46 protein-coding genes, 1 pseudogene and 1 riboswitch (1 of these 48 running past the window's edge) are annotated in these 57,671 nt (G+C 51.9%); of the genes and pseudogenes, 16 read left to right on the forward strand and 31 right to left on the reverse strand.

Annotated features, from left to right (window positions below):
• Positions 1 to 477: 477 nt before the first annotated feature.
• From ACFSW8_RS09850 to ACFSW8_RS09865, 4 genes are all read right to left on the reverse strand, one after another.
• Positions 478 to 3,765: a ribonucleoside-diphosphate reductase subunit alpha gene (locus ACFSW8_RS09850; RefSeq protein WP_377088612.1), complete on the reverse strand. Its 3,288-nt coding sequence runs from the start codon at positions 3,763 to 3,765 to the stop codon at positions 478 to 480.
• A gap of 112 nt (positions 3,766 to 3,877) precedes the next feature.
• Positions 3,878 to 4,246 carry a four helix bundle protein gene (locus ACFSW8_RS09855; protein ID WP_377088608.1) on the reverse strand — a complete coding sequence of 123 codons (369 nt, stop codon included), beginning with the start codon at positions 4,244 to 4,246 and terminating at the stop codon, positions 3,878 to 3,880.
• 50 nt (positions 4,247 to 4,296) lie between these two features.
• Positions 4,297 to 5,379 (reverse strand): ribonucleotide-diphosphate reductase subunit beta, encoded by a 1,083-nt coding sequence (locus tag ACFSW8_RS09860; protein ID WP_377088607.1) that lies wholly within the window; start codon positions 5,377 to 5,379, stop codon positions 4,297 to 4,299.
• Positions 5,380 to 5,487: 108 nt separating this feature from the next.
• Entirely contained in the window at positions 5,488 to 6,540 is a 1,053-nt protein-coding gene (locus tag ACFSW8_RS09865; protein ID WP_377178115.1) for a ribonucleotide-diphosphate reductase subunit beta, read from the reverse strand.
• Between the two features lie 523 nt (positions 6,541 to 7,063).
• Here ACFSW8_RS09865 and ACFSW8_RS09870 point away from each other — a divergent pair.
• The 4 genes from ACFSW8_RS09870 to ACFSW8_RS09885 all read left to right on the forward strand — a co-directional run bounded on the left by ACFSW8_RS09870 (position 7,064) and on the right by ACFSW8_RS09885 (position 12,827).
• A complete protein-coding gene (locus ACFSW8_RS09870) occupies positions 7,064 to 7,615 on the forward strand; it encodes a sigma-70 family RNA polymerase sigma factor (protein WP_377088603.1) in 552 nt (183 codons plus the stop codon).
• Positions 7,612 to 9,117, forward strand: a complete 1,506-nt coding sequence (locus ACFSW8_RS09875; protein WP_377178117.1) for a LamG-like jellyroll fold domain-containing protein — start codon at positions 7,612 to 7,614, stop codon at positions 9,115 to 9,117. The genes ACFSW8_RS09870 and ACFSW8_RS09875 overlap by 4 nt, the downstream gene beginning before the upstream one ends.
• Before the next feature lie 129 nt (positions 9,118 to 9,246).
• Positions 9,247 to 9,996: a LamG domain-containing protein gene (locus ACFSW8_RS09880; protein ID WP_377178119.1), complete on the forward strand. Its 750-nt coding sequence runs from the start codon at positions 9,247 to 9,249 to the stop codon at positions 9,994 to 9,996.
• Positions 9,997 to 10,091: 95 nt separating this feature from the next.
• Positions 10,092 to 12,827, forward strand: coding sequence for a PDZ domain-containing protein (locus tag ACFSW8_RS09885; protein WP_377088598.1), 2,736 nt, complete (start codon positions 10,092 to 10,094; stop codon positions 12,825 to 12,827).
• A gap of 20 nt (positions 12,828 to 12,847) precedes the next feature.
• On the opposite strand, the gene ACFSW8_RS09890 is transcribed toward ACFSW8_RS09885, so the two are convergent.
• From ACFSW8_RS09890 to ACFSW8_RS09925, 8 genes are all read right to left on the reverse strand, one after another.
• Complete coding sequence (locus ACFSW8_RS09890; RefSeq protein WP_377178121.1) at positions 12,848 to 13,432, reverse strand: hypothetical protein; 585 nt, start codon at positions 13,430 to 13,432, stop codon at positions 12,848 to 12,850.
• Between the two features lie 124 nt (positions 13,433 to 13,556).
• Positions 13,557 to 14,597: an NHL repeat-containing protein gene (locus ACFSW8_RS09895; protein WP_377088595.1), complete on the reverse strand. Its 1,041-nt coding sequence runs from the start codon at positions 14,595 to 14,597 to the stop codon at positions 13,557 to 13,559.
• 101 nt (positions 14,598 to 14,698) lie between these two features.
• Entirely contained in the window at positions 14,699 to 15,748 is a 1,050-nt protein-coding gene (locus tag ACFSW8_RS09900) for an MlaD family protein (protein ID WP_377088593.1), read from the reverse strand.
• Positions 15,749 to 15,791: 43 nt separating this feature from the next.
• Entirely contained in the window at positions 15,792 to 17,066 is a 1,275-nt protein-coding gene (locus ACFSW8_RS09905; RefSeq protein WP_377178123.1) for a hypothetical protein, read from the reverse strand.
• The gene (locus ACFSW8_RS09910) at positions 17,063 to 17,824 is read right to left on the reverse strand and encodes an ABC transporter ATP-binding protein (protein WP_377178125.1); all 762 of its coding nucleotides are present in this window, start codon (positions 17,822 to 17,824) and stop codon (positions 17,063 to 17,065) included. The genes ACFSW8_RS09905 and ACFSW8_RS09910 overlap by 4 nt, the downstream gene beginning before the upstream one ends.
• 247 nt (positions 17,825 to 18,071) lie before the next feature.
• Complete coding sequence (locus ACFSW8_RS09915) at positions 18,072 to 18,656, reverse strand: nitroreductase family protein (RefSeq protein ID WP_377091425.1); 585 nt, start codon at positions 18,654 to 18,656, stop codon at positions 18,072 to 18,074.
• A 69-nt stretch (positions 18,657 to 18,725) separates the two neighbouring features.
• Positions 18,726 to 19,658 (reverse strand): SRPBCC family protein, encoded by a 933-nt coding sequence (locus ACFSW8_RS09920; RefSeq protein ID WP_377088588.1) that lies wholly within the window; start codon positions 19,656 to 19,658, stop codon positions 18,726 to 18,728.
• A gap of 74 nt (positions 19,659 to 19,732) precedes the next feature.
• A complete protein-coding gene (locus tag ACFSW8_RS09925) occupies positions 19,733 to 21,313 on the reverse strand; it encodes a DNA recombination protein RmuC (protein ID WP_377088586.1) in 1,581 nt (526 codons plus the stop codon).
• A gap of 113 nt (positions 21,314 to 21,426) precedes the next feature.
• Here ACFSW8_RS09925 and ACFSW8_RS09930 point away from each other — a divergent pair, with 113 nt between their 5' ends.
• The 3 genes from ACFSW8_RS09930 to ACFSW8_RS09940 all read left to right on the forward strand — a co-directional run bounded on the left by ACFSW8_RS09930 (position 21,427) and on the right by ACFSW8_RS09940 (position 25,266).
• On the forward strand, positions 21,427 to 22,062 hold the full coding sequence (locus tag ACFSW8_RS09930) for a superoxide dismutase (RefSeq protein ID WP_377088584.1): 636 nt from the start codon (positions 21,427 to 21,429) through the stop codon (positions 22,060 to 22,062).
• A gap of 144 nt (positions 22,063 to 22,206) precedes the next feature.
• A complete protein-coding gene (locus ACFSW8_RS09935) occupies positions 22,207 to 23,055 on the forward strand; it encodes an NAD(+)/NADH kinase (protein WP_377088580.1) in 849 nt (282 codons plus the stop codon).
• 117 nt (positions 23,056 to 23,172) lie between these two features.
• Positions 23,173 to 25,266 (forward strand): GDSL-type esterase/lipase family protein, encoded by a 2,094-nt coding sequence (locus ACFSW8_RS09940; RefSeq protein WP_377088578.1) that lies wholly within the window; start codon positions 23,173 to 23,175, stop codon positions 25,264 to 25,266.
• A gap of 118 nt (positions 25,267 to 25,384) precedes the next feature.
• Here ACFSW8_RS09940 and ACFSW8_RS09945 read toward each other — a convergent pair whose 3' ends face one another.
• The 4 genes from ACFSW8_RS09945 to rplU all read right to left on the reverse strand — a co-directional run bounded on the left by ACFSW8_RS09945 (position 25,385) and on the right by rplU (position 28,994).
• On the reverse strand, positions 25,385 to 27,082 hold the full coding sequence (locus ACFSW8_RS09945) for a DEAD/DEAH box helicase (protein WP_377178127.1): 1,698 nt from the start codon (positions 27,080 to 27,082) through the stop codon (positions 25,385 to 25,387).
• Between the two features lie 238 nt (positions 27,083 to 27,320).
• Entirely contained in the window at positions 27,321 to 27,992 is a 672-nt protein-coding gene (locus ACFSW8_RS09950; RefSeq protein ID WP_377088572.1) for a PEP-CTERM sorting domain-containing protein, read from the reverse strand.
• 409 nt (positions 27,993 to 28,401) lie between these two features.
• Complete coding sequence (gene rpmA, locus ACFSW8_RS09955; protein ID WP_377088570.1) at positions 28,402 to 28,653, reverse strand: 50S ribosomal protein L27; 252 nt, start codon at positions 28,651 to 28,653, stop codon at positions 28,402 to 28,404.
• Between the two features lie 29 nt (positions 28,654 to 28,682).
• A complete protein-coding gene (gene rplU, locus ACFSW8_RS09960) occupies positions 28,683 to 28,994 on the reverse strand; it encodes a 50S ribosomal protein L21 (RefSeq protein ID WP_377088568.1) in 312 nt (103 codons plus the stop codon).
• A gap of 137 nt (positions 28,995 to 29,131) precedes the next feature.
• On the opposite strand from rplU, the gene tsaE reads away from it, so the two are divergent.
• Positions 29,132 to 29,557, forward strand: a complete 426-nt coding sequence (tsaE, locus tag ACFSW8_RS09965; protein ID WP_377178129.1) for a tRNA (adenosine(37)-N6)-threonylcarbamoyltransferase complex ATPase subunit type 1 TsaE — start codon at positions 29,132 to 29,134, stop codon at positions 29,555 to 29,557.
• Positions 29,558 to 29,572: 15 nt separating this feature from the next.
• Here the strand turns inward: tsaE and ACFSW8_RS09970 are convergent, their stop codons facing one another.
• Positions 29,573 to 30,232, reverse strand: a complete 660-nt coding sequence (locus tag ACFSW8_RS09970) for a phytanoyl-CoA dioxygenase family protein (RefSeq protein WP_377178131.1) — start codon at positions 30,230 to 30,232, stop codon at positions 29,573 to 29,575.
• A 125-nt stretch (positions 30,233 to 30,357) separates the two neighbouring features.
• On the opposite strand from ACFSW8_RS09970, the gene ACFSW8_RS09975 reads away from it, so the two are divergent.
• On the forward strand, positions 30,358 to 30,591 hold the full coding sequence (locus tag ACFSW8_RS09975) for a hypothetical protein (protein WP_377088560.1): 234 nt from the start codon (positions 30,358 to 30,360) through the stop codon (positions 30,589 to 30,591).
• Positions 30,592 to 30,962: 371 nt separating this feature from the next.
• Here ACFSW8_RS09975 and ACFSW8_RS09980 read toward each other — a convergent pair whose 3' ends face one another.
• On the reverse strand, positions 30,963 to 33,929 hold the full coding sequence (locus tag ACFSW8_RS09980; RefSeq protein ID WP_377178133.1) for a 3-keto-alpha-glucoside-1,2-lyase-like domain-containing protein: 2,967 nt from the start codon (positions 33,927 to 33,929) through the stop codon (positions 30,963 to 30,965).
• A 58-nt stretch (positions 33,930 to 33,987) separates the two neighbouring features.
• The gene (locus tag ACFSW8_RS09985; RefSeq protein ID WP_377178135.1) at positions 33,988 to 35,988 is read right to left on the reverse strand and encodes a c-type cytochrome; all 2,001 of its coding nucleotides are present in this window, start codon (positions 35,986 to 35,988) and stop codon (positions 33,988 to 33,990) included.
• 252 nt (positions 35,989 to 36,240) lie between these two features.
• Positions 36,241 to 36,346: riboswitch (TPP riboswitch) on the forward strand.
• 150 nt (positions 36,347 to 36,496) lie between these two features.
• On the opposite strand from ACFSW8_RS09985, the gene thiC reads away from it, so the two are divergent.
• From thiC to ACFSW8_RS10020, 7 genes are all read left to right on the forward strand, one after another.
• Positions 36,497 to 38,614 (forward strand): phosphomethylpyrimidine synthase ThiC, encoded by a 2,118-nt coding sequence (thiC, locus tag ACFSW8_RS09990; protein WP_377088547.1) that lies wholly within the window; start codon positions 36,497 to 36,499, stop codon positions 38,612 to 38,614.
• Between the two features lie 249 nt (positions 38,615 to 38,863).
• Positions 38,864 to 39,604: a 3-keto-disaccharide hydrolase gene (locus ACFSW8_RS09995; protein WP_377088542.1), complete on the forward strand. Its 741-nt coding sequence runs from the start codon at positions 38,864 to 38,866 to the stop codon at positions 39,602 to 39,604.
• Between the two features lie 194 nt (positions 39,605 to 39,798).
• Positions 39,799 to 40,047 (forward strand): hypothetical protein, encoded by a 249-nt coding sequence (locus ACFSW8_RS10000; RefSeq protein ID WP_377088538.1) that lies wholly within the window; start codon positions 39,799 to 39,801, stop codon positions 40,045 to 40,047.
• A gap of 106 nt (positions 40,048 to 40,153) precedes the next feature.
• The gene (locus ACFSW8_RS10005) at positions 40,154 to 40,570 is read left to right on the forward strand and encodes a hypothetical protein (RefSeq protein WP_377088536.1); all 417 of its coding nucleotides are present in this window, start codon (positions 40,154 to 40,156) and stop codon (positions 40,568 to 40,570) included.
• Between the two features lie 209 nt (positions 40,571 to 40,779).
• Positions 40,780 to 41,337, forward strand: coding sequence for a sterol desaturase family protein (locus ACFSW8_RS10010; protein WP_377178137.1), 558 nt, complete (start codon positions 40,780 to 40,782; stop codon positions 41,335 to 41,337).
• Positions 41,338 to 41,384: 47 nt separating this feature from the next.
• Positions 41,385 to 42,515, forward strand: a complete 1,131-nt coding sequence (locus ACFSW8_RS10015; protein WP_377178139.1) for an FAD-binding domain-containing protein — start codon at positions 41,385 to 41,387, stop codon at positions 42,513 to 42,515.
• Positions 42,516 to 42,517: 2 nt separating this feature from the next.
• Positions 42,518 to 42,691 carry a DUF2256 domain-containing protein gene (locus ACFSW8_RS10020; protein WP_377088530.1) on the forward strand — a complete coding sequence of 58 codons (174 nt, stop codon included), beginning with the start codon at positions 42,518 to 42,520 and terminating at the stop codon, positions 42,689 to 42,691.
• A 38-nt stretch (positions 42,692 to 42,729) separates the two neighbouring features.
• Here the strand turns inward: ACFSW8_RS10020 and ACFSW8_RS10025 are convergent, their stop codons facing one another.
• The 12 genes and pseudogenes from ACFSW8_RS10025 to ACFSW8_RS10080 form a co-directional block, all read right to left on the reverse strand.
• Positions 42,730 to 43,890: an iron-containing alcohol dehydrogenase gene (locus tag ACFSW8_RS10025; protein ID WP_377088528.1), complete on the reverse strand. Its 1,161-nt coding sequence runs from the start codon at positions 43,888 to 43,890 to the stop codon at positions 42,730 to 42,732.
• Between the two features lie 142 nt (positions 43,891 to 44,032).
• Entirely contained in the window at positions 44,033 to 46,246 is a 2,214-nt protein-coding gene (gene katG / locus ACFSW8_RS10030; RefSeq protein WP_377088527.1) for a catalase/peroxidase HPI, read from the reverse strand.
• Between the two features lie 460 nt (positions 46,247 to 46,706).
• Positions 46,707 to 48,521 (reverse strand): translational GTPase TypA, encoded by a 1,815-nt coding sequence (typA, locus tag ACFSW8_RS10035; protein WP_377091424.1) that lies wholly within the window; start codon positions 48,519 to 48,521, stop codon positions 46,707 to 46,709.
• Positions 48,522 to 48,672: 151 nt separating this feature from the next.
• Positions 48,673 to 49,881, reverse strand: coding sequence for a cell division protein FtsA (gene ftsA, locus ACFSW8_RS10040; protein WP_377178142.1), 1,209 nt, complete (start codon positions 49,879 to 49,881; stop codon positions 48,673 to 48,675).
• Positions 49,882 to 49,899: 18 nt separating this feature from the next.
• Positions 49,900 to 50,682, reverse strand: coding sequence for a cell division protein FtsQ/DivIB (locus ACFSW8_RS10045; protein ID WP_377178148.1), 783 nt, complete (start codon positions 50,680 to 50,682; stop codon positions 49,900 to 49,902).
• A 136-nt stretch (positions 50,683 to 50,818) separates the two neighbouring features.
• Complete coding sequence (locus ACFSW8_RS10050; protein WP_377178144.1) at positions 50,819 to 51,742, reverse strand: D-alanine--D-alanine ligase; 924 nt, start codon at positions 51,740 to 51,742, stop codon at positions 50,819 to 50,821.
• Positions 51,743 to 51,787: 45 nt separating this feature from the next.
• Positions 51,788 to 54,085 carry a UDP-N-acetylmuramate--L-alanine ligase gene (murC, locus tag ACFSW8_RS10055; RefSeq protein ID WP_377088519.1) on the reverse strand — a complete coding sequence of 766 codons (2,298 nt, stop codon included), beginning with the start codon at positions 54,083 to 54,085 and terminating at the stop codon, positions 51,788 to 51,790.
• Positions 54,085 to 55,170, reverse strand: a complete 1,086-nt coding sequence (gene murG / locus ACFSW8_RS10060) for an undecaprenyldiphospho-muramoylpentapeptide beta-N-acetylglucosaminyltransferase (protein WP_377178146.1) — start codon at positions 55,168 to 55,170, stop codon at positions 54,085 to 54,087. Before murG ends, murC begins: the two co-directional genes overlap by 1 nt.
• Before the next feature lie 170 nt (positions 55,171 to 55,340).
• A pseudogene (locus ACFSW8_RS10065) lies at positions 55,341 to 55,646 on the reverse strand (TlpA family protein disulfide reductase); the annotation flags it as partial.
• 12 nt (positions 55,647 to 55,658) lie between these two features.
• A complete protein-coding gene (locus tag ACFSW8_RS10070; protein ID WP_377088514.1) occupies positions 55,659 to 56,456 on the reverse strand; it encodes a peroxiredoxin family protein in 798 nt (265 codons plus the stop codon).
• A 74-nt stretch (positions 56,457 to 56,530) separates the two neighbouring features.
• Positions 56,531 to 57,313, reverse strand: a complete 783-nt coding sequence (locus ACFSW8_RS10075) for a hypothetical protein (protein WP_377088513.1) — start codon at positions 57,311 to 57,313, stop codon at positions 56,531 to 56,533.
• 47 nt (positions 57,314 to 57,360) lie between these two features.
• Positions 57,361 to 57,671, reverse strand: the 3' end of a protein-coding gene (locus tag ACFSW8_RS10080; protein WP_377088511.1) for a PDZ domain-containing protein. It continues 1,750 nt past the right edge of the window; only the last 311 of its 2,061 coding nucleotides appear in the window; the start codon falls outside the window, past its right edge; it ends in the stop codon at positions 57,361 to 57,363.

Consider the following 57,671-nt stretch of genomic DNA (forward strand, 5'->3'; position numbering starts at 1 on the left):
GGTTTGTCCTTGGTTCATATTAATGAATTAGGACACCCCCTGCCTAGGATTTTGGGGAAGCTCATGATCAACATAAGGATACTTATAAATCTAGACCAATTAATTACAAAAACTATCATATTACTGGTATAGATGATGAAGCTAGACTTCACGAGAAGGATCTCGACACATATTTACAAAAGGTCGTACAGCTTATTTCGTTGGAACCAATCGATGATAGTTTTAAAGAAATGATTTCCAGTTCATTAGTAACATTCACCTACCAAAATAGGGAGATCCTCGCATTGAGAGCAAGTCGCCTCGAACAACCTCAGATGTACAACGGTGAATACTATAGTCGCCACTTGTCCCATTCCAAAAAAGTTGAAAAAGAGAACTATTATAGCTTTTTCAAGAACTTTTCGAGCTAAGAAAAGAAACAGCCTCGCCAGTTTCCTGACGGGGCTTACTTTTTAGATTTATCTATTAGCGAACAGCTTACTGACAAGCTTCACACTCGCCACCATTCATCATGGCTTCGAGGGAACATGCTTGGACTTCAGCGGCAGTGTATTGCTTTTTCGGAGCAGCGGCTCCTGCTGCTGCACCTGCGGCTGCGACACCGCGGGTTGCCTTCTTCACATCGACTGTTGCTTTCTCGATGTTAGACGCGCCGAGTGTGCGGAGGTAGTAGGTGGTCTTGAGACCAGTGCTCCATGCGCGGCGGTACATGTGAGAGAGTGTCTTGATGTCTGGAGTCGCGAGGAAGAGGTTCACCGACTGCGACTGATCGATCCACTTCTGGCGGCGCGCTGCAGCATCGATCACAGCCTGGTATGGCACACCGAAAACCGTACGGTGCTTCTGCTTGATGTGCTCTGGGATCTCAGCGATCTCATCGAGCTCACCATCGAAGTACTTGAGCTGGTCGAGCATTTCACGGTTCCAGAGGCCTTCCTTCTTGAGGTCGTTAACCAACTGGCGATTCAGCACGAGGAAGTCACCTGAGAGGTTCGACTTCACGAAGAGGTTCTTGTAGTTCGGCTCGATACATGGAGTGGTGCCCATGATGTTAGAGATGGTCGCTGTAGGAGCGATGGCGAGCACATTGGAGTTGCGCATGCCTTGCTTTGCGATCTTCTCGCGCACGGGTGTCCAGTCCATCTTGTTGCCACGTGGCACATCGATCTTCACGCCACGCTCGTCTTCGAGGAGGTCGACAGTGTCCTGCGGCATGAGACCGCGATCCCACTTGGAACCTTTGTAAGTGGAGTACGTACCGCGCTCACCTGCGATGTCGCTGGATGCGGAATAGGCGTAGTAAGCGATGGCTTCCATGAACTCGTCGTTGAACTCGACCGCTGCGTCAGACGCGAATGCGAGGTTCTTCTTGTAGAGTGCATTTTGGAGACCCATGACACCCATACCGATAGGACGATGGCGGGAGTTTGCAGTCTTGGCTGCTTCTGTTGGGTAGAAGTTGATGTCGATCACGTTGTCGAGCGCGCGGATCGCCACGGTGATGGTTTCCTTGAGCATGTCGTGGTCGAGGGAACCGTCTTCACGGATGTGGTTGTCGAGCACCACGGAACCGAGGTTACACACTGCTGTTTCTTCATCGGATGTGTTGAGAGTGATCTCTGTACAAAGGTTAGAGGAGTGGATAACACCTGCGTGATCTTGTGGCGAACGAAGGTTACATGGGTCCTTGAAGGTGATCCATGGGTGACCAGTTTCGAAGATCATCTTGAGCATCTTCTTCCACATTTCGATGGCTGGCATTTTCTGTCCCCAGATTTTGCCTTCTTCAGCCATCTTCTCGTATTCCTCGTAGCGTTGCTCGAACGCCTTGCCGTAGAGGTCGTGAAGGTCTGGGCAGTCGTTAGAACGGAAGAGTGTCCAGTCCTGACGCGCTTCCATGCGCTTCATGAAGAGGTCAGGAATCCAGTTCGCTGTGTTCATGTCGTGACAGCGACGACGCTCATCACCTGTGTTCTTACGCAGCTCGAGGAAGTCCTCCATGTCGTTGTGCCATGTCTCGAGGTAAGCACAGCCGGAACCGCGGCGCTTACCACCCTGGTTCACAGCGACGAGCTGGTCATTGTGAAGCTTGAGGAATGGGATCACGCCCTGAGACTCACCATTGGTGCCCTGGATGTAACCGCCTGTACCGCGCACTGCTGTCCAGGAACCGCCGAGGCCGCCTGCCCACTTGGAGAGGTACGCATTGTCTGCGATACCACGCTGCATGATGGACTCGATAGAGTCGTCAACCTTGTAGAGGTAGCAGGAGGAGAGCTGGCTGTGGAGTGTGCCGGAGTTGAAAAGTGTTGGAGTAGAGGAACAGAAGCGGCGACCTTTGTAGAGGTTGTAGAGGCGCACACACCAGTCTTGCTTGTTCTCACCATCTTCCTTGAAGAGGCCCATGGCAACACGCATCCAGAAGAACTGTGGTACTTCGAGACGGCGCTGCTTCTCCCCTGTCTTGTCGACCACAAGGTAGCGATCGTAGAGTGTCTGAATGCCGAGGAAGTCGAAGTCGAGGTCAGCTGTTGGGTCGAGAGACTCAGCAATCTTATCGAGGTCGTAGCGACCATCGATGAGCTCTGGGCTGTAACGCTTGATGTCGACACCGTGCTTGAGGTTCTTCTTGAAGGCTGCCACGTGTGCCGCCTTGAGACCTTCGATACCATCGGTGAGGATGTTCCAGTCGAGCACTTCCTCGTAGATGTAGGAAAGAAGGATACGACCTGCGAAGAGCGCGAAGTCAGCATCTTGCTCGATCAATGTCTTCGCATTGAGAATGATGGTCTTCTGCAGACCTTCAGCCGTGATCTCTGTGCCGATAGAACGGCGAAGTTCACGCTCGATGTCTGCTTCTGGGACGCAAAGGTCGAGGCCGATGGAAGCAAACTGGATACGCTTCTTCAGCTCAGTGCCATCCCAGAAAATAGAGGAACCGTCTTCGGTGGTCACCACCACCATGGAGTCCTGCTGTGGGTCTTCCACTGGAAGGGAATCTTCTTCTACGCGATTTGCTGCGCGCTCTGCACGGTAGAGAACGTAGTGTGCTGCAATCTTGAAGTGGCCCTGACGCATGAGCTCTTCCTGCACGATGTCCTGCACGTCTTCGATGTGGATGAATGCCTTCTCTTCCTTGCGCACGCGCTCAGTAACCGCATGAGCAACGGCGGAAGCAGGAGCCGCATCTTCCTTCATCGTAAGGAATGCCTGACGCACTGCGTTTTCGATCTTCGTCTCGGACCAAGGCACTACATTGCCATTGCGGCGGATGAGGCGCACGGTGAATGGCTCGTTAGAAATAGCTGCTACTTCGATGGATCCCTTGTCCGCGAGGGAGCGATTGAACACGAGCGACTTCGCCACGTCGTGTGCGTCGTTCTCGATGAGTGCCTTTTCAATGAGAAGGAAGAGGTCGTTCTTAGTGAGCTTGAGCTGACCACCGTCGGTCACCTGCTCGATGAGAGATTCTGCCACGTTGTGTGCCACGTTAGATACGAAGTGACGGTTCTCTTCGTTGAAGATCTTGTCTTCCTCAGCCTGACGCGCAAGAAGAAGGTCCGTGAGTGCGCCACCGATGGTGTCCGCCACATCTTCAAGTGAAAGCTCAGATTCATTCTGGCCATTGACCACAATCACTTGTGGCACGCTCTTAGTCGAGGTGGTGAGCTGATCGCGCCATGCGAAGTCAGGCTTTTCAGAACGGGGGCGGGTCACGACGTTTTTCAACGCGACATCTTCTTCGAGTGTTAAGTTGCGGTACATGTTCGGTAGAATTTCTTAGTAGGGTTTTGGGTAGTAAAAGGTTGCTTGAGGCTTTAATCCGCCTCGCAGGAAAAAAGGAAAAAGGGGAAAGGATTAAGGACTTTCTTATTTCCTAGTGAGGATGCCGGCTCAGGGAGTTAATGAGGCCTTGGAGCATCGCTGAGATTTCTTTAGATTCTTTAATGAGGATGGTGAGTGGTGGGAGTTGGGTTGGGGTTGTTTGGCTTACTTTTTCTGCGATATAAAGTTGGGTCCTAAGCTCGGCACTGGAAGCTTTAGCTATTCTAAGGAAGCGAATGTATTCTTGGGTGCTCGCGCGTTCTGATCCCTCAGCGATATTTGAAGCTATCGAAACCGCCGCGCGCTGCATTTGGTCTTTCAGTCCGTAGTCCTTTGAAGAATGCAGCGTGGTGTAAACATCTACAGCTAACTGGCAACTGCGCTTCCACACATCGAGATCTTCAAAGTTTCGGACGCTCACATCTTTATCCTTTTTCCTTTCTACTTTTTCCTCCTCTAAAATCTTCGATTTTAGAGTTCGTCATCATCAATTTCTCCGAGTGCCGATGCTTTCTGGTATTCTGTGACGCGGCCTTCGAAGAAGTTTTGTTCCTTCTTGATGTCCATCATCTCAGCGAGCCATGGGAATGGGTTGGCGGTCCCCCCTTCGACCAATGGTTCGAGGCCACAGGATGTGAGGCGGCGGTCGGCGATGAAATCAATGTATTGCTCAAATTCTTCCATGTTGAGGCCGACGGCTGCGACTGGGAGACAATCGCGGATGAAGGCTTTCTCGAGGCGAATCCCCTCAGCCATTGTCGCGCGAAGGTCTTCGCGGAATTCGTCAGTCCAGATCTCTGGGTTCTCGTCGATCAGGTCCATGAGCAAGTTGCGTAGAAGCTCGATGTGGTTCGACTCGTCACGCAGGGTGTATCGGAACATCTGGCCAATGCCTGGGAACTTGTTCTGGCGGTAGAGGCTGAGAATCATGCCGAAGAGTCCGTAGAACTGGGTCCCTTCCATCACCTGACCGAACATGAAGATGTTGCGGGCGAGAGCCTGTTTGTTCTCGAGCTTGGACATATCCATGTCGCGGCGGAGGCCACGGCTGTTGGATACCACAAAGTTCGTCTTATCCTGAATCGTTGGGATGTCCTCGAGCATCGCCTCACATTCGTGTGGGTTGATACCGAGCGAAGAAACCATGTAGACGAGTGAGTCAGCGTGGATGTTCTCTTCGTGACCGTGACGGCGGAAAACGAGGTTGAGCTCAGGCGCGGAAACCAACTCGCGAATCACGTGAATCACGTTGTCACCCACGATGCCTTCCGCAGCGGAGAAGTAACCAATCCCCATCTTGATGATCCAGCGCTCCACATCCGTGACCTCTTCACCACGCCATTGTTCGACATCTTTCTGCATCGTGATGTCTTCTGGCTCCCAATGGTTCGCACGCATGTTCTTATAGATTTCATACGCCCACTCGTACTTGAGGGGTGCGAGACCGAAGCCGTTGGGAGTGGTGCCATTGATCACGCGTTTGCTGGCAAGAATCTGCTCAGCAGCTGCGGAGTCAATCGTGATAGTAGCGTCGCCTAATTGTGTGGTGGTCATCGTTCTTGAAGGAGAAAGTTAGAAGGATAAAGGATAGAGTGCTTGGGGTTTATTGAGAGGCCTCAGGGAATTGGGCTTTATCCTTTTCCCTTTTTCCTCATCACTTTTTTAGAGCTCGTCGTCGTCGAAATCGCTGGTGGTTTGGGTGGTGGCGGATGCGTGGACCGCGTGGACCTCGCTTGGGAAGAAAATTTCATCGAGCCAAGGCATCGCTGAACCTGTCGTCGCTGGTCCTAATCCACAGGCTGCAAGACGGTGCGCCGCCACGTAATCGATATAGCTGCCCAGCGTTTCCGCATCGAGGCCAACCTCAGCAGCCCCAGGAAGCTCAGCAATGAAAGATTTCTCGAGAGCCACAGCTTCCTCCATGACGGCCACTAACTCAGCATCGAATGCCGCAGTCCGAATGTCTGGGTTTTCCTGACAAAGCTCAGCAAAAAGCTTGCGGAAAAGCTCACAGCGGAAACCTGCATCCCGAAGAAGCTTGGTGAGAATTTCTGCAGTCCCCACGAGCTTGCCGGTCCGCCCCATCTCCAGCACCACGCTGTAGAGGCTATACAGTTGTACGCCTTCCATGCACTGGCTGAAGAAAAAGGTGTTCTTGGCAAATGCCTGCTTGTTCTCCAAAGCTGTCATGTCCACCGAACGGTCGAGTGCCACCAGATGCTTGTCGGTCAAGGCCTTCATCTGAGACGCTACGCCCGCAAACTTGCTCGCGCAAGCCACTGGATCGAGCCCTAAAGAACTGAAAATGTGTACCAGCACATCCTGCTGAGTGTTTTGCTCGTGCACATAACGGCCGAACACAAGCTTGAGCTCAGGCGCAGTCACGATGTCGCGGATCGCGTAAATCTCCTCAGCCCCAGTGATTTCACCAGATGTCGCCTGGTAGCCCATCAGCAACTCCACTGCCTGCTGGAGATCTGCCGAAAGCCCAGCCCACTGAGCCGCATCACCACGCAGTGCCACATCCTCGGGCTCCCAGTGGTTGTTCTTCATCTCACGATAAAGCTCGTACGCCCATTGATACTTGAGCGGCAAAATGTTGAAAAACATCGTGTCGCGACCATTGATGACTTTCTTCGCTGCATACGCTTCTTGCGCCTTTGCTTCATCGATCTCAAATGTGCGATCGCCGAGGGTGACTGTGGTGGTGGCCATTGGTTGTGCTGAGAAAATGCTGTAGGTTCTTCGTGCCGAGTCAGTACTAATTCCGGAAACTCCTGCGTCCCTCGGTGCCTGACAGACACGATGGCGAATATGCAGTAATTCCCTACTCTAGGTCAACGTCATTTTATCCTATGTGGTATCCACAAATTATTCACAATACCATATATTGTGCTTTGGGGCTTTTGAAGAAATCACAAGTAAAGACTTGATCTGACGCTATTCCTTGAATTTTCTAGGCTTATCGACTGTTTAATACAGGTGTCTAAATCGCCACATCCGTCCGCCCTTGGGTCACAAAAAAATGCTTTCTGTTAGAGCGAGCCAATCACGTGTTCAAATTTTAAAAATTTCCACCCACGAACAGCGAGTTCGACCCACTAAAACTGCGCAAGCCCTTCATTTCTAGCGATCTAATTTTTTAAAAATTAGAACAACAAAAAGCGCTCATCAGTCTCCACGGCTGCCGCGCGAGAAAATTGTTTACCTTTTTGACAGAAGTGCCTGTCATGGGGTGATGGGCATTTCTAAATCGGGCAATGACGACGAGATCGTGACCTTACTCGCAGGCCACCAGGCGGCGATGTTGGCGTTCACGCACTCGCTCTTGCCAGGTGACCCAGGAGTCAAGGATGTCGTGCAGCGCGCCAACCTCGTACTCTGGCGCAAGCGTAGCGAGTACCAAAGTGGCACCAGCTTCAAGTCATGGGCATTTCGTATCATCCACTGGGAAGTCAAAGCCTACCTCAAAGAAAGCTCGCGTAAGAGCTGGCTCATCGTCGATGAAGAACTCACCCACATGGTCGTCGATTCTATGCTCGAACAAGAAGAACAACAACCACTCGATGCCCTCAAAGCGAGCCTCGAGAGTTGCCTTCAAAAGCTCAATCCAAAGCACCAAAGACTCGTCACCCATCGCTATTTCACCCGCAAAACCCTCCAAGAATTTTCCGAGGAGGTTCAGCAACCAGTCACTTCCCTCAAAACCACCCTCGGCCGCATCCGCATCGCCCTGCGGAAATGCATCGATGCCCAGCTCAATATCCAAAGCATCCAAAAACCTTCATGAGCCAGCTGGAAGAACAGATCCAAGAACTATTCGAAGGTGTCGCAAGTGAGGACACCGAGCGTCTCGTGGCCGAACAACTGCGCAGCTCCGCAGAAGCCCGCAGTCTCTACAGCAAACACGCGCGCCTCCACGCCGCACTCGATCACCGCGCCCTGGGCCTCGAATCCCTCACCAACCCCGAACCCGTCATCCCATTCGAGGAGCTCCAACGAGGCCAACGCAAGCGCATCGGTTGGTGGATTGCCGCAGCCAGTGCCGCAGCCATCACCTTGATGGCCATCGTTCTCCAACAGACACTCATGCCCAACCCACACGGCCCGCTCCAACTCCAAAGTAGCCGAGGTGCGGTGTACCACCTCAGTGCCACCGTCGAAAATTCCGGGATCGCCGAAGGGTCGGAAATCATCCTCAGCGAGGGCGTCCTCAAACTCACATTCAGCAGTGGCGTCACCAGTATCGTCGAAGCTCCCGCACAATTTACCTACAAAGACCACAAGACCTTGTACCTGCTCCACGGCCGGGCATGGTGCCACGTACCCGATACCGCCACCGGCTTTACCCTCGAGTCTCCTGACATGGATGTCGTCGATCTCGGCACCGAGTTTGCCGTCTACTCCACCCCGAATAAAGCCGACGAGTGCTACGTCTTCGACGGTGAGGTGCAAGTCAAAGCCCGCTACGGTGAACGCCAACAACAAATACTCACCGCCGGCAATGGCCTCGAAGCCTCCGGCTTAGGACGCCTCAAAGCCATCGACATGGACCATAGGAAATTCCTCACTGCCCTTCCCGACGGCCCACTCCACCTCCACTGGAACTTAGACGCCCCAGAAGGAAACGTCTACTACGCCCAGAGCAACTTTAGTAACCTCGAGCCACCAGCATTGCGCTTCATGCCAGACGGCAGACAAAGCAATGGCTTGGTACAGGGGAAATTCGGCAACGCACTGCGCTTTGCCCAGTCCGGAGACTTTGCCTTCAGCGCCTGGCCAGGCATTGGCGGTAAAGAAAAACGCACCATTGCCTTCTGGACTAAAATGCCCACTGGCGAACAAATGCAGTCGGAAATGTCTCTGCTTGGCTGGGGCCGCCGCCGCCACAGCGAAAACGCCCAAAGTTGCTTCCTCATCTACGCCAAGGCCGAGGCCTCTGAGCAATTCACTTTCTGCCTCACTCTCGGGGAAGGACGCGTTCTCTCAGACATTCCCGTCCAAGCAGACACTTGGGCTCACGTCGCCATCGTCTACCACCCCGAACATGAAAGTGCTTTCCAAGTCTATATTAATGGCGAAGCCTCCAATGTCACCTATGCTGGCTTCAATGGCCTCAACACCCTCATCGACCACCCCCTCTCAAGCCCCCTCAAAATTGGAGATTCACTCACCCAAGATATCCGCTCCAATAAAGACATCCCCATCGGTACCACACTCGATGAACTCCACATCATTCACGATGCCCTGAGCCAAGAGCAAGTCCGCACCCTCATGCTCGAAAGCCACTGAAGCGATTGCCTCTGGTAACCAACACTCCCCCTCATTGCATTTTTTTCAGATTCCTTGTTTACCTTTCTAGCTGAGTGCCTGTGGGAAGTACGCCCCTCTGGTGAGAGGCAACAAAACAATGCATCAACTATGAAAAGAACAATGACCCTCCTCAGCACCCTTGTGGCAGGCACCCTGAGCACTCAGGCCGCTATCACAATCGTGCATACCTATGACCTCGGTGAGGCTTCCACCGTCATCGGCGGAGTCCCCCAAGACAGCACAGGCACCACCCATTTCACCAATGGCATCGGCGGCGGCATGTCCGTCAATACCGTCGGCGTCGGAGCTTCTGGCTCCACAGCCTACGCCAGCCTCTCGAACCAAGGCGTCTACGGCGCAGACTTCTCAGGCTTCGCGACCGATAACTTCGGCATCGAACTCTGGGCCCGCACCAGCGACTCCGACTCCATCATCTTCACCACAGGAAACTCCGGACAATTCCTCGACTTCCAAACCACTGGCGGTAACTGGGCTGCAAGTATCAATGGCGCTTCCTGGGTCGGTGGCAACAATGGAGCTGGCCAAGCATTCACCGCCAATACCTGGACCCACCTCGCACTCATCCGCAATAACGGAACCACCACCTTCTACATCAATGGTGTCGCACAATCCGGCACCTCCAATGCAGCTGTCACTCACAGCGCTGGCCACCTCGGTGTCCGCCCTGGCGACGGTCGCCGCTATGAAGGGGATATCGATTCCGTCCGTATGTTCACTTTCGACCCCATCAACGACGACCCAGTGGCAGCACTCAATACCACCGCTGTCCCTGAACCCACCTCCACCGCCCTCCTTGGCCTCGGCGGTGTCGCACTCCTCCTGCGCCGTCGTAAGTAACCCACTTCTCCAAAGCACCCACACCTTACATGTGGGTGCTTTCCTCCCCACCCTCATTGACTCTTCCCCACGCCCACTTAAGCTATCATACAAATATGACTCCTCTGCGCTTCTTTCCTTTATTTCTGACCTGTCTTCCACTCTCAGCCGCCATCCACGTGGCAACCGATGGGGATGACAAGGCACTGGGCACCGCCCAAGCACCTGTCGCAAGCCCTCAAAAGGCATTGGAATTAAGCGTAGCCAACAACGACCCACTCATCCTCTTTGCCGATGGCGCCTACCATTTGGAGCAGGCACTCACCGTGACTCCCAAGCACTCAGGAAGCGCTGCCAAACCGCGTGAATTGAAAGCAATCAACGAAGGCAAAGTCACCTTCTCTGCCGGCATCCCACTCAAAGTCGACTGGAAACGCCAAGCCAATGGCGTCTTCCAAACACAGATTCCCAATGGCATCAATCTAGCAGAGGGCTGCGATGGCCTCTTTATCGACGGCCAGTCCCCCCGCATGGCACGCTTCCCAAACTATGATAAATCCGCCCGATGGCTCAAGGGCAGCTCCGCCGAAGCCTTCTCTCCCGCACGGATTCGCACCTGGAAGAACCCAACAGGAGGCATCTTGCACGCCATGCACCCCGCCCATTGGGGCGGCAACCATTGGACGATCACTGGCAAAAAATCACCCAGCGAATGCCAACTCGAAGGCGGCTGGATGAATAACCGCGGTGGCGGTATCCACCCAAAAGATCGCTTCGTCGAAAATATCTTCGAAGAACTCGATGCGCCAAGCGAATGGTTTCTCGATAAAACATCACGCACACTCAGCTTCATCCCCGCTGGTAATTTCACCGAAGGTACTGGCTCCATCATTCTATCAAAACTTGAATCCTGCGTGCGCGTCCTCGGTTCTGAGGCACAACCCGTCCAACACATCCGTTTCGATGGCATTACCTTCCGCCACACCACCCGCACCTTCATGCAGACCCGCGAACCCCTCTTGCGCTCAGACTGGAAAATTTACCGCGGTGGCGCATTCTACGTCGAAGGGGCCGAGAACCTAGAGCTCACCAATGCCACCTTCACCCAGCTCGGAGGCAATGCCTACTTCGCCTCCGGCTATAATAAAAACCTCAGCGTCACACGCTCACACTTCCATCACATTGGCGCCGGCGCTATCAACTTCGTAGGCCTCACCAGCGCCGTCCATAATGGCCAGTTTGTACCATATGGACGCCCAGTCGATTGGAACTCACTGAATAAATCCGATAAAGGCCCCAAGACCAACGACTATCCGTCAGATTGCCTCGCAGAAGACTGCCTTATCCACGATATTGGCCTCGTTGAAAAACAAGTCGCAGGCCTCCAAATATCCGTCGCCCATAAAATCACTGGCCGCCACCTCAGTATCTACGATGTCCCACGCGCGGGTATCAATATCGGTGAAAATGCCTTCGGCGGCCACCTCATCGAGGGCTGTGACGTCTTCGATACCGTCCAAGAATCCTCCGACCATGGCTCGTTCAATTCCTGGGGGCGCGATCGCTTCTGGCATACCAACTACGGCCTCGTAAATAAACAAGTCGCAGAATTCCCTGAGCTCCCACGCATCGATATGCTCGCACCCAACATCATCCGCAACTCCCGATGGCGCTGTGACCACGGATGGGATATCGACCTCGACGATGGATCCTCAAATTACATTGTAGAAAATAACCTCTGCCTCGGGGGGGGGATCAAACTGCGCGAAGGCTATCACCGCACCGTGCGCAACAACCTTGTCGTCGCCAATACCTTCCACCCACACGTCTGGTTCAAGCAATGCGAAGATCAAATTTATAGCAATATCTGGGCTACCCCCTACCAACCCATCCGCCTCGGCGGGAAGGGCAAACTCTGGGATAAAAACATCCACCTCAGTGCCACTGGACTCGAGGACGCCCAACGCTTCGGTGTCGACCCACATGGTGTCGCCGTCGATCTCACATTCAAAGATCCAAAGCAACTCGACTTTTCCTTCCCACCTAACAAAGAAGTCGAAGCTGCAGGCTTCACCCCCTTCGACCTCAACCACTTTGGTGTCAAAAAAACCACGCTCAAAAAAATCGCACGCACCCCACCCGCACCAACACTCGCCGCCAAAGCCACCAGCGCACGCACCAAATGGCATTGCCTCGGTAGCACGCTGAAAAATATCACCACCATCGGTGAAGTCTCAGCCACAGGTATCCCCGATAGCGAACGCCATGGAGCCTACTTCCTCGAAATCAAAAAAGGCTCCGCAGCCGACCGTGCCGGCCTCAAGCCCAACGATGTCATTCGCAGCCTCAATGACACCCCAGTCACAGACGTCAGTGATTTCCTCTCAAAATGGGCAGGCGGCAAAACCAAAGCAGTCGTTTGGCGTGCCCAAAAACCACTCCAGCTCGACCTCGGTCCCTTCCCCGGCTCCGCTCTCAACGCCCATAATGCTAAAATCAATGGCTCAGCAGTTCTCGATGCTCCCAAAAATTACATCGGCCGCTGGACCGATGCACACACCACCCTCCAGTGGTCCACTGAACTCAGCCCTAACACATCTTATAAAGTCGTGTTAGTGAGTGCCTATACCGGCGACCGGACACAGCGCTTTACCTTGCGCGGCCTCAGCCAAAATGTCTCCACCACAGTGCCTAAAACACAAAACTGGGAAAGCTTCTCCACCACATTGCTCCCCGGTAGCGTGACCTCCAAACATCAAGCCCAACACCACCTCATCCTCGGCCCCGCTGACCTCCAAAGACTCCAGCCAGCCCTGATGAACTTCCGCGAAATCCTCCTCGTCGAAGAATAAATTCCCCCCCCCACTTACTCTCAAACCTGCGGACACAAGCGCTGGCTCGCTGCAATGTCTGGGTTGCGTGCAGCCTCCACACGATAGTAGCTTTCTAACAAATCAACTTCTATCCCTAGTTCCTCGCGTAATGCTCCAAGCTTCCAATCCATGTACGGGTGGTAGTCTACCAGCTCGAGAGGCACACATTCAGAAACCATCCCCAAGTGCACAGCATCCTCATAAACCTTGTTGGCATGCGGTGGAAAACGATACGCTTTGGGGTACCAATGGCCAGCTACATAACCAAAGATCTTCGATGCTGTCGTGCTCATCGCATTCGATGAGCCCATCGTAAAACCAATCGTAAATGCCTCATCTATCAAGGTCGTTCCGCGACCTAACAATAAATGAATGCAGTCGTGCTGAAACAAACTCACTCGCCCTTTGAACATACTAAAAGGTGGAAAGGAAAAACCAGGGTTCTCCATCATCTGCACAATGAAGGGAACCTCAGATGCCTCATTACCTATAGCCTCTAACTTGTCGAGCGCTTCGCGCAATGTGAGCTCGCGCTCAGATAGAGGAACCAAAAATGTCTGCAAATCTGGATGGTAACTTGGCATCTCACAAAGTGTAACACATCCCGTGCCAAGATTCCCAGCAGCAATCGTTGCTTCCCCACGCACCATCAGCATGGATACAAAAAAGGCCCCGCACCCTTGTGCGAGGCCTTCAAAATTGCTTCCCTTATTTCACCAGCTTCAGCTTGGAAACTCGCCCAGTCGTGTTCCAGTCTTGGACGTAAAGGTTTCCATCAGCATCAAAGCTCAATCCATGAGGTGCCGAAAAAATCCCGGGTGTCTGGTCTTTCGGAGCCACCCCAAACTTAGCCCACTGCCCTTTATTGGGGTTGTCCCCAACAAAGGAGACGGGAGTGCCATTTTTATCGAGAATCACCACGCGCGCTTCTAACTCAGCCACCGCACAGTGATCTCCGTGGAAACTTACCGCACACGGACGACGCAAGTTACTCGCGTACACCCCAATCCAGTTCCCCTCCAAATCAAGATGCACTAATCTGCGCTTCTCACGGTCACATACTAACAAACGGGGTTCGCCAAATCGTGTATCTACCCCCAAGCCATGGCAGGTCTTGAACTTTTCAAGCTCCTTACCTCTGCCACCAAAGCTCTTTAGCAACTTCCCTTCTTGGTCAAATTTATGAATCAAATTCGACCCATACCCCATACTCACAAAAATCGAACCGTCAGGCGCAACGGCAATCCCAGTGATGCCCTTCACTCCCCCCTGGATCTCCCCAGTCTTAGCATTGGGGATCTCTAGCACGATATTGCCATCGAGATCTAACTTCACGGCGCGAAGGTGCTTGTTCTTCTTCCCATAAGCATTGAGCTGCGCACCGTACAAGTATTGCTTGTCTCCCTCGCTCGTAATCTGAAGCCCGTGAATCCCCTGAGCTTCAGGCGCCATCGCTTTCACGAAAGTGCCATCAGACTTGAACACACAAAGGGATTGCTCACCATCCGTGCTCACGTAAACCATCCCGTCTTTCGCCACTGCGACTCCCCCGTGTGTAGGCCCTAGCTTAGCTCCATCAGGTAATTTTCCCCAGCCGAGAACATTCTCATAGGTAAACGTTCCATTCCCAGTGCGTACCACCTCAGTCAAAGTCTTTGCCTTCGGTGGATGATCATGCCCCTCATGGGCCCATGCGGATCCTGCCAGTATACCTACCAGCAGGGTATTATAAGTGAGTGATTTCATCATATCTGCGTTGTAGCGACTATAACGCTACGTGTAGCACAGATCTTGCAAGCAGATTGTCAATCTTGTGCCAATCCCACTGTCACAATTCGACAGACTGCCCTCTATCGTCGCACCCCTCGGAATCGACTCCTCTCAGGATCACGCTCGTCATAAGTGGAATCATCCTTGTAGCCCAGCACCCCGTGACGCTTCAAATTCTTGATGAAAATCTTCGTGTCGGCACTCACTTCCTCATCCGACACCAACGTACCCAACAAACCATCCCCATCACTCAGCCCATTCAAAGTCGCATCAGCATTGTCCACAAACTTGCTGATTTTTGTGGCTGCCGTGCGAAACTCCTTAATCGTCGCCGGTAATTCCTCCACAGCGGGCCGCAATTCCTTCACCTCCGTCTGGACCACATCAAAGGTTTTTTCCGCTGCGTCAGCCGCATCTTTCACACTCGCTATCGCCGCACGCACCTCGGCAACCGAAGGCTCAAGCCCCTTGCCTAACCCTTTAAAGCTCTCAGTCGCCTGCTCCAGATTAGCAATCGACTTCTTCAAGTTCTCCAAGTTCTCATCCCCAAGCACCCCCTGATTCACCTTCTCCAAAGTGTCGCCTAGTCGCCCAGATACCACCCGAATGTCATCCAAAGCCGAATCAAATTTTAGCAATGAGGTGCGTGCATCCTTCATCAACTTGCGCGCATCACGCGCCACCGACTCCGCATCAGACTGCAAGGCATCTAAGCCCCCAGCACCACCACCGGTCACTTGATCGCCATCCTGCAAAGTTGCCTCGCGCAACCCATCTTCCGGTGGAATCACCACGATCATCTTATCCCCTAACAAGGATATCGACTGGATCATAAACTGAGAGCCCTCATAAATTTTCACCCTGTCATCCAAGGACAATTTGACTAACACCGTAAGCTCATCAGTCAATGATGGCGTATTGAGCACACGCCCAATCCTAGCCCCCCCCATCCTGACCTCACTCCCCTTGATCAAACCGGAAGCATCTTTGAACTCCACAGATACATGGTAGGTGTCTCCCTTGCTTTCACCCACACGACCAAATTGCACAATCAATGCTGCTAAGGTGAGAAAACCTAGTAACACAAAAAGGCCAACCACTGTTTCGGGGCGTTTTTCCTTGAGGGCCATATTGCGTATTTTCTCTCACATTCTAGCACATGCAAGAATTGATTTACTTTGGCACGACTCCCCCGGGGTATCCCGCTATGCTTTGATGTAAAATGGCATGGATGCGCTCCCTCTCCCGCTCACTAAGTTCTGGAAACCCCGGCTCGGCTTTGTGGTTCAAATGTTGATAGAGCCGCTCCAATACCTGCTCACGAATTGCCAATGGCAAATGCCCAAAGGCCGCACTGTGCACCATATAGCTACAGCGATACTTAAAGAGTCGCTTCTGCAAGCGCAAGTCGCGCAGCGACCACCCTTCCACACTGCGGACTCCTGCTTCTTTAAATGCCTCCTGAAACGCGGCACTTCCATCCACCCCATCCACTGGTAGCGCAACATGGTCTACCATCAAAATGGCCCTGAGCACCGCATCACTATAAGACTTCTCCAATCGCTTTAGCTGAGCATTATCCTCCGGATATTCATCAGGATGTAAGGCCCGCTGCAAAAATGCCGCTCGCTGGTAACCAAACATAGCCGAATAGAAAGTATTATGTACCGCAATCTGATGCTCCATCACCATCAGAGCTACAATATCACTCGTATCGGTCAGGTGCCGGTTCAGGTCCACATACGCATCTAACGACTCCACATTTTGCCCGTGCTCAAATTGGTATTGGTAAGTTCCATCTTCTAACTTTTTAGTAACCTTGTTGCCCATGTGCTGCGCGTCCCCATGCGTTCCCGTCACATACCATCCACCCCAACGTTCCTTTAGTGGACTACTCGGCAAGGTCAAATAACTCCCCCACTGTAAAGCTAATTGACCGTCTTGATCCGCATGCACCGAGCGCACTAACATACCAGGAACATCCTGCGTGCGAGCCGATGCATGACAACGCAGGCATGACCTATCACGCACAAACCCCGGGCTCCCATCCCCCTGCCTTGGATCAAAAGTATAAAACATCGGACCAGATGGATCATCTACCGCTATCAACTCAATCACCCCACCAGGTACATATCCGATGTAATAATCCTCTGAGAAATAAATGGCTCTCGGGTTGCGCGGGTGAATCAACGGGTTTTGCTCGCTCGTCTTTGAAAACACTAACATCTGTGAATCGACAGGTACATCGAGCTTTCCTAACACCCACTTCAAGCTCTCCTTAGCACCACGCCGCTTCAGTAAATCAGGCAAGCTCTTCGCAAGAGCAGTCACCCCATTCTTATCTCCAGCCTTCGAGTACTCCGCAGGCTTGAGCTCATAGTCAGCGGCCCCGTGCCCCCAGGAACACGTCCCCCACAAAACAACACCCAAAGCGGCCCGGCGCATCATGCGTCCCAATCCTCCCCGGAGCGCCCCTCAATGAAGTTTTTCAGCTCCGGGTCCGTCGCTGCCTTCAATTCCTCCGGAGTGCCTTCCCAGTACAATTGCCCTTCCTTAAGAAACATCACTCGGTCAGCAATCCGGAACACACTGCGCATCTCGTGGGTCACAATCACATTCGTCATCTCATGATTCGCCTGCAAATCCTTCACCAAGTGATCAATCGAATCAGCCGTGATCGGATCCAAGCCAGCGTGCGGCTCGTCAAATAACACACAAGCAGGACGATCCACAATTGCCCGCGCCAACGCCACTCGCTTGCGCATCCCCCCAGAAAGATCCGAAGGCATCTTCCCCATCTGACCCGGCAATCGCACAATCTCCAACGATTCATCCACTAGCCTCTCAATCCTCTGCTCATCCTTCTCGCCCCCCATCCGCAAGGGAAATGCGATATTTTGCCCGACAGTCATCGAGTCAAAAAGCGCGCTATTCTGAAACATCATACCCATCTTACGACGGATCTTGCCCAATTCTCGCTCACTCATCCCCGAAATATTTTCACCCTCCACGATAACTTCACCCGAATCCGGTGCCATCAAACCAATGAAATGCTTCATCAAAACAGACTTCCCACCACCAGAGCCCCCAAGTAATACTAAGGTCTCTCCCTTGTACACCTTCGCCGTCACCCCCTTCAGTACCTTCTGTGTACCGAAGCTCTTGTGCAGGTCGCGTACCTCTACAAATATTTCCTTAGCTGCCACACGACCACTAAAGCGCTCCCTCCACTTTTGGAAAAGGCAAAAAGCATCCCCATAAAATCGTTCTTGCAATTCTCCCCCCCCAAGCCTACATCCTCCCCCGTCAAGGGCTGTGGAGTTTCAGCTGGTGAATCCTCCAGGTCTTAATCGAAGCAAAGGTAGCTTGTCTGCGATTGCCGCAGTCCCTTGGCACTTCTCCCCCCTTACTTGAGTCGCCACCTTTGCACTGCCAAGCGCTCCTTCGCGCTAGCTATTTAAATGCCACTTTTGCCATCGCATCCGTACGCTTACTCACCGGCCACTCGCTTCCCTCTTTCGGCCACCCCACATAGAGTAAGCCAAGGCACTTGTCTTCACTTCCAATCTCCAAGGCCTCAGCAAAACTCGGCCCGTACGTCACTGCTGGCGACGACCAGAAAACTCCCAAGCCAACAGCTGATGCTAACAAATGTAAATTCTGCACCGCACACGCAACCGCTTCAATTTCTTCAACCTCGGGAACTTTCCTCTTCGGGTCACGCTTCATGACCAATGCCACAACGGAATGCGCCAGCCACGGGTTCTTGCCCATCTTCTCATACTTTTCGGGGCGAAATTCCCCTTCCGCAGTCTCCGCCTTGTACGACGCTTGCAGAGCTTCCGCTATCTTACCCCTGCTCTCACCTGAGTAGACGAAGAACCGCCATGGCTCAGTCAATCCATGGTTCGGTGCCCAATTCGCCGCCTCAAAAAGTTGCTGCCAGAGCTCCTGAGAAATCGGCTGCGTCGCATCCATCAATGCGGGCTTGATACTACGGCGGTGGGCGATCAACTGAGAAACGGCGTCTGCTTGCATGACGCGCACGCTAGCTCACCTCCCAAAAGATGCAAGTACCCACACCGCCATCCCCCACCGTGCTCATCCCTATTTCAAGGGCAAACAAATCAGTGTCACTGTCGATGCCTCCCCAACCTCTCCTGGCATCGATACATACTTCTCAAAGGGCATCACTTCCTTGCTCTGCTTGAACAGTCGAGCCCGTGCTCGCAACATCGCCGCTGACCAAGCATTACCAAGATGGCGGTATGCCCCCGTGTGCCCCACCACATACGCGCGACACGCCGCACGCTCACCACTCTCAAAACCATACGGCACCTCAGAAAGGCTCTCCTTCAGCGGGTGACACACTCGGTAGTGCACCAAGCCCTGTTTCAAGTCCCACTTTCGGTATATCGTAAACGGCTTGCGCGAAGCCTCTGCTAACAGACCCTTGTTCTCTTCCTTTGCCGCCCACTCCATTAACTTCCCGAAATCCTCCTCCATCGCAGTCTCCATCGCATCAATCGCACAATGACGCTCAATCCCTATGTACGGACAGCCAGCAATCTCCTGCTCCCCGACAAAATCCAATGTCGAGTGAATCACTCCAGTCTCCAACAATTCCTTCAGCATCTTCAAACCTCGCTGGTAATCCATGCGCACTAACTGAACCATCGTCGGCTTCAGCCAAAAAAGGAAAAATGGCAACTTGCTCGCCATGGTCCACCGCACCTCAGTCCCCCCATCAAGCTCGCTCAACCGCATCTCCACCTGCGCTCGCGAACGCCAGGGCTTCTGAAAAACTAATGCAAAGGCGATGGATTCGTGAGGCGTCTCCTTAGCAATCTCCATCTCACCCACCCCAACAAATGCTCCTTCCCACGTGTATCGGTGGTTCCCAAAATCCACCCGACATTCTGGATCACAAATAATCCACGGCGACCACTCCGGCCAGTTCTTTAAGTCGCGCAAGAACGCATACACGTCCTCACGCTTTTCCTTGATCGTTATCGACTCAGAAACGGAAAATGATGGCATACCTAAGCTATAGCACACTCTCTATCAGATGCGATAGAGAGAAGTGCTACAAATCCACCTAGCCTGGTGCTTGCTTAAATGCCGTCGCCTTCACCCTCTGCGGTGAAGCCTTCAAATTCAGTGTCACCTGAAACTACAGAGGCAAAGTCACCAAAGCCAGCTGCCGGCTCTAAAGCATCCATCGCCTCAGCCGCCTCCTGCATTTCCGCCTCCTGTACCGTCAAACTCGGAGTCACGACCTTGGTCTCACGCACCATTTTCTCACAAGGTCCAGCATCTGTAAGCCGTGTCTGCTCAGGTGCTGTCCCCAGCTCCTCAAACTTGCGGGCACTCACCAACACCCGTGAATCCAAGGACCCAACAGCATTGTTGAAATGATTTACAGTCGTCCCTAAGGACTTACCTAACTTGTCCACATGCTCAGTGAACTTGCTCAAGCGCTCATAAAGCTCTTGGCCAACCCCAGAAATCTCCTGCGCATTCTGAGCCAACGCCTCCTGGCGCCAACCATACGCCACAGCACGTAACAATGCGATCAAGGTCGTCGGTGTCGCCAATATCACTCCCTGGTCCACCCCCTTCTCAATCAAGCTGCTATCCTGTGCCAATGCCGCTGAGAAAAAGGCCTCGCTCGGTAAAAATAAAACCACAAACTCCGGACTCGTTTCAAACTGGTCCTGATACTTCTTGCTGCTAAGCTGCTGGATGTGCGTGCGCACCTGCGCAGCATGACGTGCAAGCGCCACCTCTTTAACAGCTTCATCATCCGCCTCCACCGCATCCAAATACGCATCCATCGGCGCCTTCGAATCCACAATGATATGCTGCCCGCCAGGTAATTTCACAATCAAATCTGGACGCAACTTTTTGCCCTCATCAGTCGTCGTAGTCGTCTGAGTTTCAAAGTCACAATGCTCTTGCATCCCACTCATCTCCACCACTCGGCGTAACTGCATCTCCCCCCATTGGCCCCGTCCAGTCGGCTGACGTAATGCCTTTACCAACTGTGACGTCTCCTTCTGTAACCCAAGATGCGTCTCTTGCATGTGACGCACTTGCTCGCGCAATGATGTGTAGGCTCCCTCCCGCGCCTTCTCTAATTCCTGAGCTTGCGTTTGCGCCTTCTCCAGTGACGCATTGATCGGCTTCACCATCCGCTCGACCGCCTCCACTCGCTTGTCCATGTCCACCTTCGCGCTGTCTTGCTGCGCCTTAAATGAGGTCTTGGCTAACTGTAAAAATTGCTCCTGACTCGCTTTCAACGCATCTTGTGAGAGTGCCTTGAAGGTGTCCGTGAACTTTTGTTCCGCTTTTGCTAACAATTCTTCCTTCTGCTTGAGGAGTTTTTGCTCAGCCTCGAGCTTCGCCCGTAAGCCAGCCTCGGTGCTCATCAAATCAGCTTCCTTGACCTTCAAAGCAGTGTTGTCTTTCTCCACATCCTTCAGGCGTCTATCAAGCTCATCAGCACGCGTCTTCTCAGCCGCTAATAAGCCCTCTAGCTTCCCTTCTATGGCTGAAACTGCCGCTTTCTTTCCCGAGCTGGCTAATAAACCAACAACAACGGCTACCACCACCGCTACCACACCAACAATCGCCCACATTTCAGGCGATACATCAGCTCCTAACATTGCACACATTTCCGGTGTCATCTTCATATCTTGATACTTGCGAAAATTGAAAGCCGCACCATACTACCAGCATCAGCTTTACTGCCACATGTGACTAACACACTCAGCAGTCAGCGCAAAACATATTAGAAAATATCATTATGGCACACGAACTTCCAGAACTCGGCTACGCATACGATGCTCTCGAACCACACATCGATGCTCGCACCATGGAGATCCACCACTCCAAACACCACAACGCCTACGTCACCAACCTCAACGCAGCCCTCGAAGGTACTGGCGAACTCGCTGAGCTCCCAATCTGCGCACTCGTTGGCGACCTCAGCAAGGTGCCTGCTGAAAAGCAAGCAGCTGTCCGTAACAACGGTGGCGGTCACCTCAACCACTCCCTCTTCTGGAATGTCATCACTCCTGGTGGCGCTTCCGCTCCTTCCGGCAAACTCGCTGAAGCAATCGATACCGCATTCGGCTCCTTCGAAGAGTTCAAAAAAGCATTCGCTGCCGCTGGTGCTACACGCTTCGGTTCAGGCTGGGCATGGCTCTGCGTAAAAGAAGACGGCACCCTCGCTGTCTGCTCCACACCTAACCAAGACAACCCAATCATGGGTGAGTTCGCTGATTGCTGTGGTTGCCCACCAATCCTCGGCCTCGACGTCTGGGAACACGCATACTACCTCAACTACCAAAACCGCCGCCCAGACTACATCGCTGCATTCTTCAATGTCGTGAACTGGGACGTCGTCGCAGAAAATTACGAGAAGTTCTCCAGCAAGTAAGCCCGAGAACCCAAACCGCATATCTCCAGCGTGCCCACTCACTCGGGCACGCTTTTTTTGTCCCTCACCACCCACATCCACTTTCCCCCATCTGACTCAATATAGAGCTTCACAGCTGGGCTATCTAACTTCACACTCACCAACATGAAAGTCGGCATCATCGCCAATCCTCACAAAGCAGGCGCAGCCAATACCATCCACGCCCTCACCACCCTATTGGCGAAATACCAAATCGAAGTAGAGTTAGAAAATGATTCTGCCAACATTATCCAATCCTCCTCCCCCTACTCCGCCACCGACCTCGCCAAACGCTGCGATGTTCTCGCCGTCCTCGGCGGCGACGGCACCATGCTCAATGCCGCACACCGGATCGGCCCCACCGACACCCCCATGGCTGGTATCAATATCGGCACGCTTGGCTTTCTCACCTCCTGCACAGATGACGAACTTCACCTCTTCGCTGAAGCACTCGTCGAACAATCTTTCAAAGTCGTCCCCAGAATCTTACTTCAAACCACCATTTCCTACGCCAATGGTAATACCGAAAGTGACTTTGCTGTGAACGAAATCACCCTCACAAGGGGGCAAACCGGACGCCTCATCTCCATCGACGCCTACATCGATGGCGCCCTGCTCAACCACTACCACGCAGACGGCCTCATCGTGGCCACCCCCACTGGCTCCACTGCCTACTCCCTCGCTGCTGGTGGCCCCTTACTCTCCCCAATCGCAAAAGCCTTTGTCGTCACCCCCATCTGCCCCCACTCACTCACCAATCGCTCGTTGGTCTTAGATGAATCATCCGTTGTCGAACTCGTCAGTGCCGACCCCACCGAATGCCCCTCATTCTATTCCATTGATGGCCGTGAGGTCATAGAACTCCCAGCCGACGCACGCATCGAAGTCAAAAAGGCCGACCACCAACTCCACCTCTTACGCCTCAAAGATAGATCCTACTTCTCAACTCTCAGACAAAAACTCCACTGGGGCTAGTGCGCTTACAGCTCAATCTAGCAATCATATCTGCACGTTCCTCCCCAGCATGACATGTATCCCTGAAAGGCATACTCAACACCTCAAGTACCCTTTCTCAACATTCGATCCGATACTATGAAATCCATACTCATCACGAGCGCAGCTCTAACTCTGAGCCTCGCCGCTCAAACTAAAATTGCCTGCGTTGGCGACTCGATCACCTTTGGAGCCGGCGTCGCCGCCCGCGAAAAACTCAACTACCCCGCCCAGCTCGGCTACCTCCTCGGCGACGACTACGAAGTCCGCAATTTCGGCGTCAGCGCCCGCACCATGCTCAACAAAGGTGACCGTCCCTACACCAAGGAAAAAGCCTACCAAAACTCCCTCAGCTTCGAGCCCAATATCGTCATCATCAAACTGGGCACCAATGACTCAAAACCTCACAACTGGAAATTTAAGGCCGAGTTCTCAGACGACACCAAGTCCTTGATCAAATCCTACCGTGACCTCCCAACCAAACCTCGCATCATCCTCTGCCAGCCAGTCCCGGTCGCCAAAGATCGCTGGGGCATCACCGAAAAGGTCGTGCGAAAAGAAGTCGCCCCACTCATCCGCCAGACCGCTCTCGAGGCCGATGTCGAACTCTTCGATTTCCACCCCAAACTCATCAACCACCTCGACTGGATCCCCGACGGTGTCCACCCCAATGCCTTCGGCGCCGAAGTCATGGCCCGCTCACTCCACACCTACCTCACCACCGAGCGCGACGAAACATTCACCACCGAATCAATGGAGAATGCCAAACTCGGAAACTTCCACGGCTACGCCATGCAGAACTTCAAGTTCCAAGGAACCTCCTGTAAAGTCGTCAGCCCCAAAGTCGCCGCCAAAGGAAAACCTTGGGTCTGGAGAGCCCGCTTCTGGGGCCACCAACCCCAATTCGATGTTACGATGTTAGAACTCGGCTGGCATGTCGTCTACTGCGATGTCGCCAACCTCTTCGGCGCACCTAAAGCCATCGAGCGCTGGGACAAATTCTACTACGCCATGCAGTCGATCGGCCTCTCAAAAACACCCTTCCTCGAAGGCATGAGCCGCGGTGGCCTCCCCATCCATAATTGGGCACTCGCCAATCCCAAAAAAGTAGCCGGCCTCTATGGCGATAATTGCGTCATGGATATCAAAAGCTGGCCCGCTGGTTTCGGCTCAGGCAAAGGCCACGCAAAAACGTGGGAACAATGCAAAAATGCCTATGGCTTCAAATCTGACGACGAGGCCAAAGCGTTCAAAGCAAACCCCATCGATACCGTCGAAAAACTCAAACAAGCTGGCATCCCCCTCCTCTATCTCGTCGGCACCGCCGATGACGTGGTCCCAGGAATGGAGAACGCACAACGCGCAGCCCAAAAACTCGACGGCTACGCAGAGCTCATCCTCAAAGAAGGTAAAGGCCACCACCCACACGCCCTGCCAAACCCAAAACCAATCGTCGATTTCGCACTGCGCTGTAACTACAGCTTTACCAACCCCGCCGCATTGCCATCCCCCTCAGCCGAGTTCCGCGGCGGACCTGCTGGCTGGGGCGGCGGCACATGGTGGGACCAACTCACTAAAATAAACCAACTCACCCAAGCAAACCAAGACCTCGAATTGATCTTCTTCGGCGACTCTATCAGCCAATCGTGGACCGGATCACAAAAACGACTCGCCGAAAAAGGCGGCAAGCGCCCCATCGATCGCTACTTCGCAGATAAATGGAAAACGGCTTCCTTTGGCATCTCTGGCGACCGCACCGAACACCTATTGTATAGACTACAAAATGGAAACTTCGATGGCCTTAACCCAAAAGCCGTCGTCCTCATGATCGGTGTCAATAACCTCCTCACCGCCCGACATAGCGCCGATCAAATCACCGGAGGAATCGAAGCCCTCGTCGAAGAACTGACCGCCAAACTTCCTGAGACCGAAATCCTCCTCCTCGGCCCCTTCCCTTCCGGACAAAACCCCGAGGAAGCACGTCGTAAAACAATCGCCAAAATCCAACAAAATATCGCCCCACTCGGAGATAAAGAACGCGTCACCTACCTCGACCTTGCTCCCGCATTCACCAACCCAGATGGTAGCCTCAAAGCCGAGGCCTACAGCGGAGATAAAATTCACCTCCGCCCCAAAGGCTACGAAATCTGGGCCGAGGCCATCCTCCCCACCCTCGAAAAAATTAGCCAGTAATTAAATACCAAAAGCGCGCCTCATCCGAAGCGCGCTTTCTTGTTAAATCAACCAATGAGCGCACTGCATAAGCCGCGCCCATTCATAGGGGCTACTGGCCCATGTGACGTGCAGGAGCCTAAAGGTCTCTGTCTAGGCGACAAGGGAACGGCTTCCCTCGCAACTTCTGCCCCTTGAGCCCATTAATCACCTTGTTCTCACTCCCCTCTGGCACTTGCACAAGAGTATGCTTCGGGAAAATGCGAATGCGTCCCAGTGAACCACTCTTCACATCACAAGAGCTGTAAATCATGCCGGCAATCTCCCCAGGCTTCACACCGAGAATACCACCAATACCAATAAAGACCTGCTTCATCCCATCAGCCACCTCATTGCGACGTGCCTCACGGTCAAAGTCCCCGCCGCGCTCACGGCGTCCACCACGTTCCCGACGCTCACCGCGGTCACGTCTCTCACCTCGATCCCTGCGCTCGCGCCCACGGTCATTGCCAGGACGGTCCTCTTGAATCTCCTCACCCTCACGTCCCACAGCTTCTCGCATCATCCCAAACAAGGTGCCAGCAATATCAGTCGCAGCGAACCCTTGCTCTAACAAGCGATCTACAAGGTTGAGGAATGGTGCTCCCTTCTTCTGCTCCTCGAGCTTGAGCTTCACACTCTCAAAAAGCACATCGGCACGCTTCCCTTCCACCTCTTCCTGAGATGGCACCTTCTCTCTGCGAATCTTGTGACGCGTATAGCGCTCCACATTCTGCAGACGATAAACGTCACGCCCGAAAACAAAGGACACAGCCTTACCTGTGCGGCCAGCTCGACCCGTACGCCCAATCCGGTGCACATAATCTTCTGGATCCTGTGGCAAATCATAGTTCACCACCAAATCCACTTCATCAATATCCAGACCACGAGCCGCCACATCGGTAGCAATCAACAACTCCACCTTGCCCTCGCGGAAGCGGTTGATCACACGCTCACGCATCTGCTGGGTGATGTCACCATGCAATCTATCAGCCGTAAAACCACGCGCCAATAACGCCTCAGTCGCCTCATCCACAGCACGCTTTGTATTACAAAAGACCACTGCCAGACGGAAGGCATTCATATCCAATAAACGCGAAAGCACCTCCACCTTAGAACGATTGCGAACCTCGTAATACGACTGGTCGATACGATCCACGGTCAATGTCTTCTTCGCCACCTCCACTTTCTCTGGAGCATCACCAAACTTAGAGATCAACCTCTCGACATTCTTATTCATCGTCGCCGAGAAAAATAAGGTCTGACGGTGCCCCTCAATCTGACTCAGAATCTCTTCCATGTCATCGCGGAATCCCATGTCCAACATGCGGTCCGCTTCATCTAAAATGACCAACTTTAAATCGTCAGTGCGCAATGTCCCACGACGCAGGTGGTCCATCAATCTCCCCGGTGTCCCCACCACCATCTGCGCCCCACGCAAGCCCTTGATCTGCCTGTCGATAGGTGCACCACCATACACTGGAGTCGCACGCATGCTCGGAAGCTTAGTGCCCAACTTGCGCACCTCTTCACATACCTGCACACACAATTCCCGGGTCGGTGACAATATCAATACCTGCGGGCGAAACAATTCTTGGTCAATCAACTCCAGCGCCGGCAAAGTGAACGCCGCTGTCTTACCAGAGCCAGTCTCAGAAAGCCCAACAATGTCCTTTCCTGAAAGAATCTTCGGAATCGCTAATGCCTGAATCTGTGAGGGAGCTTCAAAGCCTAGCTCGTTTACGGCATCAAGAAGGGGCTTGGATAATCCCAAGTCCGTGAATTTTAAATCGGTCATAATCAATACGGTTTGTCCTGCTCAAGCCGCGTCTGATCGATACCTATTCAACATAAATCAATGGCGGCCAAGGTGCTTATTCCACCTGCGAGGTCGCGAGCTATGCGCCCGCCCCTCAGAAATAGCAAGCATAATCCTGCCCTACACACACCTTCACAAAAAATGCGCGCCACCCAAGCACTGAGAGCGCGCATAAAAGACATCTCAATCTCCGATCACTCCGAGTCGAGAGATCGTATTACTTGCGACGACGTAAGATCAATGCAAGCCCTCCAAGACCAAGCAATGCCGTCGCCCCAGGCTCAGGAACTGCCACCGCTTCCACTTGAATCATGCCCAGCGCACTCCCCAACGAAATGGTATTGCCTAACCCAGCGGTAAATTCTAGTTCCTCACCAGCCATAAGCTCAGTGATGTTCGTGAAAGTTCCCGCACCCCCACCAGTATGGCTGTCCGTTGCCACACCAAAGCGCATCGTCGACAACTCGCCAGCACCAGCATTGCCAACATACCATTCGACAAGATCGACATCTAAATCAAAACTAATAAAGAGGGACTCTACACCCTGCTCTAATGCCGGCGCCCCATTAGAACCTGCACTCTGAGTCGTCAAGGTCTGAGCATCTTTCCCAGTACCACTTCCTGCTGCACCAATACCATTGCCTACAGATCCTACGAAAGCATCCGGAGCCGCGCCGCCTGATGGGACCGACGCTCCTGTGAAGTTCGACTCCGCTCTCACTGTCATTACCAAAGTGACCCCATCTACAATCATGCTATTGGTATAGAGCCCGTCACTTAGCGTAATCGTGTTGTTAGCCAGATCATTGTTATCAAATATAAAGGTCGCAGCCTGCGCCGAAGCAGCTAAAGCCACACTGGCTGCCACCGTCGTTATCGTTCTTATCATTGTTGTGTTTGTATGGTTGTGTTGTACACATCCCTCACGCTGAGTCCCTTACTCAGCTCGGGGAGTTTCCCTCCCACTCCATCAGCGCGTCGCACCAACAAAGCGGTCAGTGACTATCTGACAAGCACACCCCCACAAATGATCGCCCTTTCTCAACTTTTTCCCCCCACACACCACAAATAATTTTAAAATTCCCCCAATAAACCACCTAAGCCCATAGATTTTTAAAAGATCTCATGAACCCCACTTGATAATCCTCTACTCTTAAGAACCATCAACCTCCCGACTTCCCCGCTCATGCAACACAGCAAAATCCCCACACACACACAAATACCAGCCCGCTAAACAAAAAAATCGGCCTTAGGTGTGATTACCTAAGACCGATGGAAAATGAATCAGAGTCTCTGACTTACGCACTCAATGGAGCAACGTTTACGCGACGACCTGACTGGTCAAAGTAAACTGTGCCATCGATGTATGCGTGAACTGTGTGGTCTTTACCAATGTAAACGTTCTTACCTGGTGTCCACTTAGTGCCACGTTGACGAATGATGATGTTACCTGCTGTAACAACTTCGCCACCGAACTTCTTAACGCCAAGACGCTTGCTGCGTGAATCGCGGCCGTTCTTAACGGAACCTTGTCCTTTCTTATGAGCCATGGTGAGTGATTGTGTTAATGGTTATGAGATTAAGCAACGCTTACGATCTCGAGCTTAGTGAGGTGACGGCGGTAACCCTTTGTCTTGTGGTAACCTTGGCGACGCTTAAACTTGAAAGCAATACCCTTCTTACCGCGGAACTGGTCAACAACCTTAGCTTTAACTGTTGCACCTTCAACTACAGGCGCGCCAACTGTTGTGTTGCTACCGTCGTTGACGAGGAGAACTTCGTCAAATGAGATTTCGGAATCAACTGCTGCGTCGAGCTTCTCAACGTCGATTTGATCACCTGCTTGTACGCGGTACTGCTTACCGCCTGTTTTGAAAACTGCGTATGCCATGGTCTGACAATCGTTAATGGTTAAAATAGATGCTCCAACACAAGGGCGTGCTGGACTGGGCGCGGAATTGACCACAATTCGACCATATCCGCAAGATTTTTTTTGAACTTATCTCAATAAAATTCAAAAACTTCTCCATGCAATCGCTTTTCCCTATAGAAATCGACTCAGCTGAGGCCATGAAAGCCTTCGGAGCCAAGCTTTCCAATCAACTCTCCAGCGGTGACATCCTCGCCCTCATCGGCGACCTCGGAGCCGGTAAAACACACCTCACCCAAGGAATTGCTGAGGCACTCGGCCGTACCGACGCCGTCACCAGCCCCACATTCTCCCTCGTCAATGAATACACCGATTGCTCGCCTGAGCTCATCCACTTCGATTGGTACCGCATGGACTCTCCAGAAGAACTCCTCGCAATAGGCTGGGAAGATTACCTCGATCGCGATGCCATCCTCGTTATCGAATGGCCAGACCGCTTCCCCGAAATGATCCCACCAGCTAGCCATTGTATCCATATCGAACACACCCCCACTGGAAGACACCTCAGCTACGCACTAGCCTAACCAGTGTGCTGTCAGCTAAGCCCACTCCAACGCCTCATCTAATGCGTCGCGATGGGCGTACTCAAAATGCAATACCCTCCTGCGCCCTACCTCAGACGACCTCGCCGACGCATGTAACAATAAGGGCGACATCATCAAAACATCACCAGCATCACAGGCACAGACAACTTCATCCCCCCGTCCCACATGCCCAGCCACCTCACCCGGATCAAGCTTACCGAGCCGGTGCGACCCCTGGATCACGCGCAAAGCCCCATTCTCAGCAGGCGTCGGGTCCAAGTGAACCCTCAGCGTCAGCATCTGCTGTAATACTTCCACTGGCGGTTGCACATGCTCAGCCCCAGCCTTCTGCGACCACGGCCCGTACCCGGCGAGCGCAACTCGCTCGCGCACCATGATGGTCAAATCTTGATGCCATAATACCGGCCAGTTAGAATCTGCGGTCTTATCAAACAAAATGCTTCGTACTAATAAATAATCAGCTGGCAAAAATTGCCTCATCTTCTCCGCGTGCGCCAGCCCCATCACTAACTCCGATTTTTCGGCCACTCGACGCACACACACCTTTCCCTCACGCTCAGCAAGCCCATCGCACTCCCTGCGTAATCTCTCGATTTCATGCGCTTCTAGCACCTTCGTAAAAACTGCAAAACCATCTACCTTAAACCCTTCCATAACTCCGCCACCCACTAAGCAAAACCCACCCTCTATCACAAGCTCCAATCTCCAACCCAACTGTTAGCACAGCGCGATAGAATTACAGTTTACAGCCAGCCGAGCACCGCTATACCCTAGCACTAATGAAGCAAGGAACGATCATCGTCACATTCGCAAACCCAGATCATAAAGAGGACTTCCTCAAGGATATCAAAGTAGAGGAATCCTCTATCTTCATGAACGAAGGGAACGCGGTCCAACTACCACTCTACTTCACCGCAGAAGCCGAAGACCACAACCTCGTCGTCAGTGTCGAAGAAGGTGAGCCCGTCGAAGTGGAAGACGAAGACTTCGATCTCGACCTCGACGACCTCTAATACCATTGAGCGATACGAAAGGGACGAATGGCCGGAATGGGCTTGCAGAATATCAAGGCGGAGTGAAGGCCTCCCGCACGCGCGGGACAACTGAATGACAACGGTGACATTCGGCAAGATAATCCGATTTACTCTAAAATCGCGAAGCGCAAACTTCACAAGACTCAACCACACACCATTCTTCTATTCCGGGTCGAGAGATGGTATAAGCCTCTATCCCCAAAACTATCACTCCACGAGACACCCGTCCTGTGGAGTTTTTTTGTGCCCATCCGATTCCTAAAAACGAAGCAGACCATGCTCCCCATAAAAAAAGCGCGGAGCATTGCTGCCCCGCGCTTAATCAAATCACTCTAGTGGAGTGTCCGAAACTATTTACCCAACTTGTGGATCGTCATCCAGACTGGGAAGATTGCTTCATCTAGATCCTTCGTCTCAACATCAATCTCTAACTTCAGCTCGTGCACTGGCTGAATGTCTTCAATGCTGAGGAAAACAGACTTACCATCACTTTGTAGCTTGGCCTCATCCACCTCCATCTTGCTCCAGCCTTCCTTCTCAGGATTATCAATGAGGTATTCCTTAGTGCCGTAATCGCGACTCCACTTGATATTCGCAGCCTGAATCGCATATGACTCAGGGTCCTCCGCTAGCTCATCATCGAGTTCGAAGTTAAAATGCACTAACAATCCACCTTCCTTGGCTTCAACCTTATTCACCGTCAACAATGGCGTGCCAGTATAGCGAATCCGGTCAATGCCACCAAGCTCAGCAGCATTCGTCTGCCAACCGCGTAGGCCACCGATAAAGAGCTGGCCGTCTGCCGGGTTGAATCGTGAACGCATTGCTGAGGAGGTCAGGCGTGTCGGAATCTTCGCCACACCACCTTGAATTTGCCCGTCCACTTCCTCATGGAAAACCGAGTAAAGTGAACTTGTGCCGTATGAATTATGCAGCATCGTCCCCTTAGGGAACCCCCACTTGTCGTTTGGCACCCAAACCTGATTGCCGCCTGAATTGTCCACATCACGCGGCAACCACGCCAGTGGCTTAGGCATATCATTGGGATCATGCTTTTGCTCTTCAGCCCCCCAAGTGGCCGTGTTTAACTTGTCCTTCTGCGCGTAGGTATCAACCACACCACCAAAGTAATCTTTCGTAACCCAGTGGATCGGACAACGAGGCATAAACGAGCCCTCATTGTCCCCAGCTGTCACCTCGCCATTCGGCCCAATCCCAATCCCATTAGGAGCTCGGAAACCTGATGCAAATTGCTCTAGCTCTTTTCCATCCTTGCTCAACTTGAAGATCGATCCGTTGGCCGGCGAAATCCGCTCAAACCCACGACCACCCGCATTCACAGGCGCTCCCTGAGCAAACCAAAAATCTCCATTCTTATCGACGGTAAGATCAAATGTGAATGCGTGGAAACCTTTGTTCAATGGCCATGAATTGTTGAAGGTCTGATAAAAGTCAGTCTCACCGTCACCATTGAGATCCTTGTGGAGTGTCACCTGGTCCGCACCCAGCGTGTAAATATCATCACCCACCACTGCGATACCAAGTGACTCGTGTAAACCAGTCGCTAACAATTGGTATTCCAATTTATCAAGCGTGCCACTCGTGCCAGTCACCTTCCAAAGCTCCCCATCCCAAGTCGTGAACGCTAAGCTATTCCCGTCAGGATAAAAATCAAAAGCGCCCACACGCATCGTTAAGCCAAATGGATTCTCATGTGGTAAGGTCAACTTGTCTGTCAGGTACGACCCTTTCCCTTTGCCCATCACACCTTTCGTGACAATAGGCTTCTCGGTCTTGAAGCGAGCAGGACCACCTTGAGTATAACTGTCTAACGGCTTTAGAGCGCCGGCAGCTTTGGCCACCGCATCAGCACCAGCCTTCCCCTGCCACGCTGCAATCAGCAATGATTTCTCTCCCGCATCCGCAGGAATGTTTAAATAGAGCGCCCCTTCTTTTGTCTCAAAACTCGCACCACCACTTACCGAAAGCTTTGTCGCTCCCAATGTCGCTGTGTTACCAGACACCTCAGCTGTCCCTTCTGCCAAATACAGAGACTTCGCTTGCTTTAGCCCCTTCAGCTCAAGCTGGCGTACCACCACCTTGTCATCACCCACCTGAAGTCCAGATGGACTATCTAACACTTCAGCCTCTCCGACCTTGTAGGAAAAGACTACCTGCTTGCCGTGAATATAATAACCGTGGAACTCAGCCCAATCGCTTGGTAATCCACCTAAGTTTGGCAATTTTCCATCCGATGCCCGCGGGTCATCAAACTTCCCATCCGCATTCGCCCAACCGGGTAAGTTCTTAGCGGCAAAAAGTGCCTGCTTCTCATTCCAGGATGGGGTCGATCCGTGGCCATTCTCATACGGTAAGCCAAAGAAACCTGACCCACCACCATTCGTCCACGCCCCAGCAAGCTGGAATGTGTCAGCATTAAAGACTGCCCCCACCTGAGTCGAGTCGTCTAAAAGATTCACAAAATACGCACGGTTCACGTCATAGGCATCGTCATTACCGGCCAACACATTTGAGATTACAGGACCACGCTTCGCAAATACTTCCCTGCGCAGCTTCTCCGCGCGGTTCTGTGCGTCAGCCCCCGTCAATTCACGAAACTTAATGTTGCGAAACGACACCTTGTCACCATGGTCCTGAAGCCCAATCACCCCCTTCTTAAACATCCCAAAGTTCTCGTTATCTTTAAATTTGCTGTTAGGCAAAATTCTGTCGAACCAGGTCTCATTGCCCACAGTATAACGGTAGAGCTCTTTACCATTAAGGTAGTGAGTAAACTCGCCATTGCGACACACAATCTTCACCTTGTTCCAACCATCCTTGGACAATGCCTTGCGCCCCTTACGCAGACCAATCAGATCAAATAACGCTCCAGCAGAATGCTTCGTCAGATCTTGATCGCTGTCATTCATGATCTGCATCTCCAAAGCATTGGCCCAAATCGCCCCTTTAGCCTCAGGATCCACACGCAGAAAAATACCGCTATTGCCCTCAGACTTCCACTCTAACTCAAGCTCGAAGTTTTCTGCCAACGAAGCCGGGAAGTAAATGTCCCCACCACCACTTTTCGCAGCCAAACTAAGAACTCCATCCTCGATACTCCAGCCACCTGCTTCTAGCGGTTTCCGTGACTTCCAGCTGCTGATGCCTTTAAAACTTTTGCCGTCAAATAACGCTTTCCAGCCGATCACTTGTTCTTCCTCAGTGATGAGTACTGGCTGTGCAGCCATCACTATGGGAGCCGTGATAATGGCTGAGCCCAATAGCGCCGCAGATAATAGTGGTGATGATGATTTCATAATAATGATTAGTGTCTTACCTTGGTAGCTTTGATCAATTTTTCGTCCTAACAGTGACTTACTTCTCGTTGAGCGACTGCATCCAGTTCCAGATTGCCTCCATTTGCTTCTGACCATCTCCCTCGAGTGGCTCAGTCAATGTCGTGGCATTCTCGTCTACAAAATATTTCGGCATAATCGTCTGTGGATCGATGCGCTGCGGGTCACGCATCCAGCGGTGGTAAAAATCCATGCGCAATCGATCGCCCGCAAATTGCAAGTTCACTCCAGGCGCTTCAAAAACAGCAATCGGCTTGGCCTCGCCTGCTCCATGACACGCCGCACAGCCAAACCCTCCCACCATGCCAAACAATGTCTTACCTTGCTCGACCTCCGCATTTCCACGGTCCTCTTCTTTACCCAATCCATATGCCGCAGCAAATCCCTCAGCTAACAAAGCATCTCTCGATGGGAAAGCCGGCATCCGCTGCGTCACCCATGGTCGCGTGCGGTACTCTAACTTGCCGCCAAATAGACGCTCCATATAATCAATCGTAAGCTTCTCACCGATGTAGGTTAGCGCCGGAGGTGCTATCGCACCATGTGCCGCCTCTTCTGTATTCTCTTCTTCGGAATGACCAGCGTACTTCGCTGAAAACTGGTGCACCGCCCCCAGTTCGGCAGCCTGCGTGTCCATCTGGTGGCATGAAGCACAATTTAGATTCTCAAACTGGCGGTGCGCATACTCAGCCTTGTTGAAATAAGCCAACGACTTCACCCCTTGTGCATCCTCTAAGAAAGCATTCAGAGCTTCACTGTCAGCAGCATTCAAACCGTAATCCACAGCACTCCCCTTCTTCAAACAACTCTTATCAGACGACCCTTTCTTCGCGATCGCTGCCAGCGGTTGGTAGCTCGCACTCGATGCCTCCACGCCCTCGTGACACTGAGAACAATGGCTCTCAACGACGATCTGCTTGCCCTTCGCCGCATCCCCATTGCTGAAGCTCGGCTTCTCCTTGCTTGATAAACTGCGAACAAACGCAGCGAGATCCGCAGCCTCCTTATCCTCCAAGGCGAAATCTGGCATCCGTGTCGCAGCATGATGCTTCCCTGGGTTCTTTAAAAATGCTACTAAGGCCCCCTCCTCATACTTGTGCCCAGCATTAAATAAATCAATCGGAGCCGTCGCCCAGCTCGCCATATCCTGACCACTTTCACTGCGGTGACACGCAATACAGCCTAAATCGTGGAAGAGCTTCCCACCTGCAGCTTTGTTACCTGCCAACTTCGCGGGTTCAGCCTCTTTCAAACCTTCCAGATACGCAGCAACGTGCTGGGCATCTTCCTCGTTCTTGAGCACCTGTGGCATGCGTGCATGCGCACGCATCGACTTGGGATCCTTCAACCATGCTTCCATCCAGCCTGCATCCAAGCGACTTCCCACACCCGCCAACGATGGCGCCATCTCACCCGCCTCAGGCATCCCCTTGCCACCCTCGTGACACTGCGAACACTTGAGCTCAGCAAATAAAGCCCGCCCACGTCGCACCAACATCGCCTTCTCTAGAGGCTCAGACTTCTCATGCACTAACACAGACGCCGGCACCGGCTCCTTCGAAAATTCTCTACCGCGCCACATCAAACGAAATCCACCAGCACCATCCTCTGGACTCGTATACACCACCTTGATCGGAACCTGCCCAGAGTTAAGCCTTAACCTCTCAGTCTCCCCCTCTCCCATCTCACCTGCCTCCTTGAGCACCGACTCACCATCAATAAATAACTCCGCTGCCCCAGTACCCTCGAACGAAAAATACACCCGCGAACGCTTCTCCAAATTTAACATTCCATGCCAAGTCGCCGAGTACTTCCCCGCCGCCAGCAGCGCCGAAGGACTCTCGCCCTTACCCACTGCTAATGCCGCACGCTTGCTTAACCTCAAATCCTTCCCACCAGCTGTCGCCACCTCCAACACCAAACCACTCTCCCCCTTCACTTCTGCCGCATCCTCCGCACCCAAAGGTACGTGAAGGCTCAGTAACATAGTCAGTAGTGTCGTGGGTATGCGCTTACTCATAATGGTCAGTTCTGTGTTAGGGTCTACGAAATGAGATTTTCAAATCATACACTAATCCCACCACTCCACACTAGTCTACAAAATAGACAACTTTTGGTGCAGGACCGTCGCTAATCCTCCTAACATAAGGAATTGATACTCCTCTAGAAACCACGATTGCCCACCAACCTCTCCCTCATAGCCCGCACCTCCACTCTCGCCACCCACACTAAAAATCTTCCTCTTGCATCCTCCCCACAGATCGGTACTCTCATCCTCAGACAGGGGAGCCGACGAGGCTGAGAATGTGCACCACCGCACCTGACCCTTAGAACCTGCTACGGCTAATACCGGCGAAGGGAGTCGCATTTCCAAACCAACTTACCAAGCTCGTAAGAAGTGAAATACGCCTGTCCACCACCGTGCCGACAGGCTCTTTTTTTTATTAACTATTCTTATCTAATAACTAACACCTTCACATTTCCCTCTCACTACTCCACTTTCAACCATCAACTGAATACTTCTAACCATGATCTCACCAGACGAATCCACACCAACACCTGAGAACTCCACCGCTCGCTCCGACTACACCGGTAACTTCATCGAAAACATCGATAACTCAGAAGAACTCGCGGCAATCGAGAAAGATCCAACCATCTTCCCGAACTCCACCCGCGTCTATGTAGAGGGCAAAATCCACCCCAGCGTGAAGGTCCCCATGCGTGAGATCCGCCTCTCCGATACCGAACACCCCAATGGTCGTGTCGAAAAAAACGCTCCCATCCGTGTCTACGACTGTTCCGGCCCGTGGGGCGACCCCAATTTCAATGGTGACCCACGCGAAGGCCTCCCCGCACTCCGCCGTGACTGGATCCTCGGCCGCAATGATGTCGAAGAATACGAAGGCCGAGAAGTGAAGCCATCCGACAATGGCTACCTCTCCGATAAACACGCAGAAAAATACAACGAAGGCAAAGCCGCTAAAAATAAGCTCAAGGAATACCCCGGCCTCAAACGTAAGCCACTCCGCGCATCCGCCGACCACCCAGTCACCCAAAAATGGTACGCCGACCAAGGCATCATTACACCAGAAATGGAGTTCATCGCCATCCGCGAGAACATGGGCCGCATCGAAGCATTCAAGACTGTCAACGACCGCTACCCAACACTCGACGAGCTTCCAGAAGATGCCTCCGACGCCATCAAAGAACTCATCAAAAGTAAGTCACACACGCCAGATGGCTATGAAATGCCGCGTCCATCTGAGATCGACCCCTTCAAGCAGGTCTCCCGCAATCGCATGGACCACCAGCACCCAGGACAATCCTTCGGCGCTGAAATCCCTGAACTCATCACTCCTGAGTTCGTCCGCTCCGAAGTCGCTCGTGGCCGCGCCATCATCCCCGCCAATATCAACCACCCAGAAATCGAGCCAATGATCATTGGCCGCAACTTCCTCATCAAAATCAACGCAAACATCGGTAACTCCGCTGTCGCATCCACCATCGATGAAGAAGTAGAAAAAATGCGCTGGGCGACCAAGTGGGGCGCCGACACCGTCATGGACCTCTCCACCGGTAAAAATATCCATGCCACCCGCGAGTGGATCCTCCGCAACTCACCAGTGCCCATCGGCACTGTGCCAATCTATCAGGCACTCGAAAAAGTAAACGGCAAGATCGAAGACCTCACCTGGGAACTCTTCCGCGACACCCTCATCGAACAAGCTGAACAAGGCGTCGATTACTTCACCATCCACGCCGCAGTGCTATTGCGCTTCGTCCCACACACTGCACGCCGCATGACCGGCATCGTTTCCCGTGGTGGCTCCATCATGGCGAAGTGGACGCTCGCCCACCAGAAAGAGAACTTCCTCTACACCCACTGGGATGACATCTGTGACATCTGTGCGGCTTATGACGTCTCCTTCTCCATCGGTGACGGCCTCCGCCCAGGTTCCATCGCAGATGCCAACGACTACGCCCAACTCGCAGAACTCGAGATCCAAGGCGAACTCACCAAGCGCGCATGGGCAAAAGGATGCCAGGTCATGAACGAAGGCCCAGGCCACGTGCCTCTCCACCTCATTAAAGAAAACATGGAGAAGCAAATCGACTGGTGCCACGAAGCCCCCTTCTACACCCTCGGACCACTCACCACAGACATCGCTCCAGGTTACGACCACATCACTTCCGGCATCGGTGCCGCCAACATCGGTTGGTACGGCTGCGCAATGCTCTGCTACGTGACTCCAAAGGAACACCTCGGTCTGCCAAACCGTGACGACGTGCGCGAAGGGGTCATCACCTACAAACTCGCAGCTCACGCCGGCGACCTCGCAAAAGGTCATCCCGCAGCCCAAGAACGCGACAACGCAATCTCTAAAGCTCGCTTCGAATTCCGCTGGCGTGACCAATTCGCCCTCGGCCTCGACCCAGCACGCGCCATCGACTTCCACGATGAAACACTCCCAGCCGAAGGTGCAAAAACGGCCCACTTCTGCTCCATGTGCGGCCCAACATTCTGCTCCATGAAAATCACAGCAGACGTCCGTAAATACGCAGAAGATAACGGCTTCACCGAAGAAGCTATCGAAGAAAAAGGTCTCGAAAAAGCCACTGCCGAACTTACCGGCCAAGAAGCCTAACTAAAACTAACAAAACCCAGTGGGTGCAGAAATTTACTCACTGGGTTTGATATTTCGTTAGAGAAATCATGCTCCCCCCAGGCTTCTTTCCTTCCTCAACAATGCGGGCCAATTCCTAATCAGCGTTGTTAAATCAATTTTAATACGAATGAGCAAAAGTTTCTGGTAGTTGGTATAATCTGAACTTCTCTGACACCACTCGAGTAAAAACATCTCGACACACTGCCACATCAAACTATTCATGCATATATGATAAAAAAATACACTACCACACTCCTTAGCGTACTGAGCCTCGTCACCACTGCGTATGCTGGCCCACTACTCAAAGACAATCCTGACAACACAGCTCCTGAAGGCTTCACCCTGCTTTTCAATGGCAAAGACCTCACCAACTGGAAAGGCCTCCTCCAAGGACCATTCGATAAGCCACACAAACGTGCAGAACTCAAAAAGGATCCAGAAGCATACGCTGCTAAACAAAAAAAGGCAGACGAAATCATGCGCAAGCACTGGACCATCACCAAAGATGGTGAACTCTTCTTCGACGGCGAAAAGGGTGGTTGGAGCCTCGCGACCGCCAAAGACTACGGCGACTTCGAAATGTACGTTAGCTGGAAGCTCAAAAGCGAACACGGCGACAGCGGCATCTACCTCCGCGGCCTTCCACAGGTTCAAATCTGGGATACCAAAAGCCCAAAGTGCATCAAACACGGCGCCGATAAAGGATCTGGTGGCCTCTGGAACAACCGCAACGCCGGCAGATGGCCACTCGTGCACGCCGATAACCCAGTAGGTGAATGGAACCACTTCTTCATCCGCATGGTCGGCGACGACGTCTCAGTCTGGCTCAACGGAAAACTCGTCGTAGATAAATCACCACTCATCAACCTCTGGCAAAAGAATCAACCACTCCCAAAAACTGAGCAAATTGAACTCCAGTGCCACGGGGACCCAGTCTACTTCAAAAATATCTACATCCGCGAACTCTAGGAATCCTCTAGAACACGCAACCTAACACAGAGCGATCAAAGGTTTCCTTTGGTCGCTTTTTCTTTGTCTAATACCAATTCGTGAGTCAAATGGGACAAAAGTGGCCATGATAGAGAAAGATAAATCGGGGGCGCCTGCCCGAATAGAGGATGTGTACCATCCAAACTTCTCATCGGCTTCACTGAGCCAGCGCAATGTCCACCAGCCTCAGCTACCCACGAACAAAGCTAATCGTCTCTCCCTATGACTATTCTACCCTTGGCTGCCAGCTAGTAGGACCAGAATCTTCCACCCTCCTCCATCATGTACTCATGTTGAAGCATCTCAAAAATGATGTCCTAGAGTTGTTAGAAATAATCCACGTCCATCCCGCCCTGAACGAACTCTTCCTCACAGCCGCAGTGGAAGCTATCCATGAAGTGAAGGCTTTCAATAAGCCATAGTTTGATCCACTACAACGTCAGTTCATGACCTATATAACACCCCATCGTTTAACACTCTTAAAATCAGACAATTGACTTCTAAAGAGAAGAATTTATGAGATGGAGCATGAATTATTACGTTAAGCGTACTCTTCAAATTCTGGCAATTCTGTCTTCCGTAGTCATTGCTGGTATCTATATATACATCCAAACTCTACCCCCACCCCCACGCTGGACCACTGAAGTCGGCAAAGCTGAAATTCTGCAAGAAGCTCTAGACAACGGAATGGCTACAGAGGCAACCACCTCAGCGGGCGAGAAAGTATACTTCATCGGCAGCACTAAATACATGGCACCGCATTCCTTCGAAGAGCTCCACTTCTCACATATGGAAGGGATGAATAAACACGCTAAACCTGGAACAGGCACCACCTATATCCCAAACAAAAAAGAATTTCCTGACTTAACGATCACAATCATTCCTCCATCTGAGGCAACGAGCAAAGATACTGGAAAAGAAAATCAAACCGCAACAGAGCAATGAGCATTCCGGGCCTACTACTCTCAGCAGCCATTTCGTTTTTTATACTCTTCTGCATATTCAGGCCCTTAGAATTGGCTTTTCCAGCAAAGAGAGATCAAAAATTCTTTCGTCCAGATTGGTATACCGACCTCTGCTTTTTTCTCGGCCAGTACTTGCTATGGGCAGGCATCGTTACATGGCTACTATCCAAGTTGACCAGTGTAACGAGTATGGAATGGCTTGCACCTATGCAAAATGTGATCGCCTCTCAGCCATGGTGGCTTCAAGCGGTAGAGGTGCTATTCATCAGCGATCTCTTAATATATTGGGGGCACAGAATGCAGCATAAGATCCCCTTACTTTGGAAATTTCACAGTATTCACCACAGCGCTAAACACATGGACTGGTTGGCGGCACACCGTGAACACCCTTTGGATACAATCTACACCATGGGCATTGTGAATCTACCAGCCCTCCTACTCGGTTTTCCCCTTGAGACTATTGCTGCACTAATCAGCTTTAGAGGAATCTGGGCAATATACATTCACTCTAACGTGCGCCTCCCTCTTGGCCCTATCAAATGGATAATAGGCTCTCCAGAACTACACCACTGGCATCACGACAAAGATAAATTTGCGGGTAACTATGCCAATGTCTCACCCCTAATGGATATTATTTTTGGAACCTATTCATGCCCACCTCATGAACCTGACTCATTCGGCATTCATGAACCTATTAAGCAAAACTATTTGAGCCAACTCGCCCACCCTTTCCGCCGAACTAAATAGAGTACTTAGGTCAGTTGCGTTTATCTTATCATAGCGGATACTATGAAATGGCGCCCAACCAACACTGCAGTTATGCCGACCTAGTTGATCGCATCGATCACATCGATCCCAAAAAATACGCTGCAACACGCAATTTTCTCGATGGCCATGTCACTTGGCTCAGCCCCTTCATCACCCACGGCATCCTCAATACCAAACAACTCGGCCACGCCCTGATCTCAAAATACGGTGCCCAGCATTCCTACAAATTTCTTTCCGAACTCGGCTGGCGCGAGTTCTACCACCGCACTTGGCAAGCACAAGGCAACAATATCCATAGCGACATCAAACGGCCACAAGAGAATGTCATTCGCTCCGAGATCCCCACTGTCTTTCTCAATGCTAAAACGGGCATCAATGCCGTCGATACATCTATCACCACTCTCCTTGAAACCGGCACAATCCACAACCACGCTCGCATGTGGCTCGCCTCACTCATCGCCAACATCTGTCAGACCCAGTGGCAAGAGCCAGCCGCCTGGATGTACTACCACTTACTTGATGGCGACCTCGCCAGCAACTCCCTCTCCTGGCAATGGATCGCGGGAACCTTCAGCCACCGCAAATACATCGCCAACCAAGAAAACATCAACCGTTACAGCCACACCTCCCAACAAAACACACCCATCGACCTCGACTACTCCCAACTCTCAGAACGCACCACACCCAACCATTGGGCTGAAAGATACAATTGGCGCAACGCACACCCAACAACACAACTCCCCACCACCACACTCCGCCAACCTATCAAATCCAATGAAACCGTGGCTCTCCATTCTATATGGAACCTCTCCCAAGATTTTGCCAAGTGCCATACCGACCGACACATCCTCGTACTCGAACCCTCACACTTTGAGAGATTCCCTATCTCACAAAAACGCATCAACTTCATCCTCCATTGGGCTAAACAAATTCCCAATATCGAGATCCTCTCAGATGAAATCACCCAACTCCCCGGAGACCTCACCAACGCCCACCTGATCCATCAAGAACACCCAGCCTGCCTCCATTGGCCAGGCCAAAAACGTGAACGCGAGTGGCTCTTTCCTGAGACAACCCGTGCCTACGCCAGCTTCAGTTCCTTTTGGAAACACGCCCAACAAGAAGTCGGACTCAAAAAACACAAAACTCACCAATAGCAATGCCCCCCACGAAGCTCAAAAATCAAACCAAAACCTGCCCAGTATGCCACCGCCCATTCCACAACCGCAAAAAGTGGCAAAGCCGTGGGATCTGGAACGCCATCATCTATTGCTCAGACAAATGCCGTAAGAATCGTAAGCCGGCTTCACATAGAAAAGGCGACTTCTCATAGAAGTCGCCCAGCCTAACAAACGATCTTAGTCGCTTAAATTAGTACGCCTCGTCGAGAATTTTCTCAACGATATCAAGGGTGAGATCACCACTCTCAGATAGCGCCGTCATGCCATGGCTCTCTAACTGTTTGATGATATCTCTAAGGTCTTCTCTAGGAATCGCGTAATCACTGATCTTCGTCGCAACACCTAGACTGTGAAAGAAGGCTTCCGTTTTTGCTATCGCTGCTTCTATCCTTTCGTCTTTAGAGCCCTCAGTAAGCTTCCACACTCTCTCCGCATATTGGAGCAACTTCTCCTCTTTCTTATCCTTCCTCTGTCTCAACAAGGAAGGAAGCACGACAGCCAAGGTCCGACCATGGTCGATGCCAAACTTGTCAGTGAGCTCGTGCCCAATCATGTGTGTACTCCAATCTTGAGGCACTCCTGATCCAATCAGGCCATTCAATGCCATGGTGGCACACCACATAAAGTTTGCGCGCGAATCATAATCCTCAGGCTTCTCAATACAGGTCTCCCCAATTTCAACCAAGGTCTGCATGATTCCCTCGGCCGCACGATCCTGGAATCGAGCATCCACCGGGAACGTCATATATTGCTCCACCACATGAATAAAGGTGTCAACAATACCATTGGCAACCTGAGTCTTCGGCAAAGTATAGGTCAAGCTTGGATCCAGAATAGAAAACTTCGGATAGAACAAAGGTGAATACACCCCATATTTCCCAGTATCATCACTGATGACCGAAAACGCGTTCATCTCAGAACCCGTAGCTGGCAAGGTCAGCACAGTCCCAAAGGGCAGCGCCTCGGACACCGGCGCTGGATTAAATCCATTCTTTATCAGTGAAGCGTAGTCATCACCATCGTACTTGGCCGCAATCGCTATCAACTTCGTTGCATCAATTACTGACCCACCACCTACCGCCAAAATAAAGTCAATCTCCTTGGCTTTGATCATCTCAACCGCCTTCACACAGGTCGCCAATTGGGGGTTAGGCTCAATCCCTCCAAACTCATGGACCTCATAGCCACTCAGAGCATCCCTTACCTTATCTAAAGTCCCATACTTCTTTATGCTCCCACCACCATAGGTGATGAGCACCTTCGCATTCTCTGGTACTAAGCTTGCTAGCTCACCAACGCGATCCTTCCCAAAGACGATATGGGTCGGGTTACAAAAATTAAAATCTAACATAATTATCTTCTAGTCTGATTGCCGAGTTCATTTCTGTGCCACTCTGAAGCCCAAAGTGGCACTCAGCTCATATTAATAACACCAATTCTTACTTTCTCAAAAAATGGGGCAAATTTTTCCAATAGGCATACCCCATGACGAACTATCGCATATCAAAACGGTCCAGCTCCATCACCTTCGTCCATGCCGCCGCAAAGTCATCCACAAACTTTTGCTTGGAATCCTCAGTCGCATAAACCTCAGCCACAGCACGCAATTCAGAATTGGAACCAAAAACCAAATCGACACGCGATGCCGTCCATTTGACCTCTCCACTCATCCTATCAAGCCCTTCAAACAACAACTTGTCATCATCCAGCGCTTTCCACTCAGTTGCCATATCCAGCAGGTTCACAAAGAAATCATTGCTCAACACCTGGGGTCTTTCCGTGAACACTCCCATGTGAGTCTGACCGTAGTTTGTTTCCAGCACACGCATCCCCCCGACCAACACAGTCAGTTCAGGTGGAGTCAGGGTGAGTAGCTGAGCCCTATCAATCAACATCTCCTCCGGTGACACTGCAAACTTTGCTCGTTGGTAGTTCCTAAAACCATCAGCAACCGGCTCTAACACTGCAAACGAGTCGACGTCAGTTTGCTCCTGACTCGCATCCGTCCGCCCCGGAGAAAAGGGAAGTTCAACCGAAAATCCTCCATCCGCAGCAGCCTTTTCCACCCCAGCATTTCCGGCTATCACAATCAAGTCCGCCAATGACACCTTCTTACCTCCAGACTGAGATGCGTTGAATGCCTCACGCACCGCTTCCAACTTCCCAATGACCTCCGCTAACAGCTCCGGCTGGTTCACCGTCCAATCCTTTTGCGGAGCTAACCGTAATCGTGCCCCGTTCGCCCCGCCACGCATGTCAGACCCTCGATAAGTCGACGCCGATGCCCATGCCGTACTCACTAATTGAGCCACAGATAGTCCAGAACTCAGCACTTCCTCCTTGAGTTGCGCGACTTCTTCCGCCCCCACTAATGGGTGATCGACTTCGGGAACCGGGTCCTGCCAAATCAATGCTTCCTCCGGCACCTCCGGCCCTAAATAGCGACTCCTTGGCCCCATATCTCGGTGAGTCAATTTAAACCACGCACGAGCAAAGGCATCAGCAAAAGCGTCAGGGTCTTGGTGGAATCTACGTGAAATTTTTTCATATTCTGGATCAAAGCGCAGCGATAAATCCGTCGTCAACATAGTAGGTGCATGCCGCTTGTTGGGATCGTGCGCATCAGGTATTGTGTCCGCTCCAGCCCCGTCTTTCGGTGTCCATTGGTGAGCTCCTGCTGGGCTCTTCGTAAGCTCCCATTCGTAACCAAACAAATTCCAGAAGAAGTTGTTGCTCCACTTGGTCGGTGTGCTCGTCCAAGTCACCTCAAGCCCGCTCGTGATCGCATCTCCCGCTTTTCCACTACCATGGGCGCTAGCCCAACCCAGCCCTTGCTCTTCAATCCCTGCCGCCTCTGGCTCAGCTCCCACCAAGCCCGCATCACCCGCACCATGGGTCTTACCAAATGTGTGCCCCCCCGCTATCAATGCCACCGTCTCCTCATCATTCATTGCCATCCGAGCAAATGTCTCCCGAATATCCTTCGCCGCCGCCACTGGATCCGGATTACCATTGGGGCCCTCTGGATTTACATAGATTAACCCCATCTGCACTGCCGCAAGCGGGTTCTCTAACTCTTCGTGATCCCCTACATAGCGTTCGTCGTCTAACCAACCAGTTTCATTCCCCCAGTAAATGTCCTTCTCTGGTTCCCAGATGTCAGGCCGTCCACCAGCAAAACCAAAGGTCTTAAAGCCCATCGATTCTAAGGCCACATTTCCAGTCAGAATCATCAAGTCAGCCCACGAGAGGCTACGCCCATACTTCTGCTTGATCGGCCACAACAAACGCCGCGCCTTGTCCAAATTCACATTGTCTGGCCAACTATTCAATGGAGCAAAACGTTGATTGCCAGTCCCACCACCACCACGACCATCACTCACGCGATAGGTCCCAGCACTATGCCATGCCATCCGAATGAAAAGCGGCCCGTAATGTCCAAAATCCGCAGGCCACCATTCCTGAGAATCCGTCATTAATGCTGTCAAATCCTCCTTCACCGCCGCCAAATCTAACTTCGAAAACGCCTCTGCGTAGTCAAACCCTTCTCCCATTGGGTCCGACTTCTTATCGTGCTGTCTCAGCATGTCGACCCTCAGCTGGTTTGGCCACCAGTCCCGATTGCTCGTGCCTCCACCTGCACTCTCCTGGGCCTCATTACGCTCTGCTTGATTCTGAAAAAATGGACATTTACTGATATCGCTCATTGTGATCTTTCGTTTAGTTAATGCATTCTAACAGAATGAAGAATGCGCAACTAACATACATAGCGCAGCTCACTCACTGACACAAGGTTATAGCTCTGACATGAAAAGAATAAGCATGCCTAATACCATTGAGCGAAACGGAATGGACGAATGGTCGGAATGAGCTTGCAGAATATCAAGGCCCAGTGAAGGCCTCCCGCACACGCGGGACAACTGAATGACAACGATGACATTCTGCAAGATAATCCGATCTATCTCTAAAATCGCGAAGCGCAAACTTCACAAGACTTAACCACACTCCATTCGTCTATTCCGAGTCGAGATGACTCTCTCCCCCTATACCAAACCCGAATACAGCCTACCGCACGCCTCGCTCCTCCTGCCGCCCCCATACACTCCCCACAAAAAAAGGGCGGCTCTATCAAAGCCGCCCCTTGTCATTGAAATCTCTCGAGAATGACTACCCTTTAGCTTTGCGCTCCATACGCTTGCGCTCATTTGGGCAAAGAATGCGCTTACGAATACGAATGTGATTCGGTGTCGCCTCCACAAGCTCATCAGCATTGATGTACTCAATCGCACGCTCCAGATCCATTTTGATCGGTGGTGCCAATGTCGTAGTATTATCCTTACCTGCAGATCGGTGGTTTGTCAGAGCCTTCTCCTTGATCGGGTTCACTGCGAGGTCAGTGAGACGCGGGTTCTCACCAATCACTTGCCCTTCATAAACTTCTTCACCAGGTGCAATAAAGAGCTTACCTCGGTCCTCAAGCGGCAGAAGCGAGTACTGCATCGCTGTTCCTGTCGCCATCGAAATCAAAGTACCTGTAGAACGCGTGGTGATCTCACCACAATGCGGAGCGTATTCCTTGAAAAGGTGAGACATAATCCCATGACCACTCGTCAGGTTGAGCAACTCAAACTCAAAACCAATCAAACCACGTGTGGAAATCGTCGCTTCCAAAGTAGATCCATGAGCATTGCTCCCCATATTTTCTACACGAGCCTTGCGGTTCGCCAATGTCTTCATCACCCCACCCAGCGCGTCTTCCGGACATTCCACATACAATGTCTCAAAAGGCTCCATCAATTTGTCGTCAATCCGCTTGGTAATCACACTCGGACGCGAAACCAATACCTCGTATCCCTCACGACGCATCGTCTCAACCAAAACCGCAATCTGCATCGCACCACGTGCTGCCACATTGAACACACCTGCTTGCTCAGCGTCTGAAACCTCAATCGAGATGTTTGTCTTCACCTCGCGGTCAAGACGCTCACGAATCGCACGTGAGGTCACATGCTTGCCGTCGCGTCCTCCGTATGGCCCATCATTGATGCTGAACTGCATCGAAATAGTCGGTGGATCAATGTTTACGAATGGCAATGGCTCAGCCTCTTCAGAAGCCGCGATCGTCTCGCCAATATCAATGTCTTCAAATCCTGCAATCCCCACAATGTTGCCTGCAACACCTTCTGCTGACTCACTATTTGACAGTGATGAATACTCAAACACCTTAGTGATCTTACTGCGCACCTTAGTGCCATCCTTACGGTGGAGCCATACACTGTCTCCCTTCGCCACCTTGCCTGAAAGCACTTTGCCAAGCGCCACACGCCCAACGTAATTATCCCAGTCAATGTTCGACGCCAACATGCGGAACGGTTCATCTGCATTGGCCTGCGGAGCCGGCACATTGTCCACAATCCCCTGCAACAATGGAGTCATGTCCTTATGCTCATCATTGAGATTACCTACAAAGAATCCATTCTTGGCAGATCCATAGAAGAAGGGAGCCTCAAATTGCTCCTCAGTTGCCTCCAACTCTAAGAATAACTCCAACACCATGTCGTGCACTTCCTCCGGACGTGCAAAATCACGATCCACTTTGTTCACCACCACAATCGGGTGCAACCCTTCCTGCAATGCCTTGCGTAACACGAAACGTGTCTGCGCCTGTGGCCCTTCATAGGCATCCACAACCAACAAAACACCATCCACCATCTTCATCACACGCTCCACTTCACCACCGAAGTCGGCGTGACCTGGAGTATCCACCACGTTGATCGTGTAATCCTCCCACTTCACCGAAGTGTTCTTCGATTTAATGGTGATCCCCTTCTCTTTTTCAAGATCCATGGAGTCCATCGCACGCTCAACTGTCTCTTGGTGGTCGCCATAGGCTCCACCTGCTTCGAGAAGTTTGTCCACCAGCGTCGTCTTGCCGTGGTCAACGTGCGCAATAATTGCGATGTTACGAATCTTGTCAGTCATAAGAATGTGAGTTGAAGGGACGGACAATCCCTATAATCCGCTCAATTGCAATGCCAATCTCTCACACCTCACGATTTTGACACCTCCTCACACACCGCAACAAGGCCACATCGCCCCACCTTCCCCCTAAGTCATTCAAAGAAATACACTTCTAAAACGGCCACACCGCCTTCACCAACTTACCCAAAACCCCAGCTTTTTCCTTCGGACTGTCCTCATCCATTAATTGTGCATAGCGAATCAACCCCACCGCCGTCGAATACTGCGGGTCACGGAAATACTCGTGAATCCCACTCACCTCAGGTTGCTCCGGACGATAAATCGGCAAATGAAAAACATCGTTGGCTAATTCACCAAAACCACGCATCAAACTAGAACCTCCAGTTAAAAAGACCCCAGTCCCCACCTTCTCAAGTGACCCGTCAGGGAGCTTTTGCTTCACTAATCGCAAGGTCTCCTCGAGACGGCCACGGATGATGTCATTGAGCAATTGACGCTTGATCTCTAACTCAGGAAAACCCTTGTCATCCGGGATCGTCACCGTCCCCACAGAACGCGCAGGGTCACCCGAGGCGTCCCCCTCAGTGCACTTCACCTTCTCAGCTTTCGATAAAGGCATCTGAGTCACCAAATGAATGTCATTGGTCACGTGATCCCCCCCCACCGGAATACACCCAGAAGCAGCCACCGCACCATTCAGGTACAAAACGTAATCAGTCGTGCCCCCACCAATGTCGATCACAAGCGCCCCAGCTTCCTTATCTTGACGGTTCAATGCAATCTGCGCGGAAGCAATCGGAGCAAACACCACATCATCCACATCTAAAGGGATCTCCCTTGCACACTTAATGCTGTTCTGAATCCGATTCTTTACGCCGTGAACGATGTGAAAATCCGCTTCTAATGTGCGACCTAACAAACCAATCGGGTTGCTGGCCTGCTCATTTCCATCAATCCAATACTGCCGTACAATGTTATGTAAGTAGACATTGTCCGATGGAATAGCGATGTCCCGAGCAATCTCCTTCGCCTCTTCCACGTGCTCAGTCGTAATCTCCTGGTCTTCATCCGGCAAACGAAACGTCCCGCGGTTGTTCACTCCAGTAATGTGAGAACCAGTTACAGAAAGAAACACACTGCGGATGTCCACATCACAAACATCTTCAGCTTCTAGCAATGCCTCGCGCACACAAGTGCGCACATTCGCCATGTCAGAAATCTCCCCCTTGCGCACACCCACTGACTTCGTCTCACCAACCCCTAAGATCTTCACTGAGCTGTCTGCCTTCACTTCTCCCACCACCATGCATGTTTTGCTGGTGCCAACTTCAAGACCCACGTATATCTTTGATTTCGCCATCTCCGTCCTAGAACTCAATTAGTCGTTCACTCTTGTCAGCCCCTCATCTGAATGCATTGCAGGAGCTTTAAAATTCCCTGGAATGTTATGCTTGGGCAAAAGATTAATCCACTCTAACTCACGACCAGTCTGCTCAGCATGCGCCCGCGCTGCTATCAAGTCACCCAACTGACGCTCGTGGTCATACATCCCAAATGTCGCCACCACATTGTCGTCACTCGTGAGCACCAAACTATAAAAATTACTTACCGCCACTCGCTTCACCTCCCATGAACCCCGCACTTCCTCTGTCACTAACTGAATCAATGCCAATGCTCGTGCCGCATCCTTATGCACCATCTTCTCACCCATCGGAAATTCATGGGCTTCAGCCTCCGCAATCTCAATCACTGGCAAATTGCGCGCCACATCCCATAACTTACCCTGACAGGTGAATATGACCCCCTCTGCATCCATCAAAATTCCTGATAGCGGGTTGCGCCCCGCCATACCTAACTTAGGACACGCTAACCAAGCCACTGGCACACGCTCAGTTAACTGAATCTTCACCGTGTCAGGCAACCTACGCTCCACCACAGCCGCCACAACCTCCGGCCGCTCCACTAACCGCGCCTCCACTTCATCAATATCAAAGGAAAAAATCGTCCCGCTCGGGTTGATCCCAGCAATCTCCGCTACCTCACTCTCGTTTAAAAAGCCATTCGTCTGTAACTCTAAATGACGTAAGGCAAATTCAGGATTTGTTAGAAAATGGTTCCGGATGTACTGCGTGCCATACACCCCAGCAGCCCCCAAAACCACAAGGATCAAACAGATCTTGAATATCCCCCAAATCGCTTTGCGAGATTGGAAAAAGACAATACGCGGAGAACTCACTCGCAAATGTAGCGTGTGCTCAGTCCTTTGTCGCCTGTAACGCGTATTGGTCTTTTTTCTCTTAAACATTTCTTGGTGTCTGCAGCGATACCTCTGCTATCTTCATACAGAGATTACCAAACGAATAGCCCGCTTCTTTCGCAGCCTTCGGCAACAAGCTACTCTCAGTCATCCCTGGAATTGTGTTTGCTTCTAACACAAAAGGATTTCCATCGGCGTCCAACAATACATCAACTCGGGAGTATACTTCAACTCCCAATGCGCGATGTGCCGCCAATGCAGCATCCTGAACCCGCTGCGTCGTCTCCTCGTCCAACTCAGCCGGACAATAATAATCCGTACCACCTTCCCCAGTCATCCATGGGTACTTGTTCGACATATCGTAAAACCCACTACGTGGTGCAATGTGCACAACCGGAAATACCTCCCCATCCACAATCCCCACCGTCAGCTCTTTGCCCTCGACAAATTGCTCTACCAAAACTTCATCACCATACTTCGCGGCATCCTCAATGGCCGCACGTGCTTCCTCTTCTTCCCGCACAATGTGCACCCCCACACTAGACCCCTCACGTGGTGGCTTCACCACATAAGGCAAATCCATCTTCGGCATTTGCACACCAGCACTACAATCCACAGTCTCTGAAGCTGGCGTGGGCACCCCCGCCTCGATGAAACGCTCCTTGCTAGCCACTTTGTCGAAAGCTAACAAACTAGATGCTGAGCCCGCTCCTGTGTATGCGACTCCTTTTGCCTCTAGTTGCTTCTGCAACACACCGTCTTCCCCAAAAGTCCCGTGAATAGTATTGAACACTAACTCAACCCCTTCTGGCACGATGACCTCTGACGTATTAATCTCCAAGGCCTCAGCATCGCACCCTTCTCCCAGCAATGCCTTGAGCACCGCTTGACCTGTCGCCATGGAAACATCGTGCTCAGAACCTGGGCCTCCCATCGCTACTGCTATCTTTATCTCTTTGTTCATCCTCTTCTCTCTGAAATTTTCCACTCCCTATCCAACAACTTCATATTAGAAAATCTGCTCGTCTTCACCAATAATCTGCACCTCAGTTTCTAACTCAATCCCTTTTTCCTCCCTCGCCTGCACTCGAATTTTGTCAATCAAGTCCAGCACCTCCTTCGCTGTCGCCTTCCCGTCGTTAACAATAAAGTTTCCATGCTCCAACGAAACCCGAGCCTTCCCCACAGCACTGTCCTTGAACCCTAGCGTGTCCACTAACATCCCTGCTGGCATCGCCTCTGGATTCTTAAAAATACAACCAGCACTCGCGGCCAATGGTTGTGAAGACCGACGCTTCTCCATCGACGCCTCCATCAATCCCTGAATCGCTCCCGCTTCAGCAACCTGCCCCTTGAAGGTCGCAGAGAGAGCAAAACAACGCCGCAACTCCGGAACATTACGGTAGTGCGCCACTATCTCTTCCCTCTTGCGTGTGCGGATCTCTCCATCCTCATCAAGAAATGTCACCTCGATCACTTGGTCAAAAGTCTCTGTACCCATGGCTCCAGCATTCATCCGTAATCCACCACCCACATTCCCAGGAATCCCCTCCATCCACTCAAAGCCAGTCAAACCAGCCTTTTGAGCAATGCTCGCTAACTTCTTAAAACGAACTCCCGCACCTGCTGTCACAAGATCTCCCTCCACGCTCACTTCACCAAACACTCCCTTCGAGGGATGAATGACCACACCCCGTATGCCACCATCTCGAACTAACAAGTTCGAACCTCGCCCAATCACACGCACCGGAATCCCACGCTCACGACAATAACGAACAGCATTCGCAAAACATTGATGCGTCTGAGGCTCTACCCAAAACTGCGCAGGACCACCAACTAACATCGTCGTGTGCTTACGCATCGGCTCGTACAAACACACCTTCGCATTCCCATCACCACATTCACCTAAAATGACCTCTAAAACAGACTGATCACGGGCAATCTTGGTGCCCACTTCATGGACATTCCCCGCCCCCAATGTGATTAACATATCACCAGCCTTCAGTGCATTGCCAACTGCATAATGCGCCGAAGCAACCTCCCCAACAACTTGACCTGACACCGATCCGTGCGACTTCATCGCATCCACAATCGTCTGCCCGCTCACACCGTCAATCGGCAACTCAGATGCTGGATACACATCAGTCACAAACACCTTGTCCGCCGCCTGTAATACCTTGCCAAAGTCATCCGCTAACTTCTGCGTCCTACTATAACGGTGCGGTTGAAATAATACCACCAAACGCTTCGGCTCGAGTGAACGTGCCGTCTGTAGAGTCGCAGCCAACTCAGTCGGGTGGTGCCCGTAATCGTCCACCACGCGTAAGCGCTTACTCAAATACTTCGTTTCGAACCTCCTCCGCGCACCTGCAAAAGTCGCCAAAGCCCGCGAGGCATCACTAAATGACACCCCACACTCGGTCGCCAATGCTATCGACGCCAATGCATTCAGCGCATTATGTCGCCCAGGTACACCTAACTCGACACGCCCCAATAGTTCCCCCTTGTGAACTACGTCAAAGGCGACCACCCCTCCTTGTTCCTTGAGGTTCTCAGCAATAAAATCTGCGTTGCTCCAGCCGTAAGAAATTGCATTCCCTCGTTGCCCACATAACTCAGTGGCCACCTCACACTCCGCACAGAAGATGATGCTTCCCGAGGTGCGCTCTAGTAATGTCGTGAACACCTCTTTGATGTGCTCAATCCCCGAATAAAAATCCAGATGCTCTTCCTCCACGTTCAACACCACAGCGTGTTTCGGCTGATAAAGTGCCAGTGTCCCATCACTCTCGTCTCCCTCAGCTACCATCAAGGAACCCTTTTCATCCCAATGCGCATTGGTCCCTAACACAGGAATCTCTGCCCCAACATAGTGAGACGGATGCACCGCGCCACGACGTAACACATGCGCACTCATCGCCGACGTCGTCGTCTTGCCATGCGTGCCAGAAATCACCACCCCATCTTTCGTCGCCAATATCGCCGCTAAACACTCAGCACGTCGCACCGTTGGTATCCCCGCCGAACGCGCCGCCGCAAGCGCCACATTCTCATCCCGAATCGCCGAAGAATACACCACCACATCCGCATCCGCTACCGAATGCGCGTTGTGTGGGCTCGAAAATGCTAAACCCGCCCTCTGTAACCTCTCAGTCTCAGCACTCGTCACTCGATCACAACCACTCACATTGTGCCCCATACCTATCAAGAGCGATGCTAAACCGCTCATCCCAGATCCTGCCACTCCGATCAAGTGAATGCGCATCGCTTGCTCGTCGCGCATCAGTCGTTCACTAAAGTCTTTCATTATAAATTTTCAATTACGCTACAAACCCGAGTTGCCGCATCTTTCACTCCCAATGCCTGCGAGGCGGCACTCATATTTACCAAGCGCTGATCGTCACCAAAGATAGCCGTCACATCTGCGACTAGACTGCCAGCATCAAGGTCCGACTCCTGCCTTAGCACCGCCGCATCTGCTGCCTCAAACACCTCCGCATTCTTGGTCTGATGGTCGTCAGCCGCATAAGGATAGGGCACCAAGATGGATGCCAAACCAAGATAAGAAATCTCACTCAAACTAGAAGCCCCAGAACGCATGATCACAAGGTCAGTCACTGCGTAGAGCTGCGCCATGTCTGCACAAAAAGCGATCAACCTGTGATTCTCACTTCCCTCCCCCACTTCTTGCTTCACACGCTCGTAATCGTAATTCCCAGTCAGATGCAAAAATTGCACCTCGGGCATCGCCCGCGCCGCCTCTACCACAAGACTATTTAGCCGCTTGGCTCCCTGGCTCCCGCCCATCACCAATACTGTTTTGCGCGCTGGATCCACACCTAACTGCCCAGCCGCAACATCACGGCTGGGTACCGACTCTAATTCTTCTCGTACAGGCGTGCCCGTTACCTCAACTTCAGAACCAGGAAAATAAGGCCGCGCAGCCTCCATCCCAATCAATACCTTGTCACACCACTTGGCCGTCAACCGATTCGCCTTGCCCGGTAACGCATTCGAATCGTGAACAAATGTCTTCGCCCCTAACTTCTTGCCAGCCATCACTGGAGGTAAGGAAGTAAACCCACCCATCCCAATCACAGCATCCGCTCCAAATTGCCTCAGCAATCCCTTACACTTAGATGTCGTCTGCAATAGCTTCCACATGAAAGGCAACATCTTTAAAGACAAGGTCGCCGGCTTCGCAATCGCAGGCACCGTGTCAAAAGCCAAATCCCCATACTTTTTAGATGCCTCCGCATCTACCTTCTTCTCAGAAATCAATAACCTTACCTCGTGGCCGCGACGCTTCATCTCCTGCGCCACCGCTACTCCCGGAAATAAGTGGCCACCCGTTCCGCCACACGCTATCACTACCTTCTTTTTGCTCTCCATGGTCTGCGCCCAACAGCATCGTCAGCCACCCAACAAACTCAAGGAAAATTACTGGTAAGACACTTCTCTCCTCCTCATAAAAAACGCCGACCTCTCCGAAGGAAGATCGACGCCATGTAGTAGGGACTCTTTTGGCCCAACCCAGTGCCCAGCACTAGGTCTTATGAAATCTACTTCTGATCCGCTTTCGCTTCTTCAATCAGCTTCGCGAGCGCAGCCTCCATCTGCTCACCGCGTAAACTTCCATGACGAATCACCCCCTTGTGATCCAGAATATACAGAGTCGGCCACCCCCGAACTCCCCACTTCTCAGAAATCTTTCCGTATTCTTGCTGGTCAGTGAAATTCCGCCAAGTCGTGGTGCCATCTGCCACCATCTCTTTGAGCTTCTTCTTTGAGTCGCTATTAATCCCAACAATCGCAAAGGGCTCATCTTTCCACTTCTCTACGAGCGACCGCTCGTGAGGAAGCATGGCGCGGCACGGACCTCACCAATGCCCCCAGAAATCGATCAGCACCACTTTGCCTCGGTAATCGCTGAGCTTAAATGCTTCACCGTCCTGATCCACACCCACAATGTCAGGCGCTTCAGACCCAATAGACAAATGCTTCACCTTGAAAAGTCGACTTTCAATCTGTTTCGCAACCTTCGGGCTATGCTCCTTAATCTGCCCGTCTGCTCCGAGCTTTTCAAGAATCTCCACACCCTCTTTGCGACTTGCCGCTTTTTGCTCATCATCTAACGCCCGATTGCGCTCACTCGCCATCAGCAATTGATTCGCTAATGCATACTTCGCAAATGCCAATGTCCCAGGCTCCTTTACCCCAGCAACAACCTCACGAAGAGCTTCCACCCCTAACCCCAGTTGGTTATGACAGTGAATGTTAATATAACGCTCAAACCCCTTGCTCTCAGGATAGGCCTTCATCAGAAGCTCTGCCGCCTCCTTGCGTTGCTGTGGAGAACCTTTCGCAGATACCCAACTCAACGCCTGCTCCACCCCATCTACACGTAAATCTTTCTTCGCAAGATCTAACAGATTAGTTGACGGCCCAACCGGGTCCGGCATTTCTTTAAAAATTTCACTGCGTTTCGAGCGATCTCGCTCAGAACGAATCTTCTTGTATACCTCCTGGACCTGCGCGTCATGAGCCCCAGAAATCTCTTTCACTTCGTCAACGATGCTCGCCCGAACTTCTTGGGTCTGCACCGCTGGCTTTTCCTCCGCATGGACCATCGCCGGCAATGCCAGCATACCCACAGGAATCCAATATTTCATTTTCATAGTATCTTTCTGTTTATCTCAAATTTCTATTCGACTCCAGTACATCTGACTGGTGATAGAAACTGACCAGTCGTTCACGCTTCCTTAGAGAGTCCGTCACGCTTTTCCTTAGCCTGCCCCAATAACTTTTGCGCGTACTTCGACGGTAACACCACAGTGGCAGCCTGACCGCTCCCCCCGCCCTTCTTTACCACGCCCAGCCCCACAAAATCTCCATTCGCTCCAAATACCGCAGCACCCGGACGCACCCCAGAACAAACATAGGACTTCCGAGGTTTCTCAATCACAGCACTCACTTGCTTCACGCTCACGCCAGCTACATACCTCAAACTCTCACCATGACGGTTCACTAAAACAACATCATCCAATTGGCTCAATGACGCCCCCTTAGACAAATCCACGATCGGAGCTGAAAAGTCCCCCGCATTCTCCCCTTTCGGATCAATCGCCAAATACGCTAAGTCCAAAGCCTCGTCATGCAAAACTAACTTCGCGTCAAATTCATCCCCAGATGCATCCACCACCTTCAACTCCTGCATGTTGGTATCAATCTTAATGCCAGGTTGCTGCCCCACATTCGTTCCTACTTCTGGCATGATAGTGCGGTATGAAACTAACAAAAGCCCCTTGTCCACAACCACTGCTTGGGAAGTAATCGGCACATCTTTAGTCTGCGCCACCTGGCCATTCATCGACACCTCCACCTTCATCAGACCTTTCACTGTTAGCACCGAGGATTGATTGTTCTCAAACACCTCCTTCGCGTCCGACTTAATGTCTGCAAACGCTGTCATGCTCCCAAAGCCACAAACAAGTCCAGCGGCCGATAACTTCATTAGTTGAGTTGGTTTCATCATTCTATTTAGTTTTTGTTTCATTGTGTGATTAATTTCTTATTTCCCCCCTACACATCTGTGTCCTGCCAAATCGGTTGAATTTCAATGTACCGCGAAAACTTCGCACGCTTCACAAAGAGAACCACATGAGCAACCTGCTCTCTCTCGATCTTCTCTAACTCAGCCTCAATACTCTCCAAGGAATCCACCAACTTACCATTGATCGACTGAATCACATCACCACCCTTCAACCCTGCCAATGCTGCCCAACCAGCACGCTCAAGCCCCTCTACTAACACCCCTTTTCCGACCTCTGCCTCATCAGGGTTCGCTTTAGATAATTCTCTCAACGTAAACTCAAAGGTGTCATTCGTCAGCT

Origin of the sequence: Rubritalea tangerina (assembly GCF_042683245.1) — a bacterium.
In the GTDB taxonomy this organism is placed as follows: domain Bacteria; phylum Verrucomicrobiota; class Verrucomicrobiia; order Verrucomicrobiales; family Akkermansiaceae; genus Rubritalea; species Rubritalea tangerina.

Bases quoted from the DNA above. Each gene is read 5' to 3' on its own strand.
- ACFSW8_RS09850 (WP_377088612.1), bottom strand. From the start codon at position 3,765: ATGTACCGCAACTTAACACTCGAAGAAGATGTCGCGTTGAAAAACGTC.
- ACFSW8_RS09860 (WP_377088607.1), bottom strand. From the start codon at position 5,379: ATGACCACCACACAATTAGGCGACGCTACTATCACGATTGACTCCGCA.
- ACFSW8_RS09865 (WP_377178115.1), bottom strand. From the start codon at position 6,540: ATGGCCACCACCACAGTCACCCTCGGCGATCGCACATTTGAGATCGAT.
- ACFSW8_RS09870 (WP_377088603.1), top strand. From the start codon at position 7,064: ATGGGCATTTCTAAATCGGGCAATGACGACGAGATCGTGACCTTACTC.
- ACFSW8_RS09875 (WP_377178117.1), top strand. From the start codon at position 7,612: ATGAGCCAGCTGGAAGAACAGATCCAAGAACTATTCGAAGGTGTCGCA.
- ACFSW8_RS09880 (WP_377178119.1), top strand. From the start codon at position 9,247: ATGAAAAGAACAATGACCCTCCTCAGCACCCTTGTGGCAGGCACCCTG.
- ACFSW8_RS09885 (WP_377088598.1), top strand. From the start codon at position 10,092: ATGACTCCTCTGCGCTTCTTTCCTTTATTTCTGACCTGTCTTCCACTC.
- ACFSW8_RS09890 (WP_377178121.1), bottom strand. From the start codon at position 13,432: ATGCCAAGTTACCATCCAGATTTGCAGACATTTTTGGTTCCTCTATCT.
- ACFSW8_RS09895 (WP_377088595.1), bottom strand. From the start codon at position 14,597: ATGATGAAATCACTCACTTATAATACCCTGCTGGTAGGTATACTGGCA.
- ACFSW8_RS09900 (WP_377088593.1), bottom strand. From the start codon at position 15,748: ATGGCCCTCAAGGAAAAACGCCCCGAAACAGTGGTTGGCCTTTTTGTG.
- ACFSW8_RS09905 (WP_377178123.1), bottom strand. From the start codon at position 17,066: ATGATGCGCCGGGCCGCTTTGGGTGTTGTTTTGTGGGGGACGTGTTCC.
- ACFSW8_RS09915 (WP_377091425.1), bottom strand. From the start codon at position 18,656: ATGCAAGCAGACGCCGTTTCTCAGTTGATCGCCCACCGCCGTAGTATC.
- ACFSW8_RS09920 (WP_377088588.1), bottom strand. From the start codon at position 19,658: ATGCCATCATTTTCCGTTTCTGAGTCGATAACGATCAAGGAAAAGCGT.
- ACFSW8_RS09925 (WP_377088586.1), bottom strand. From the start codon at position 21,313: ATGAAGATGACACCGGAAATGTGTGCAATGTTAGGAGCTGATGTATCG.
- ACFSW8_RS09930 (WP_377088584.1), top strand. From the start codon at position 21,427: ATGGCACACGAACTTCCAGAACTCGGCTACGCATACGATGCTCTCGAA.
- ACFSW8_RS09935 (WP_377088580.1), top strand. From the start codon at position 22,207: ATGAAAGTCGGCATCATCGCCAATCCTCACAAAGCAGGCGCAGCCAAT.
- ACFSW8_RS09940 (WP_377088578.1), top strand. From the start codon at position 23,173: ATGAAATCCATACTCATCACGAGCGCAGCTCTAACTCTGAGCCTCGCC.
- ACFSW8_RS09945 (WP_377178127.1), bottom strand. From the start codon at position 27,082: ATGACCGATTTAAAATTCACGGACTTGGGATTATCCAAGCCCCTTCTT.
- ACFSW8_RS09950 (WP_377088572.1), bottom strand. From the start codon at position 27,992: ATGATAAGAACGATAACGACGGTGGCAGCCAGTGTGGCTTTAGCTGCT.
- rpmA (WP_377088570.1), bottom strand. From the start codon at position 28,653: ATGGCTCATAAGAAAGGACAAGGTTCCGTTAAGAACGGCCGCGATTCA.
- rplU (WP_377088568.1), bottom strand. From the start codon at position 28,994: ATGGCATACGCAGTTTTCAAAACAGGCGGTAAGCAGTACCGCGTACAA.
- tsaE (WP_377178129.1), top strand. From the start codon at position 29,132: ATGCAATCGCTTTTCCCTATAGAAATCGACTCAGCTGAGGCCATGAAA.
- ACFSW8_RS09970 (WP_377178131.1), bottom strand. From the start codon at position 30,232: ATGGAAGGGTTTAAGGTAGATGGTTTTGCAGTTTTTACGAAGGTGCTA.
- ACFSW8_RS09975 (WP_377088560.1), top strand. From the start codon at position 30,358: ATGAAGCAAGGAACGATCATCGTCACATTCGCAAACCCAGATCATAAA.
- ACFSW8_RS09980 (WP_377178133.1), bottom strand. From the start codon at position 33,929: ATGAAATCATCATCACCACTATTATCTGCGGCGCTATTGGGCTCAGCC.
- ACFSW8_RS09985 (WP_377178135.1), bottom strand. From the start codon at position 35,988: ATGAGTAAGCGCATACCCACGACACTACTGACTATGTTACTGAGCCTT.
- thiC (WP_377088547.1), top strand. From the start codon at position 36,497: ATGATCTCACCAGACGAATCCACACCAACACCTGAGAACTCCACCGCT.
- ACFSW8_RS09995 (WP_377088542.1), top strand. From the start codon at position 38,864: ATGATAAAAAAATACACTACCACACTCCTTAGCGTACTGAGCCTCGTC.
- ACFSW8_RS10000 (WP_377088538.1), top strand. From the start codon at position 39,799: ATGTCCACCAGCCTCAGCTACCCACGAACAAAGCTAATCGTCTCTCCC.
- ACFSW8_RS10005 (WP_377088536.1), top strand. From the start codon at position 40,154: ATGAATTATTACGTTAAGCGTACTCTTCAAATTCTGGCAATTCTGTCT.
- ACFSW8_RS10010 (WP_377178137.1), top strand. From the start codon at position 40,780: ATGGAATGGCTTGCACCTATGCAAAATGTGATCGCCTCTCAGCCATGG.
- ACFSW8_RS10015 (WP_377178139.1), top strand. From the start codon at position 41,385: ATGGCGCCCAACCAACACTGCAGTTATGCCGACCTAGTTGATCGCATC.
- ACFSW8_RS10020 (WP_377088530.1), top strand. From the start codon at position 42,518: ATGCCCCCCACGAAGCTCAAAAATCAAACCAAAACCTGCCCAGTATGC.
- ACFSW8_RS10025 (WP_377088528.1), bottom strand. From the start codon at position 43,890: ATGTTAGATTTTAATTTTTGTAACCCGACCCATATCGTCTTTGGGAAG.
- katG (WP_377088527.1), bottom strand. From the start codon at position 46,246: ATGAGCGATATCAGTAAATGTCCATTTTTTCAGAATCAAGCAGAGCGT.
- typA (WP_377091424.1), bottom strand. From the start codon at position 48,521: ATGACTGACAAGATTCGTAACATCGCAATTATTGCGCACGTTGACCAC.
- ftsA (WP_377178142.1), bottom strand. From the start codon at position 49,881: ATGGCGAAATCAAAGATATACGTGGGTCTTGAAGTTGGCACCAGCAAA.
- ACFSW8_RS10050 (WP_377178144.1), bottom strand. From the start codon at position 51,742: ATGAACAAAGAGATAAAGATAGCAGTAGCGATGGGAGGCCCAGGTTCT.
- murC (WP_377088519.1), bottom strand. From the start codon at position 54,085: ATGAAAGACTTTAGTGAACGACTGATGCGCGACGAGCAAGCGATGCGC.
- murG (WP_377178146.1), bottom strand. From the start codon at position 55,170: ATGGAGAGCAAAAAGAAGGTAGTGATAGCGTGTGGCGGAACGGGTGGC.
- ACFSW8_RS10070 (WP_377088514.1), bottom strand. From the start codon at position 56,456: ATGAAAATGAAATATTGGATTCCTGTGGGTATGCTGGCATTGCCGGCG.
- ACFSW8_RS10075 (WP_377088513.1), bottom strand. From the start codon at position 57,313: ATGATGAAACCAACTCAACTAATGAAGTTATCGGCCGCTGGACTTGTT.